The following is a 57,671-nucleotide window of genomic DNA, read 5'->3' on the forward strand; positions in this document are numbered from 1 at the left end:
CCGAAGACCAGGCTTGCGATGGCCTGTGTGCCCATGGCTCTTGTAATTGGCGACCCAGCGTCGAAGCAGGCTGAAATCGATCGAGAACTGGCTGGCCACCTTGCGAAAGCCGATGTTGCCTTCAAGGTACGCTTTGACGACGGTGAGTTTGAATTGCTCTGAATACTTGGCCATTTGAACACCCCCATTAGGTCGGATTGGTGTCCAACTTCTTGGGGGCAGTCCACTGGAGCGTGCGGAACGATAATCTCAACTCCGTGCTGAGGCTCTGCGTCAGGCAACTCAACTATCGTGCGACGCAGAGCATCGCGAACTGCATTTCCACGCTGGAGCGTGAGGAACGATAATCTCAACTCCGTGCCGAAGCTCTGCGTCAGGCAACTCAACTATCGTGCGACGCTCCGCGTCGTCATGCCGTTCCGGACGCTCCGCGTCCTCTTTGCGACGCAGAGCGTCGAGAACTGCATTCCCACGCTGGAGCGTGAGGAACGATAATCTCAACTATCGTGCTGAAGCTCTACGTCAGGCAACTCAACTATCGTGCGACGCTCTGCGTCGTCATGCCGTTCCGGACGCTCCGCGTCCTCTTTGCGACGCAGAGCATCGCGAACTGCAATTTCCACGCTGGAGCGTAGGGAACGATAATCTCACTCCTTGCCAGCCAGCACCCCGATAATCCCCTGAATATCACCCTGTAACTCCGCTAGCGGGTCAGCGCCGTCAATCCCCAGCACCAACAGCTTGCTGCCAGCCGCCTCGATGGCGGCCTTGACCGGCGCGGGTGGCTGGCGGTGATCGAGCACCAAGGCCACGTCGTTATCCTTCAGGGTCGCGCTCAGTTTGCTCAAGGCTTCTGGCGTCCATTGCTCGTCCGTCAGTGCCTGAGTGTCGATCAGCTCCAGATTCAGCCCGCTGATCAAATAGCCGAAGCGATCCGACAAACTCACCACACTCAAATTATCGGCACCGGCCAGCGCGGCTTCGCTGATGGCGCTGAGCTTGAGTAGCTGCTGTTTGAACGCCGCCAGATTGGCCTCGATTTTCGGTTTGGCGGCCGGTGCCAGGCGCACCAGGTCCGCTGCCAGCACATCCGCCATACGCCCCATGTTATTGCTCGCCAGCCACGGCTGACTGTTCAATCCGTCAGTGCCCTGACCCGGCTGTACGGCGATGCCCGGCAGACTGCCGTCCACCGGACGTGCGGCATCGATCTCGACGATACGAATATTGCTGCGCCGTGCATTGGGGTAGAGCGGGTCATCGGCCCAGATCGAGCGCAAGCCGATCACCGCGTCGGCGTTGTTCGCCAGCCCGCGCAAGGCATCGGCACCACGCCCGGTGAAATACGCGGTCTGACGCGAGCCCGGCAGGTTGGCCGCGGCAGCGCGGTCCAGCACCACACCGCTGTCCTTGAGCAGTATTTCGCCCAGGCCATAAGTGATCGGCAGGCTGGCCAGCACTCGCACCGGTTGCGGTTTATCGGTTTTGCTGTCGGCCGCCTGCAGGCTGTTGCTGAACAGGCCGGTGATGAGCAGCGCCAGACTCAAGGTACGTAACGTGGGCATTTATCCAATATTCCCTTTCAGGCTCGGCAGCGTGCCGCGAGCGATGGCGGCCAGGGCGAAAGCAATGCCCGCCACCAGAATGATTGCCGCGCCGGACGGCACAGGCAGGTCGTAGACGATGGGCAGCAGGATGCCGCACAGGGTGCTGATGGTCGCGATGGCCACCGAGATCCAGAAGAAGCCTTTCAGCGACTGGCTCAATAACCTCGCTGCCGCCGCCGGAATCACCAGCAGCGCACCGACCAGAATCGCGCCGATGACTTTCACCGCCGCGACGGTAATCAGCGTCACCAGAATCACGAACAGGTAATCCAGCGTCTTTACCGCCACGCCGCGCACCGCAGCCAGCTGCGGATTGAAGCTGGCCAGCATGATGCGGTTGTACAGCGGCAGGCTCAGGCCCATGACCAGCGAACCGACAATCAGCAGCACCAGCAGGTCGTTACCGTTGACGGTCAGTACCGAGCCGAACAGCACGTTTTCCAGAATGTGCACGTTGATCTTGCCGGCCAGCACCAGCAGCAGGCTCGCGCCCAGTGCCAGGGATACCGACAGGAACACGCCGATCAGCGTGTCCGGTGCTAGCCCGGTGCGGTTGCGCAGGTAGTTGAGGACGATGCCGAACAGCAGGCAATAGCCGAACAGGGCACCATAGGGGCCGGTGTAGGGTTCACCGAGCAGAATGCCGATCGCCACCCCGGTGAGTGCCGCATGACCCACGGCTTCGGAGAAAAACGCGAAGCGCTTGACCACCACCAGCGTGCCCAGACCGCCCAGCACCGGGCCGATCAACAGCCCGGCGAGCAGGGCGTTGACCACGAAACCGTAGGCCAGCGCCTCGGGCAGGTAACCGGACGAGGCGAGGCCCTGAATGAACAGGCGAAAGGTTTCGTAATCCATTACGCGATCCTCCCGGCACTGCTATCCATCGTGCGCGGGTGCGCGGAAAACAGGGTCAGCAGCCGTTCCGGGGTCAGCGCGGTGGCGGCCGGTTCGTCGAACAGGATGCGTCGGTTGAGCCCCGTAACCTGATCGGCCAGACGCCTGACGGCATCCAGGTCATGCTCGATCCACAGGACCGTGAATCCGCTTCGGCGCCAGTCACCCAACAACCGCTCAAACACCTGAATACCCGCCTCATCCAGCGCCGACATCGGCTCATCCAGCACCAGCAATTGCGGCGCAGGAATCAGCCCCTGCGCCAGCAGCACGCGCTGCCGCTCGCCACCGGACAGCGCGCCCATGCGCCGTTTGCGCTTGTCCTGCATGCCGACCCGTTCCAGTGCCTCGCCAATCGCTGCTGCGTAGTGCTTCGACAAGCCCAGAAACGCCGGGCGTCGCTGACACATGGCCGCCATGAAATCGTCCACGGTCATCGGCAGGCCACGGTCGAACTCCAGCGCCTGTGGAACATAGCCGATCAGCCCCGGAGCGGCAGGCCACAGCAGGCTCAACTGACCTTGATGCGGTGTCTGCCCGAGCAGGGTCTTGATCAGCGAACTTTTGCCACCGCCGTTCGGGCCGACCAGTGCGTGTACGCTGCCGGCGCGCACATTGAAGTGAACCTGATCGAGAATCGTGGTGCGCCCGAGGGTCAGGCTGACCTGATTGAATTCGATGCCCGGCCCCTGGCTGACGATGTCGAGGTGCTGTGCAGCCGTCATGCGCCCGACTCCTGAATGGCACGTACCACCGTGTCGAGGTTGCCGGCCATTTCCTTTTCGTACTTGTCGGCGGTGTACTCGCCATAGGAAATGTGCGACAGCGGGTACAGCCGAACTCCGGATTCACGCTGAATGGTCTCGACGTAGGTGGACGGGAAGTCCATCTCCGAGAAGATCACTTTCACATCCAGCTCACGCAGTTGGTCGATGGTTTTTTTCAACTGACTCGGGCTGGGCTCGATGCCATGCGCCGGTTCAACCACGGCGGTGACTTCCAGGCCGAATTCGCGCAGCAGGTAGTCGTAGGCGGCATGCACCGTGGCCACGCGCAGGTCGGCATTGGGTGCCTTGGTCAGTTTGGCGAGCGCGTCGGCGCGCATCTGGCGCAGGCGTTTGCCATAGGCACGGGCATTGGCGGTGTAGGTTTTGGCATTGTCCGGGTCCAGCTTGCCCAGCTCGCGGGCGATATTGTTGACCTGCGCAATGGACGCACTGATCGACAGGAAGGTGTGCGGGTTGACCACTTTGCCGGCACCTCGCGCCGCCACCCCGGTGGCCGCCAGCAACGGCACATCGGCGTTGGCCTCGATGGTCTTGATGTTCGGCGTTTCACTGGCGGCGATCATGCGGTCGGCAAAGTCGTCATGGCCGACGCCGTTGAGTACGATCACGTCCAGCGAACCGATGCGCTTGATGTCCTCGGCGCGCGGCTCATAGGCATGCGGGTTGAAGCCCGCCGGGATCAGCGGCACGACGTCGGCCTTGTCGCCGACGATATTGCTCACGTAGCTGTAGTAAGGGTGCAGGGTAATGCCGATGCGCAGGCGTTTGGCCGGTTCGGCGGCGAAGCCGGACGGCGCCAGCAGGGCGACCATCAGCCCCGTCAGCAGGACGCGCAGCAAGGGACGGCGTTTGAGTGAAATAGGCATGGGCAAGCGGTCTTCTTTCAAAGGAATGCGGAGTTTCAGTGCGGGTGCTGACGGGTCACGCCAGCATCGAATTGCGCGACGACCTGTTTCCAGCCTGAATCGATCAGGGCCTGGTCACCGAGGTCGCTGACCGCCGCCGGCGAGGCGTTGCGGTTGATCCAGATGTCCGGCTGCTCGCCGGAATCGACACGCATCAGAAACGAACCGGCCACGCTCGGCGTCCGGCTCAGCCCCAGATAGGACCGCTCGATCATCTGCCAGGCATGATCGCCACGGCTCACCGAACTGGCATCTTTGGCGAACGGCGCAAAGCCTTCATCGCCCAGTTGCTCTGGGGTGATCGGTGTCTGCTGCTCGGTGGCCAGCAGGCGGATTTCATCGAGGGTCACGCGCAGGTCGGCGTAAATGCCTTGTTCCGCAGCGCTCAGGTCGCGTCGTGCGTCCAGTTGATGGCTGGAGACGCTGTGCGTTTCCTGAGTATCACGGTGCAGGCTGATCACGCCGGCAGCGCTGCCGAGGATCAGCAGGCACAGCAACAGGACGTACAGGGTTTCATGCCCGGCGCCTGCCGGACGGACGATATGTCGGGTCGGTGCGCTCATGGGGCCTGGATATCCGCCTGATCGATTTCCACCACGTGACCGGGTCCGGCGTCGAACAGCACGTAGAACTCCGAAGCCGGGCGCTTGAAGGTCACGGTCGAGTCTTCGCCGAGCTTGCCGGGCACCAGAATGGTTTCGTCGTAGCCGATCACGTCCAGGGTCACACCCGGTGCACCACTGCCGTCGGAAAAACCGCCGGTGCAGCGGATCTGCTCGGTGTCGATCTGTTTGCATTCGCACATCGGGTTATGCGCCAGGGCGTTGCTGCTCAGGCCAAGCAGGCACAGGGCACTGGCCGTCAGCCAGCGCAGGGAAGGGCGGGCACTCATGGTTGGGCTCCTTGTTTTTTCAGCCACGCCACGGTGCTGGGCGAAGCCTGTTGCAGGGGGATGGAGGTCTGATGCACGGCGCCGTCCCAGCCTTCCATGGTGATCCACAGCTCGGCGTCGGGATCGGTGTTTTGCGCAATCTGCATGAAGGCGCTCATGCGGTAGCCGCCACCGAAGAAAATCACCCCGGCGGTGCGCAGGCTGCGCGGTTTGCCGATGCGCAGATAAGTGGCCTTGACCCGGTCGATGCAGGCGTTGCACAGCGCCGCATTGAAACTTTTCATGTAGCCCGATGGGCCGGAAAGGCGCGGCGCTTCGTTGCGGTCTTCTGCCAGGCGCAGGCTCCACGGGCCGACCTGAATCTCGCCGATCTCGCGCTGGCCAAGGCCCTGATCACCGCGATCCAGCGCGTTATCGGAAAAGTACTTGGGCATGAAACCCAGCGGGATCAGCACCAGCAGCACGTTGATATGGAAGCGCCATTTGTGCCAGAAACGACTCAATGACGATGCAGGTTGTGCAACAGTGGCGGCCTTGCTCACAGGCTGTTCTCCGGGGTGCGGGTCGCCAGCGGCGAGGGCGAGGTGTTTCGTGGGGTTGCAGCGGCCGTTGCCGGGCGGGCTCGGGTTTCACGCTTGAGGGCGTTGAGCGTCGCCAGTGCAGTACGCTTGCTCCAGATCAACAGGCCGCTGAGCACCATCATGCTTAGCAGCAGACCGAAGAACGCCCAGATCAGCTTGATCCAGATGCCGCCGAAATCGCCGGTGTGTAGCGGACGCATGGACTCGGTGACGAACTCCAGTTTGTTGCGGTCCGACAGCAGGTGCGAGGCGGCAATCTCGCCGCTGTACGGGTTGATTTCGGCAGTCTGGAACATCAATGGATACCAGCTGCGCCCACCCACCTGCAGGTTGCTGTAGGCATTGAACGGCGGCGTGATGAAGCTGGCTTCCAGGCCCGGAATCCGCTCCCTGGCGATTTCCACGGCGCGCTCCAGGCTGATGGTCGGCGCGGGTCTGCCGTCGGCAGTCAGTGGTACGGCGCTGTGCGGGATGATCGACGCGACCTGGGATTTGCTGGAAATACTGATCTGGTTGTCGCCCAGAATCGCCTGGATCAGAAACCACGTGCCGGTAATGGAAATCACCGCAATGAACCAGATCGACCAGACGCCGCTGAGGCGATGCAGGTCGCCCCAGAAAATCCGCGGGCCCTGGCTGAAACGCACGGGCTTGAAAAAGCCGCGCCAGAATTTCTTGTAGACCACCAGCCCGGTCACCAGTGAGGCCAGCAACGGCAGGCCGAGAATCGACACCAGATACCAGCCCCACGAATAACCGTTGGTAAACGGCACCAGCCACCAGCCGTGCAGCGCGCGGGTGAAGCGGCGGAAGTCGAACGACGGGGTAATGCCCTGAATCACCCCGGTGTAAGGGTTGACGTAAGCCGGCACCGAACGCCCGTCGGGGTAAGTGATGAACACGCTCAAGGCGAAGTAGTCGCCGTCCGGCTGCATGATGGTGCCGACGATCAGGTCCGGTTGGTTGCGTTCGATGGTGGCGCGAATCTGTTCGAAGTTCAGGCGCTGGGCATCGTCGGAAGGACGGTTGTCACGCATCTCCGGGTTGGCCAGCCACATGATTTCCTTGCTGACCACGGCCAGCGTGCCGGTCACACAGACGATCAGCACGAAGAACCAGATCGGCAGGGCCAGCCAGCTGTGGACGAGAAACCAGATTTTTGAACGGGACTTCTTCGACATGGATAAACAATCTCGATTCACGATGTGGAGCGGCCGCAGGGCGGTCCCCTCTGTCTGTACGCGCGGGCGATATAAAAGCGTCACATTAAGTCAAAGACGAATGAGAACTGAATTCCTATAGGAATTTTTTGCGTTTAAATGCAAAAAATTGTTTCAGGACGGCCGAACACCTCCGCATGCCGCATGAATAGGGCGGTACGGTTAATTTTTCAGCGACGCAGTACGTTCAATCTGGACATTGGTGTTGCGCCAGGCCGCAGGGGCTCGGGCGCTTTTGCCATCAAGGGAGAGACATCATGAGTCATGCGTTGAGTTTGGATATCCGGCCGTTGCTGGCAGGGGCAGGCAGCTTGCCGATGCTGGTGCAGGCACCCGAGCCCGGTCTGGACTTGATGGAAGCGCTGGGCGAACTCAAGCCGCTGGTCGCCGGGCACCTGTACAGCGCCGGCGGGATTCTGTTTCGCGGTTTCGAAGTGGGCGGTGCAGAAGCGTTTCGCGAGTTCGCCGCCGGTTTCGGCGATCCGCTGCTCAACTACGAATTCGGTTCTACGCCGCGCAGCAACGTCACCAAAGGTGTGTACACCTCGACCGAGTACCCGGCACACCAGAGCATCCCGCTGCACAACGAGCAAGCGTACACGCTGGAATGGCCGATGAAGATCTGGTTTTACAGCATGATCGCGGCGCAGACGGGTGGCGAAACACCGATCGCCGACAGCCGCGAAATCTACCGACGCATCCCGGCGCGCATTCGCGAACGCTTTGTCGAAAAGAAACTGATGTACGTGCGTAACTACGGCAACGGGCTCGATGTGGAATGGAGTCAGGTGTTCAACACCGAAGATGAGTCCGTGGTCGAAGCCTACTGCCGGGCGCACAACATCGAATGCGAATGGAAAGACGACGGCGAACTGCGCACCCGGCAGATTTGCCAGGCAGTATCGCGCCACCCGGTGACCCACGACAGCGTCTGGTTCAACCAGGCGCACCTGTTCCACATCTCCAACCTGCAACCGGAAGTGCGCGAAACCCTGCTCGACGTAGTGGACGAAGAAGACCTGCCACGCAACGTCTACTACGGCGACGGCTCGCCCCTCGAAGAAACCCTGCTGGACGAAATCCGCGGCGTACTCGACGAATGCACCGTCAGCTTCCCATGGCTGGAAAACGACGTCCTGATGCTCGACAACATGCTCACCGCCCACTCCCGCGCACCCTTCACCGGCAAGCGCAAAGTCGTGGTCGCCATGGCGCAGGGACATTCGGATAAGTAACCGCCTATAGATCATCGTGCCCGACTTTTGATTATCGTGCCGACGCTCCGCGTCGGTACGCCGTTCTGGACGCTCCGCGTCCTCTTGCGACGCAGAGCGTCGTGAACTGCATTCCCACTGGAGCGTGAGGAACGATAGGCTCAATATTGATTATCGTGCCGACGCTCCGCGTCGGTACGCCGTTCTGGACGCTCCGCGTCCTCTTTTGACGCAGAGCGTCTTGAACTGCATTCCCACGCTGGAGCGTGAGGAACGAGAAGCGCCCGGCTACCACCGCAACGAACCTTTCTAAATATTTCCTCGCCAATTCGTTCTTGTTGATACGACCCCGCCCGACGGTCAGCCCCACTCAGCAAGGATCGACCCATGAACCCCGAACACGCCCAGAAACTCGCTCGCCGTTTTGTCGAGTTACCCCTTGAAAAACGCCGCCTGTTCCTCGACGGCATGCGCAAGGAGAACATGGATTTCTCGCTGTTCCCGATCCCTTCCTGTGCCGGGCTGGCCGAGCGTGACGGTCTGTCCTATGCCCAGCAACGCATGTGGTTTCTCTGGCAACTGGACCCGCACAGCGCGGCCTACAACCTGCCGATGTCGGTGTGCCTGAACGGTCCGCTGGAGCTGCCTTTGCTGGAGCGGGCTTTCAGTGCGCTGGTCGAACGACATGAAAGCCTGCGCACCACCTTCGGCCAGGAGGGCGACCGGGCGTTTCAGCGTGTCGCGCCGCCAGCGCCAGCGAGCATCCGCCTGACCGACCTGAGCGCCTTGCCGCCCGAGCAGCGCTGGGCCAGTGCGCGTCAGGCCATGGCCGAACAGGCCGCGCAAACCTTCGATCTGCAGCGTGGGCCGCTGTTCACCGTGCAGGTGCTGCGTCTGGCCGAACAGGAGCACCTGCTGCTGCTCAACCTGCACCACATGATCACCGATGGCTGGTCGATGAACGTGCTGATCGACGAATGGCTGCGCGGCTACGACGCACTGCTGGCCGGTAAACCGCTGCCTTTTCAGCCGCTGCTCGTGCAGTACCGCGATTATGCGGTCTGGCAACGCAGCTGGCTGGAAGCCGGTGAGCAGGAGCGTCAGCTGGACTACTGGCGCAGACACCTGGGCGAAGAGCATCCGCTGCTGGAGCTACCCACCGACCGTCCGTATCCGGCCTTACCCAGCCACGATGGCGCGCGCCTGGAACTGGCACTGGAGCCCGAGCTGCTGCGCGACCTGAAAAGCCTCGCGCAACGTCAGGGCGTGACCCTGTTCGTGGTGCTGCTGGCGACCTTCAAAAGCCTGCTGCATCGCTACAGCGGGCAGACCGATATTCGTGTCGGCGGCCTGATCGCCAACCGCACCCGCAGCGAAACCGAAGGGCTGATCGGCTGCTTCATCAATACTCAGGTACTGCGCAGTGAAGTGACGGCGCAGACCCGCTTCGTCGACCTGTTGAGCATCGTGCGCGACGCCTCGACCGGTGCCCAGGCACATCAGGAGCTACCGTTCGACGCCATCATCGACGCCCTGCAGCCGGAGCGCAGTCAGAGCCATAACCCTTTATTTCAGGTGATGTTCAATCACCAGCCGGTGGTTGCCGACCTGCTCGACAAACAGTTGAGCGGCGGCCTGCGCGTGGCCAATCTGCCTGCCGGGCAACAGGCATTGGCGCAGCGCTCGCACGCTGCCGCCAGCGACCTGATGCTGGCCACCAGCGGTGAAGGCGAGCAACTGCATGCCGCCTTCACCTACGCCACCGACATCTTTGACGAGTGGACCATCGCTCGCCTGGCCGGGCACTGGCGCAACCTGTTGGCCTCTGTCTGTGCCGACCCGCTGCAGACCATCGCCGAGCTGTCGATGCTCTCGGCCGACGAGCGCACGCAACTGCTGGATGTCGACAACGCCACCAAAGCCGACACCACAACTCCCGCGCATCGCCAGTTCGAAGCGCAAGTACAACGCACACCGGACGCACTGGCGCTGATCCTCGCCCGTGAAGGTCAATCGCCGAGCCTGAGCTACACCGAACTGAACCAGCGCAGTAACCGTCTGGCCTGGCAACTGCGCGAGCGGGGTGTCGGTGCGGACGTGCTGGTCGGCGTGGCGCTGGGCCGCTCGCTGGACATGCCCGTGGCGCTGCTCGCCGTGCTCAAGGCGGGCGGCGCCTATGTGCCACTGGACCTGAATGCGCCGAGCGAACGCTTGCGTCATGTAGTCGAGGACAGTGGCGTGAAACTGCTGCTGACCCATAGCGATCAGCTGACCGGGCTGCCTGAACTGGCTGATATTCAATGCCTGTGCATCGATCGGATGAACAGCGAAACCGCCAGCGTGCAAAACCTCGACGGCCCGATCGATCCGGCCAGTCTGGCCTACGTGATCTACACCTCGGGGTCGACCGGGCGGCCTAAAGGCGTGGCGATCAGTCATGCGGCGCTGGCTGAATTCGTCACCCTGGGTGCTGACTACAGTGACCTGCACGAAGGCGACCGGGTCCTGCAATTCGCCACCCACAGCTTCGACGGCTTCGTCGAGCAGTTCTACCCACCGTTGTGTCGCGGTGCGGCCGTTGTGCTGCGTGACGAACGCCTGTGGGACAGCGCCACCTTCCATCAGGCCATCGTCGAGCACGGCGTGACCCTCGCCGACTTGCCCGCGGCCTATTGGCTGACGCTGGTTCAGGACTTCGCCGCCAGCCCGCCCGCGCATTACGGCGCGCTACGGCAGGTGCATGTCGGCGGCGAAGCCATGGCCGTCGAAGGTCTGCGCCTGTGGCACGAGGCCGGGCTGGGGCATGCAAGCCTGCTCAATACCTATGGCCCGACCGAAGCCACCGTGGTGTCGAGCATCCATGATTGCAGCACGCTGACCCCGCAGCAGGTGTCATGGCGCGGCGTGCCGATTGGCCAGGCGCTGACAGGACGACGCCTGTACGTTCTCGACGATCAAATGAACCTGCTGCCGCAAGGTGCGGTGGGCGAGTTGTACATCGGTGGTCCTGGCCTGGCGCGGGGTTATCACGCCCAGCCGGGTCTGAGTGCCGAACGTTTCGTCGCCGATCCGTTTGGCAGCGGTGAGCGCCTGTATCGCAGCGGCGACCGCGCCCGACTGCGTGCCGATGGCGCTGTCGAGTACATCGGGCGGGTCGATCATCAAGTGAAAATTCGCGGTTTCCGCCTTGAACTGGGCGAGATCGAATCGCGCCTGCAGCAATGCAAGGGCGTGCGCGAGGCCGTGGTGCTGGCCGTCGAACTGGCGGGCAGCACGCAGCTGGTCGCCTACGCGGTGCCGGACGTTGCCGCCTCCACAGAGGCTGAACAGTTGGCGCTGCGCCAGAGCATCCGCAGCCAGTTGCAAGCCAGCCTGCCGGATTACATGGTACCGACGCACATGCTGCTGTTGCCGGAGCTGGCCCTGACGCCCAGCGGCAAGCTGGACCGCAAGGCATTGCCAGCCCCCGACGCAAGCCAGTTGCAGGCGCGTTATCGGGCGCCGCGCAGCGAGGTGGAAATCTGCCTGGCGGCCATCTGGCAGGACGTCCTGCACGCACCCCAGGTGGGCCTGGACGATCACTTCTTCGAACTGGGCGGGCATTCGCTGCTCGCCGCGCAAGTCATCGCCCGGATCAAGACGCAACTGGGCATCAGCCTGCCGCTGCGCACCCTGTTTGAAAAACCGCTGCTCAGTGAGCTCGCCGTCGAAGTGGCAGCGCTGACCGACAACAGCACGGACAACGACTGGAGCGACATGGACCAGTTCATGGATTCACTGGAGGAATTCGGCGCATGACCGGGACCACTGCTGCACGCATCGCGAAACGTTTTGTCGGCCTGTCGCTGGAGCAACGCCAGCAGTTCCTCGCCCGGTTGCGCCAGGAAGGCAAGGATTTCAACCTGTTGCCGGTGCCGGTCAGTCGGCATGATGTCAGCGCCATTCCGCTGTCCTTCGCTCAGCAACGCCTGCTGTTCCTCTGGCAGCTCGATCCGTCGAGCGACGCGTACAAGATGACCACCGGCCTGCGTCTGCGCGGCACGTTGAACGAGTCGGCGTTGCGCCGCGCATTCGATCATCTGATCGAACGCCACGAGGTGCTGCGCACGGTGTTTCACACCGATGGCGATCAGGCGCAGCAGGTGCTGATGCACGACCAGACAGTAGCATTGGAAAGCATTGATTTGGCCGGTCTGGCCGATGTCGAACTGCGCGATGCCGAGCTGGCGCTGCAAGTGGCCACAGTCACCGGCCAGCCGTTTGATCTGCGCACCGGGCCGCTGCTGCGCGCGCACCTGTTCCGCCTGGCGGGCGATGAGCATGTGCTGATCGTGAGCATGCACCACATCGTCTCCGACGGCTGGTCGATGGACGTGATGATTCAGGAGTTCGTGCACTGCTATCAGGCGTACTGCGAAGGTCGCGAGCCCGCACTGCCGGAACTGCCGCTGCAATACGCCGACTATGCGATCTGGCAGCGCAGCTGGCTGGAGGCAGGCGAGGGCGCACGTCAGCTGGACTACTGGCGTAACCAGTTGGGCGAAGAGCAGCCGTTGCTGGACGCTGCGCCGGATTTCCCGCGTCCGGCCACGCAGAGCTATCAGGGCGAGCACCTGCGCTTCGATTTCGGCGTTGATCTGTCGCGGCGGCTCAACGCCTTTGCACGTACACAGGGCATGACCCTGTTCATGCTTGTGCTGGCCGGCTTTTCGCTGTTTCTGTCGCGCAAGGCCGGGCAGCGTGATATCCGCATCGGCGTGCCGAATGCCAACCGCGGTCGCGCGGAAACCGAAGGGTTGATCGGCTTCTTCATCAACACTCAGGTCTTGCGCTGCCAGGTGGACGAACGCCTGAGCTACCTTGACTTGTTGGCGCAGATTCGCGACACCTCGTTCGGTGCGCAGGCGCATCAGGACGTGCCCTTCGAACAACTGGTCGATCAACTGGCACCCGAGCGCAGCCTGGGCCACAACCCGCTGTTCCAAGCCAAGTTCAACCAGAACGTGGTCCTCAAGCAGAAAACCGCGCTCAGGCTGGCCGGGCTGGAGGTCAGCGAATATGCCTTCGACAAACAGGGTGCGCATTTCGACCTGGCGCTGGACATCACTGACGACGGCACACTGATCCACGGCGACATGGCCTACGCCAGCGACCTGTATCGACGCACCACCGTCGAAGGTTTCATCCCGGAACTGCTCGCACTGTTCGAAACCCTGCTCGACGCGCCGCAGGCACCGCTGTTCAGCCTGGGAGCACTGACGGTCGAGCCGAGGCGCGAAGCTCGTGAACCCGCGCCGCACATGCTGCAACTGTGGGATCGGCAGGTCGAACGGCAACCTCATGCCCAGGCAGCCCGCTGCCTGGAGCGCACGCTGACCACGCTGCAACTGGAGCAGGCCGCCAATCAGCTGGCTCATCACCTGATCCGCATGGGCATCAGCGAGGGCCAGCCGGTCGCGGTATTGATGGAGCGTTCGCTGGACTGGCTGACCGCCGTGCTGGCGATTTTCAAGGCCGGCGGCGTGTACATGCCGCTGGATGTCAAAGCCCCGGATGCGCGATTGCAACAGATGCTGATCAATGCGCAGGCGAGGGTGCTGCTGTGTGCCGAGGGTGATGTGCGGCAGACGTCATTGGGTGTCGCCGGTTGTCAGGGCCTGACCTGGACGCCTGCGCTGTGGCAGGACCTGCCTGTCAGTCGCCCTGATACCCGGCCTTCAGCCGATTCGGCGGCCTACGTGATTCATACCTCCGGCTCGACCGGGCAGCCCAAGGGCGTACTGGTCAGCCAGGGTGCGCTGGCCAGTTACCTGCGCGGCTTGCTGGAACAACTGCATTTGGCGCCAGAGGCAAGCATGGCGCTGGTCTCGACCATCGCCGCCGACCTCGGCCATACCGTGCTGTTCGGCGCGCTGTGTTCGGGGCGCACGCTGCACGTGCTGACCGAGGCGTTGGGTTTCGACCCGGATGCCTTCGCGGCCTACATGGCCGAGCATCAGGTGGGCGTGCTGAAAATCGTCCCCGGTCATCTGGCCGCGCTGTTGCAGGCCGGCCAGCCAGCCGACGTACTGCCGCAACATGCACTGATCGTCGGCGGCGAAGCCTGCTCGCCAGGATTGGTCGAACAGGTGCTTCAGCTCAAGCCGGGTTGCCGGGTGATCAACCACTACGGGCCGAGCGAAACCACGGTCGGTGTGCTGACTTATGAGGTGCCAGCTTCATCATGCCTTGATCAAAAATTGAAAGCGGACTCGAATCCCTGTGGGAGCGAGCTTGCTCGCGAAAGCGATAGTCCGGCTTTCCCATCTCGCAAGAATGTACAAACCTCTTCGCGAGCAAGCGAAGCGTCGCCCAGCTCGCTCCCACAGCTCCCATGTTTCCCACAGAGCACTGCACACTCTGGCAATCCTCTGCGCAGCGTGCCGGTCGGCACGCCGTTGCCGGGGGCCAGCGCCTACGTGCTGGACGATGTGCTGAACCCGGTCGGCACTCAGGTCGCTGGCGAGCTGTACATCGGCGGTGACAGCGTGGCGCTGGGCTATATCGGCCAGCCTGCGCTGACCGCCGAGCGCTTTGTGCCGGACCCGTTCGCGCAGGACGGCACGCGCGCCTACCGCAGCGGTGATCGCATGCGCCGCAATCATCAGGGCCTGCTGGAATTCATCGGCCGGGCCGACGATCAGGTCAAAGTGCGCGGTTATCGTGTCGAGCCGGCAGAGGTCGCGCGGGTGTTGCTGGGCCTGGCTTCGGTGGCGCAGGTCAGCGTACTGGCGTTGCCCATCGATGACGATCAGACCCGCCTGCAACTGGTGGCCTATTGCGTGGCGGCAGGCGGGGCGGACCTGAGTATCGACAGCCTGCGCGAGCAACTGACTGCGCGCTTGCCGGACTACATGGTGCCCGCGCAGATCATGCTGCTGGACAGTCTGCCGCTGACCGCCAACGGCAAGCTCGACAAGCGCGCCTTGCCCAGGCCCGGCGTGGTCAAACAGCGCTATACCGCGCCGGTCGGCGAGGTCGAGGAAAAGCTCGCCGCCGTGTGGGCGGACGTGCTGAAACTGGAACAGGTCGGCAGCACCGACAACTTCTTCGAACTGGGCGGCGATTCGATCCTCAGCCTGCAGATCATCGCCCGCGCCAAGCGCCAGGGCATCAAGCTCAGCCCCAAGCAATTATTCGAAAAACAGACCATCGGCCAACTGGCTTCGGTGGCAAAACTGATTCAGAAAAAGCCCGTCGCTGTGGCAGAGCAGATCAGCGGTTCGTTGCCGTTGCTGCCGATTCAGGCACGTTTCTTCGAACTGGACATCCCCGAGCGTCAGCACTGGAATCAGGCGCTGATGCTCAAGCCGTTGCAAACGCTGGAGGCCGCTCATCTTCAGTCGGCATTGACTGCGTTGGTCGAACAGCACGACGCACTGCGTCTGGGTTTCACCCGGCAGAACGGCCAATGGCAGGCCACCTTCGGCGCGCTGAACACTCGCGAGCTGCTCTGGGCCCATGAGCTGGACAGCATCGAGCGCTTGCCTGAGCTGGCCGATGAGGCGCAACGCAGCCTGGACCTGAAAAACGGACTGCTATTGCGTGCCGTGCTGATCCACCTGCCGCAAGGCGAACAGCGCCTGCTGCTGGTGATTCATCATCTGCTGGTGGACGGCGTGTCATGGCGGGTGTTGCTGGAAGACCTGCAACAGGCGTACCTCGCCCTGGCGCAAGGCCAGCCGGTAGCACTCGCGGCAAAAACCACGTCGCTCCAGCGTTGGGCCGAGCAATTGCAACAGTACGCGACCGGCCAGACGCTGAAGGCCGAGCGCGATTACTGGCTGCAGGCCTTGCAGGGCGCGGACCAGCCGCTGCCTCGCGACAAGCCCGAAGGCACGATGCGCAATCGCGACGCGGCCCATGCGTCGTCATGGCTGAGCAGGGACCTGACCCACAAGCTGCTGAAAGTCGCGCCCGCCGCGTACCGCACGCAAGTCAACGACCTGCTGCTGACGGTGCTGGCCCAGGTTCTCTGCGAATGGAGTCAGCAGCCCTCGGTGCTGATTCAGCTGGAAGGGCATGGCCGCGAAGACCTGTTCGACGACACTGATCTGAGCCGCACCGTCGGCTGGTTCAGCAGCCTGTTTCCAGTGCGCCTCACACCGCAGATCGCGCCGGGTGCAAGCCTGGCTGGCATCAAGGAGCAATTGCGTGCGGTGCCCGACAAGGGCATTGGTTACGGCGTGTTGCGCTATATGGGCGAGGCGTCTTTCGCGCAGCAATTGGCCGCCTTGCCGCAGGCGCGGGTCACGTTCAATTACCTGGGCCAGTTCGACGGCAGCTTCAACGAACACCAAGGCGCGCTGTTCGTACCGAGTGCCGACAGTGCAGGCACTGCGCTGTGCGAAGACGGGCCGCTGGGCAACTGGCTGAGCCTCAACGGTCAGGTGTTCGACGGCCAGTTGCAACTGGACTGGAGCTTCAGCCGCGAGGTGTATCACGCCTCGACCATCGACACCCTGGCGCGTCGCTACGAGCAGGCGCTGACCACCCTGATCGAACATTGCACGGCCGGGCATCAAGGCGTCACGCCGTCGGACTTCCCGCTGGCGCGCCTCACCCAGGCGCAGCTTGACGGTCTGCCGATTGCGGCGGGCCAGATCGACGATATCTACCCGCTGTCGCCGATGCAGCAGGGCATGCTGTTTCATTCGCTGTTCGATGAAGGCGCGGGCAACTACATCAACCAGTTGCGGGTGAACATCCATGGGCTGGATGTGCCGCGTTTCCGCAACGCCTGGCAGGCTGCGGTGGACCGTCACGAGGTGCTGCGTAGCTGTTTTGTCAGCCAGCGCGAGCAGTCGCTGCAAGTGGTGCAGCGTCAGGTCGAGGTGCCCTTTGTCGAACTGGATGCGCGTGGCCAGCCAGAAAGCTGGCTCGACGACTGGGCGCAGGCCGACCGTCAGCAAGGCTTCGATCTGGCGCAAGGGCCATTGTTGCGCCTGGCCGTGTTGCGCACCGCCGATGATGCGTGGCATCTGGTGTATACCAGCCACCACATCCTCATGGATGGCTGGAGCAGTTCGCGCCTGCTCGGTGAAGTGCTGCAACGCTACAGCGGCCAGATGCCAGCGAAACAGGCAGGCCGCTATCGTGATTACATTCAGTGGCTACAGCGTCAGGATGCCGCGCTCAGCGAGCGTTTCTGGACTGCGCAGCTGGCGGAACTGGACGAGCCGACCCGCTTGCTGCAAGCGTTCAAGTCTTCGGCCGAGGGGCAGGGCTACGGCGACTACATCCAGCTGATCGACAACGACGGCACCCGACGCCTGAACGCGTTTGCCCGCGAGCAGCGCGTCACCCTCAATACGCTGCTGCAATCGGCCTGGCTGTTGCTGCTGCAACGCTATACCGGCCAGTCCAGCGTGACCTTTGGCGCGACCGTGGCCGGGCGTCCGGCCGAGTTGCCGGGTGTCGAAGAACAACTGGGGCTGTTCATCAACACCTTGCCGGTCATCGCCAGCCCGCGAGCCGAGCAGACGGTGGCCGACTGGGTGCAGCAAGTGCAGGCGAAGAACCTTGCGCTGCGCGAGCATGAGCACACGCCGCTGTATGACATCCAGCGCTGGGCGCGCAACAGTGGCGAGGCGTTGTTCGACAACATTCTGGTGTTCGAAAACTACCCGGTGTCCGAAGCCCTGCAGCGTGCGCCGGACGGTCTGGCCTTCAGCGACCTGCGCAATCAGGAGCAGGCGCATTACCCGCTGACCCTGGTGGTCGAGGCCAATGAGGTGCTGTCGGTGCGTTTCAGTTACGACCGCCAGCACTTCAGCGCTGAAGGCATTCTGCAACTGGCGGCGCATTTCGATCACCTGCTGCAGAGCCTTTGCGCATCGGCAACCACGCGACTCAGCGAACTGGCATTGCCGACCGCCTGGACACAAAGCGTGCAGCGCTACCCGAGCGAGCACTGCGCGCATCAACGCATCGAAGCCCAGGTCGAGCGTAACCCGCAGGCCATCGCCCTGAGTTTTGGCGATCAGCAACTGAGTTACCGGCAGCTCAACCAGCGCGCCAACCAGATGGCGCACAAACTGCGCGAGCAGGGCGTCGGCCCGGATGTGCGCGTCGGGCTGGCTGCCGAGCGCGGTGTGGAAATGATTGTCGGTCTGCTGGCCATCCTCAAGGCCGGCGGCGCTTACGTGCCGCTGGACCCGGATTATCCGCAGGATCGCCTGAGCTTTCTGATGCACGACAGCGGTATCGAACTGTTGCTGACTCAGGCGCCGTTGCTAGAAAAACTGCCTATCCCAGCCCAAGTGCAGACGCTCGATCTGGCTGATGCACTGGACGGTTACAGCACGGAAAATCCCATCAATAAAACCGCGCCGGACAACCTGGCCTACGTGATCTACACCTCGGGCTCGACTGGCAAACCGAAAGGCACCTTGCTCGCCCATCACAACCTGATGCGCCTGTTCGCCGCGACGGATGAGTGGTTCGAATTCGGCGAAAAGGATGTGTGGACGCTGTTCCATTCCTTCGCTTTCGACTTTTCGGTATGGGAGATTTTCGGCGCGCTGCTGCATGGCGGCCGACTGGTCATCGTGCCCCGCGAAGTGAGCCGCTCGCCGGAAGAATTCCATGCGTTGCTGATCGAACAACAGGTCACGGTGCTCAACCAGACGCCGTCGGCGTTCAAGCAACTGATGCGTGTGGCCTGTGATTCATCGGTGCCGCTATCGCTGCAGAAAGTCATTTTCGGCGGCGAAGCGCTGGACGTCGCCAGCCTGAAGCCTTGGTTCGAACGCTTCGGCGATCAGACGCCACAACTGGTCAACATGTACGGCATTACCGAAACCACCGTGCATGTCACCTACAGACCAATAGCCGAGGCCGACACGCAGAACCCGGCCAGCCCGATTGGCGAGGCGATTCCGGACCTGTCGTGGTACGTGCTGGACACCGATTTCAACCCGGTCGCCCAAGGTTGCAGCGGCGAGCTGCACATCGGCCATGCCGGTCTGGCGCGGGGTTACCACAACCGCGCCGCGTTGACTGCCGAGCGCTTCGTGCCGGATCCGTTTTCCAGCGAGGGTGGCCGCCTGTACCGCACCGGCGACCTCGCGCGTTATCGCGCTGCTGGAACTATCGAATACGCCGGGCGCATCGACCACCAAGTGAAGATTCGTGGCTTCCGCATCGAACTGGGTGAAATCGAAGCGCGGCTGCAGGCGCACCCGGCTGTGCGCGAAGTCAGCGTGCTGGCGCTCGACGGGCAATTAGCAGCGTACCTGGTGCCTACTGAGCCTGATCAGGATCAGACAACCCTGCGTGAAGCGCTGAAAAGCCAACTCCGGGCGCACCTGCCGGATTACATGGTGCCTACCCATTTCATCGTCCTCGACAGCATGCCGCTGACCGCCAACGGCAAGCTGGACCGCAAAGCGCTGCCTGCGCCGGACGCCAGCCAGTTGCAGGCTACCTACAGCGCTCCGCAAGGCGAGCTGGAGCAGCAACTGGCAGCGATCTGGGCCGATCTGTTGCAGGTCGAGCAGGTCGGGCGCAACGACAACTTTTTCGAGCTCGGCGGCCATTCGCTGCTGGCGGTGCAGATGCTCGTGCGGGTGCGCGAACAGTTGCAGCACGAGGTCAGCCTCAAGGATGTCTTCGAGCAACCGCTGCTGGCGGACTTCTGCGCCACGCTGCAGGAAAAAAATGGCGAAAGTGACCACGCGCAGGACGAATTGACTAAATCACTGGAGGCACTCAAACGTTTATCAGCGGAGGAAATTGATAATTTGATTGCTTAGCAGGAGAGACCCCAGTGCAACAGTTGCTTGACTCCGTTAAATCGCTGTCCGCCCGTGAACGCAAGGCGCTGGCGGTGCTGCTCAAGCGTCAAGGGGTGAATCTCTACGGGGTCACGCCGATTGCCGTGAGGGAGACGCAGGCACCGTCCGCGCTCTCTTACGCGCAGCAGCGGCAATGGATCATCTGGCAACTGGAGCCGCACAGCGCGGCCTACAACATTCCGCTGGCGCTGCGCCTGCACGGTGCGCTGAATGTCGAGGCATTGCGACGCAGCGTGGAGCAACTGATCGAGCGTCACGAAACCCTGCGCACGACGTTCGAACAGCAGGGCGATGAAGCACTGCAGGTGGTGCATCCGGCGTCGCCGTTTGCGCTCGGTGTCGAGCAACTGGCGGCTGGCGAAACGGTCGAGCGTTATGTGGATCAGGAAGTACAACGGCCTTTCGATCTGCAACACGGACCGCTGTTGCGCGTCAGGCTGCTCAGGCTGAGCGCGCAGGAGCATGTACTGGTATTGACCCAGCACCACATCGTCTCCGATGGCTGGTCGATGCCGATCATGGTCGACGAACTGATGCAGTGCTATCAGGCCGCCACGCTGGGCCGCGAGATCAAACTGGCGCCGTTGCCGATCCAGTACGCCGACTACGCCCTCTGGCAGCGCAACTGGCTGGAAATGGGCGAGCAGGAACGCCAGCTGGCGTACTGGAAGCAGCAACTGGGCGAGCAACAGCCGATTCTGGAATTGCCCACTGATCGGCCGCGTCCGGCACTGCGCAATTACGAAGGTGCGCGACTCAATGTCAAACTGGATGTCGCGCTGTTGAATAACCTCAAGACCCTGGCGCGCCAACAGGGCATCACCCTGTTCATGCTGTTGCTGGCCTCGTTTCAGACCCTGCTGCATCGCTACAGCGGTCAGGCCGATATACGCGTAGGCGTGCCGGTCGCCAACCGTACCCGCAGCGAAACCCAGGGGCTGATCGGCTTCTTCGTCAACACCCAGGTGCTCAAGGCCGAATTCACCACGCAGACCACCGTGGCCGGGCTGTTGCAGCAGGTCAGACACACCGCTGTGCAGGCGCAGGCCCATCAGGACCTGCCGTTCGAACAACTGGTCGAAGCCTTGCAACCGCAGCGCGACCTGAGCCGCAGCCCGCTGTTTCAGGTGGCCTGCAACCACCAGAGCGAAGGCCACAACCAGAGCCGTGAGCTGGCAGGGCTGCGTCTGGAATATCAGGTGTCCGACAAGCACACCGCGCAGTTCGACCTGACCCTCGACACCTGCGAACGCCCGGACGGCCTGACAGCCGCACTGACCTACGCCACCGACCTGTTCGACGCATCGACCATCGAGCGCATGGCCAGCCACTGGCGCAACCTGCTCAACGGCATGTGCCACGACGTCAATCAGCGTATCGCTGACCTGCCATTGCTGTGCGCCGAGGAACGCCAGTACACCCTGCGTGACTGGAACCGCGATCTTGCGGTCTACCCAAGCGAGCACTGCGCGCATCAACGCATCGAGGCCCAGGTCGAGGGTAACCCGCAGGCCATCGCCCTGAGTTTTGGCGATGAGCAACTGAGTTACCGGCGGCTCAACCAGCGAGCCAACCAGATGGCGCACAAACTGCGCGAGCAGGGCGTCGGCCCGGATGTGCGCGTCGGGCTGGCTGCCGAGCGCGGTCTGGAGATGATTGTCGGACTGCTGGCCATCCTCAAGGCCGGTGGCGCTTACGTGCCGCTCGACCCGGATTATCCGCAGGATCGTTTGAGCTTCCTGATGCAGGACAGCGGTATCGAGCTGTTGCTGACCCAGGCGCATCTGCTTGGCAAACTGCCGATCCCCGAACAGGTGCAGACGCTCGATCTGGCTGACGCACTGGACGGCTACAGCACGGAAAACCCGCACAATCAGACTACGCCGGACAACCTGGCCTATGTGATCTACACCTCGGGCTCGACCGGCAAACCCAAAGGCACCTTGCTCGCCCATCACAACCTGATGCGCCTGTTCGCGGCCACGGATGAGTGGTTCGAATTCAGCGAAAAGGACGTGTGGACACTGTTCCATTCCTTCGCGTTCGACTTCTCGGTGTGGGAGATTTTCGGCGCGCTGCTGCATGGCGGCCGACTGGTCATCGTGCCCCGCGAAGTGACCCGTTCGCCGGAAGAGTTTCATGCGCTGCTGGTCGAGCAGCAGGTTACGGTGCTCAACCAGACGCCGTCGGCGTTCAAGCAACTGATGCGCGTGGCCTGCGATTCATCGTTACCGCTGTCGCTGCAGACAGTCATCTTTGGCGGCGAGGCGCTGGACGTGGCGAGCCTGAAGCCTTGGTTCGCGCGTTTCGGCGATCAATCACCGCAACTGATCAACATGTACGGCATCACCGAAACCACCGTGCACGTGAGCTATCGACCGATCACGCTGGCTGACACGCAGAACCCCGCCAGCCCGATTGGCGAGGCGATTCCCGACCTGTCGTGGTACGTGCTGGACGCCGATTTCAACCCGGTCGCCCAAGGTTGCAGCGGCGAGCTGCACATCGGCCATGCCGGTCTGGCGCGGGGTTACCACAACCGCGCCGCGCTGACTGCCGAACGCTTCGTGCCGGACCCGTTCTCCAACGAGGGCGGCCGTCTGTACCGCACCGGCGACCTGGCGCGTTATCGCGCTGCCGGAACCATCGAATACGCCGGGCGCATCGACCACCAAGTGAAGATTCGTGGCTTCCGTATCGAACTGGGCGAAATCGAAGCGCGGCTGCAAGCGCACCCGGCGGTGCGTGAAGTGCACGTGCTGGCGCTGGACGGGCAGTTGGCGGCGTACCTGGTGCCTGCTGAGCCTGATCAGGACCAGCCAACCCTGCGTGAAATGCTTAAAAACCAACTCAGGGCGCACCTGCCGGATTACATGGTGCCCACCCATTTCATCGTCCTCGACAGCATGCCGCTGACTGCCAACGGCAAGCTGGACCGCAAGGCGCTGCCTGCGCCGGACGCCAGTCAGTTACAGGCCACCTACAGCGCCCCGCAGGGCGAGCTGGAGCAGCAACTGGCGGCGATCTGGGCCGATGTTTTGCAGATCGAGCGGGTCGGGCGCAGCGACAACTTTTTCGAGCTGGGCGGGCATTCGCTGCTGGCCACTCAGGTGATTTCGCGCATTCGTCAGCAGCTGGATGTCGAGCTGTCGTTACGCGACCTGTTCGAAGCGCATGATCTGGCGGCCTTCGCGCTGGCAGCGGGCGCAGGGCAGGGCAACGGTGCGCCGCGCTTCATCAAGGCCGACCGCACGCAGCCGCTGGGGCTTTCCTATGCGCAACAGCGGCAGTGGTTCCTCTGGCAGCTTGACCCGGAGAACACGGCATACGTTATTCCCGCAGCCCTGCGCCTGCGCGGTTCGCTGGACATCGCGGCACTGGAGCACAGTTTCAGCGCGCTGATCGCACGTCATGAAACCCTGCGCACGACCTTCCGCCAGCAGGGCGAGCATGCCGTACAGGTCATTCATGCGCCACGCGCCTTGACCCTGCCGGTCGAGTCGGTGCCCAGCGACCAGACCCTTGAAGCCTGCGTGCAGCAGGAAATGCAGCGCCCGTTCGATCTGGAGCAAGGGCCGCTGTTGCGAGTCCGTTTGCTGAACCTGCACACCGACGAGCATGTGCTGATTCTGACCCAGCATCACATTGTCTCCGATGGTTGGTCGATGCCGATCATGGTCGATGAACTGGTGCGCCTTTACGAGGGCTACAGTCAGGGCCGTGAGGTGAGCTTGACCGCGCTGGACCTGCAATACGCGGACTACGCGCTGTGGCAGCGGACCTGGATGGAGGCCGGCGAGCAGGCCCGGCAGCTGGATTACTGGAAGCAGCAACTGGGCGATCAGCAGCCGATTCTGGAACTGCCCGCCGATTACCCGCGGCCAGTGGTGCAAAGCCATGCCGGTGCGCGGCTGGCGGTAGAACTGGAACCCGCGCTGATCGATGGCTTGAAGCAGGTCGCGCGGCAACAGGGCGTGACCCTGTTCATGCTGTTGCTGGCGTCATTCCAGAGCCTGCTGCACCGTCATAGCGGTCAGTCGGACATTCGTGTCGGCGTGCCGATTGCCAACCGCAACCGCGCTGAAACCGAAGGCCTGATCGGCTTCTTCGTCAACACGCAGGTGCTGCGTGCCGAGTTTGACGTGCACACGACGTTCAACGAGTTGCTGCAGCAGGTCAAACACACCGCCCTGCAAGCCCAGGCGCATCAGGAGCTGCCCTTCGAGCAACTGGTCGAAGCCCTGCAGCCCCAACGCAGCCTCAGCCACAGCCCGCTGTTTCAGGTGATGTTCAATCACCAGAGCCAGGCCAGCGCCGATGTCCGCGCGCTGCCCGGTCTGCAGGTCGAGGCACTGCTGCCGGACAGTTACCCGGCGCAGTTCGACCTGACCCTGAACACGGCTGAACATGACGGTGGCCTGAGCGCTGGCCTGACCTACGCGACAGCGTTGTTCGACCCGCGCACCATCGAGCGCATGGCCGGGCACTGGCTGGCCTTGTTGCAGGCCATCTGCGCCAATGCCGCACAGCGGATCGCCGAAGTGCCGATGCTCGACAGGGCTGAACGGCAGCAGATTCTCCACGGCTGGAACACCACAGTCGCAGACTTCCCCAGCGAGGACTGCCTGCACAGCCTGATCGAAGCTCAGGTGCGCGCCACGCCGGAGGCGCCGGCGCTGATTTTCGCCGCCGAGCAACTGAGCTACGCACACCTCAACGCCCGCGCCAATCAGCTTGCGCATCGCCTGCGTGAGTCGGGCGTCGGCCCGGACGTATTGGTGGGTATCTGCGTCGAGCGCAGTCTGCAACTGGTCATCGGTCTGCTGGCGATCATTAAAGCGGGTGGCGCTTATGTACCGCTGGACCCGGATTATCCCGAAGATCGGCTGGCTTACATGATGCAGGACAGCGGGATTGGCTTGCTGCTGACCCAGACGGCATTATTGGAACGTTTGCCGGTTCCGCCCCAGGTGCAGAGCCTGTGCCTGGATCAGGACGGCGACTGGCTGGAGAGTTACAGCATTGCAAATCCAGTCAGCTTCAGCCATCCACTGAATCTGGCTTACGTGATTTACACCTCGGGTTCGACCGGCAAACCCAAGGGCGCGGGTAACAGCCATCGTGCTTTGGTCAACCGCTTGCACTGGATGCAGAAGGCCTACGGGCTGAACGAATCCGACACCGTTTTGCAGAAAACGCCGTTCAGTTTCGACGTGTCGATCTGGGAATTCTTCTGGCCGCTGATGACCGGCGCACGCCTGGCCGTGGCGCTGCCGGGTGATCATCGCGACCCCGAGCGGCTGGTGCAGACCATCCGTGAGCATCAGGTCACGACGCTGCATTTCGTGCCGTCGATGCTGCAGGCGTTCATGACTCATCCGCAGGTGGAAAGCTGTAACACGCTGCGCCGGGTCGTATGCAGCGGCGAAGCACTGCCTGCCGAACTGGCCGCTCAGGTGCTCAAGCGTCTGCCGCTGGCCGGTTTGTACAACCTGTATGGTCCGACCGAAGCGGCCATCGACGTGACCCACTGGACTTGTAGCACCGACGATATTCTCAGCGTGCCGATCGGGCGGCCAATCGACAACCTGAAAACCCACATCCTCGACGACGGCCTGCTGCCTGCTGCACAGGGCGTGGCGGCGGAGTTGTATCTGGGTGGCGTCGGTCTGGCACGCGGTTATCACAACCGTGCCGCACTGACGGCTGAGCGTTTCGTGCCCGACCCGTTCGACGAGCAGGGCGGCGGCAGGCTGTACCGCACCGGTGATCTGGCGCGTTATCGCGACGCGGGCGTTATCGACTACGCCGGGCGTATCGACCATCAGGTGAAGATTCGCGGCTTGCGCATCGAACTGGGCGAAATCGAAGCCAGCCTGCTGGAGCACGACAGCATTCATGAGGCGGTGGTGATCGACGTTGACGGCCCGTCCGGCAAGCAGCTGGCGGCGTATCTGGTGGTCGAGCACCACGACGATCAGTTGCGTAATGCGCTCAAGGCCTTCCTCAAGGAAACGCTGCCGGATTACATGGTGCCCACGCACTTCATCCTCCTCGACAGAATGCCGCTGAGCGCCAACGGCAAGCTCGATCGCAAGGCCCTGCCGAAACCGGACGCCAGCCAGTTGCAGCGCCAGTACGTCGCACCGTCCACAGAGCAGGAACAGCAGATGGCGGCGATCTGGGCCGAGGTGCTGAAGGTCGAGCGTGTCGGCCTGAGCGACGATTTCTTCGAGCTCGGTGGTCACTCGCTGCTGGCGACGCAGCTGATTTCCAGAATCCACACCGGCCTGGGAATCGACATTCCGCTGCGCCTGATCTTCGAGAAACCGCAATTGAACGAATTTATTCAGGCCTTCGCCGGCAGTGGCCTGTCGCTGACCGAGGACGGCTTGTCCGATATTGAAAAAATGATGAATGAAATGGCGGGTATCTGACATGGACAAGTCTGCAGCAGAGCGTATCGCCCAGCGTTTCGTCGGCTTGCCCGTCGAACAGCGCCGGCAGATCCTCGCCAAGATGCACGAGACCGGACAGAGCTTCAAACTGCTGCCCATCGCCGTGACCCGGCATGCCGCAGCGCGTATTCCGCTGTCTTACGCGCAGCAGCGCATGCTGTTCCTCTGGCAGATGGAACCGGGCAACGCGGCCTACAACGTGCCCATGGCCGTGCGTCTGAATGGCGCATTGGACCGGCAGGCCCTGAGCGCGGCGCTGGACCGGCTGGTGCAACGCCATGAAACCCTGCGCACCCGCTTCGTTTCAGCGGACGGCGTGTTCTACCAGGAGATTCTCGAACAGGCCACGGTCGCCCTCGAGTTCGCGTCGGCGGCGCCTGCAGATATCGAGCAGCAGGTGCGCGCCGAGTTGCAACAGCCCTTCGATCTGCTGAGCGGTACGCTGCTGCGGGTCAAGCTGTTCCAGTTGAGTGAAAGCGAACACGTACTGACCGTGTGCATGCATCACGTGGTATCCGATGGCTGGTCCGGCGACGTGCTGATTCGCGAGTTCGTGCAGCTTTATCAGGCGCAGGTATCCGGACAGCCGGCTCCGTTACCCGAGCTGGCGGTTCAGTACGCCGACTACGCGATCTGGCAACGCGCCTGGCTGGAGGCCGGGGAGGGCGAGCGGCAACTGGACTACTGGAAACAGCAACTGGGTAGCGAACATCCGCTGCTGAGCCTGCCACTGGATCATGCGCGTCCGCTGCAACCCAGCCATCGCGGTGCAATGGTGCGCGTCGACCTGCCGCAGCAACTCTCCGCGCAACTGAAAAGCCTGGCGCGCAACAACGGCCAGACCCTATTCATGGTGACGCTGGCGGCGCTGTCGGTGGTGCTGTCGCGCTTCAGCGGGCAGTCCGATATCCGCATCGGCGCACCCAATGCCGGGCGCACACGCAGCGAGCTGGAAGGGCTGATCGGCTTTTTCATCAACACTCAGGTGCTGCGTGTGCAGGTGGACGAGCGGCAGAGCTTTGCCGAGCTGCTGGATCAGGTCAAGCAGGTGGTGACGGGCGCGCAGTCGCATCAGGAACTGCCGTTCGAGCACCTGGTAGATGCCCTGGCGCCGGAGCGCAATCCGGGTCACAACCCGCTGTTCCAGTTCAAGATCAATCAGCACGTGCTGGCGGCCGATGGCAACGGGCAGCGCGTGTCGGGCCTGACGGTCGATGAGTTTCCGATGGACAGCAGCGATGCGCGTTTCGATCTGGCCTTCGACTTCACCGACACGCCCGACGGGATACGCGGTTATTTCACCTACGCCACCGACCTGTTCGAAGCGCAGAGCATCGAGCGCATTGCCGACGCGCTGCGCAGCGTGCTGCAAGCACTGGTTTCGGACACCGACCGGCGTCTGGCCGATCATCCTCACGCGATATCGTCACCGGTCGCCGAGCAAACCCAGGACTTTGCCTGCCCCGATTTCCTCAGCCTCTGGCAACAGGGCCTGCGTGCCGGGCGTGGCAAGACTGCGTTGCGTGTGGGCCAGCAGGTGTTGAGCTTTGACGAGCTTGAGACACGCAGTAACCAATTCGCCCGCTACCTGCACGCCCAGGACATCAAACCGGGCATGACCGTCGCGCTGTGCCTGGACCGCTCTGTGGAATGGGTGGTCAGCCTGCTGGCGGTGCTGAAGCTGGGCGCGGTGTACCTGCCGCTGGACAGCGCGCAACCGGCCGAGCGCTTGCAGCAACTGGCCCGCGACAGCGGCGCCGTGCTGCTGGTGTATGCGCCCGATGACGACAAGGCCGCGCGGTTGGGCGTGTGCCCGGTGCTGGCGTTCGATGCTGCGCTGTGGGCCGCTGTCGACAGCCAGGCGCTGGACGTTCGGGTGCTGCCCGGGCAAGTGGCGTACATCATCTACACCTCCGGCTCCACTGGGCAGCCCAAGGGCGTGGTGATCAGCCACGGCGCGCTGGCCAACTACGTGCAGGGCGTGCTTGAGCGCCTGGCGTTGAGCGACGGGGCGAGCATGGCGATAGTGTCGACGGTCGCTGCCGACCTGGGGCACACGCTGCTGTTCGGTGCGCTGGCCTCTGGCCGGGCGCTGCACCTGCTGTCTCACGAACAGGCGTTCGACCCTGACGGTTTTGCGCGTTACATGGTCGAGCATCAGGTTGACGTACTGAAAATCGTGCCCAGCCATTTGCAGGGCCTGCTGCAGGCCGCCAACCCGGCGGACGTGCTGCCTGGGCAAGTGCTGATTCTGGGCGGCGAGGCCAGCGCCTGGGCGTTGATCGAGCAGGTGCGTGCGCTCAAGCCGGGCTGCCGGATCATCAACCACTACGGCCCGACCGAAACCACGGTCGGCATCCTGACCCACGAAGTGGCCGGGCCTCTCAGCGCCTGCCGCAGTGTGCCGGTCGGTCAGCCGCTGGCCAACGGTAAGGCGCGGGTACTGGACGCTTACCTCAATCCGGTGGCCGAACGGGTGGCCGGTGAACTGTATCTGGGCGGGCGCGGGCTGGCGCAGGGTTATCTGGGCCGTGCGGCAATGACCGCCGAACGCTTTGTGCCGGACCCGGACGCCAATGGTCAGCGCCTGTACCGTGCAGGCGACCGTGCGCGGTGGGTGGACGGCGTGCTGGAATACCTGGGCCGTGCTGACGATCAGGTGAAAATCCGCGGCTACCGGGTCGAACCGGGCGAGGTCGGCCAGCTTCTGCAAACCCTGGACAACGTGGCCGACGCCGTGGTGCTGGCGCAGCCGCTGGAAAGCGATGAAACACGTCTGCAACTGGTGGCCTATTGCGTGGCAGCGGCCGGCACGAGCCTCAATGTCGACAAGCTGCGCGAGCAATTGGCGGCTCGCCTTCCGGAGTATCTGGTGCCCGCGCAGATCATGCTCCTGGAGCGTCTGCCAGTGACCGCCAACGGCAAGCTCGACAAGCGCGCCTTGCCCATGCCCGGCGTGGTCAAGCAGCGTTACACCGCACCGGTCGGCGAGATCGAGGAAAAGCTCGCCGCCGTGTGGGCGGATGTCCTCAAGCTGGAGCAGGTCGGCAGCACCGACAACTTCTTCGAACTGGGCGGCGATTCGATCCTCAGTCTGCAGATCATCGCCCGCGCCAAGCGCCAGGGCATCAAACTCAGCCCCAAGCAATTGTTCGAAAAACAGACCATCGGCCAACTGGCTTCGGTGGCAAAACTGATTCAGAAAAAGCCCGCCGCCGTGGCAGAGCAGATCAGCGGTTCGTTGCCGTTGCTGCCGATTCAGGCACGCTTCTTCGAACTGGACATCCCCGAGCGTCAGCACTGGAATCAGGCGCTGATGCTCAAGCCTTTGCAAACGCTGGAGGCCTCTTATCTTCAGGCTGCATTGACTGCGTTGGTCGAACAGCACGATGCGTTGCGTCTGGGTTTCACCCGGCAGAGCGGCCAATGGCAGGCCACCTTCGGCGCGCCGAACACTCGCGAGCTGCTCTGGGCCCATGAGCTGGACAGCATCGAGCGCTTGCCTGAACTGGCCGATGAGGCGCAACGCAGCCTGGACCTGAAAAACGGCCCGCTGTTGCGTGCCGTACTGATCAACCTGCCGCAGGGCGAGCAGCGCCTGTTGCTGGTGATTCACCATCTTGTGGTGGACGGCGTGTCATGGCGGGTGTTGCTGGAAGACCTGCAACAGGCGTACATCGCACTGGCAGCAGGTCAGCCAGCGCTGCTGCCGGCGAAAACCAGCTCGCTGCAAGCCTGGGCCGAGCATCTGCAGGCCTACGCGCAAAGCCCGGCGCTGGAACAGGAACTGGGTTACTGGCAGGCGCAGCTGCAGGACGTCAGCGACGCCTTGCCTTGCGATCATCCGCACGGCGGTCAGCAACAGCAGCATGCGCTGTCGGTGGTCACCCAACTGAACAGCGAACTGACCCGGCAACTGCTGCAGGACGCCCCGGCGGCCTACCGCACGCAGATCAATGACCTGCTGCTGACCGCGCTGGCGCGGGTGGTCAGCCGCTGGACCGCGCAACCGCATGCGTTGATTCGTCTTGAAGGCCACGGCCGCGAAGACCTGTTCGACGCATTGGACCTGAGCCGCACGGTGGGTTGGTTCAGTAATGTGTACCCGGTCAGGCTTACCCCGCAGGCCTCGCTGGCCGACTCGATCATGACCATCAAGGAGCAACTGCGCGCAGTGCCCGACAAGGGCGTCGGTTACGGCGCGTTGCGCTACCTGGGCCGCGAATCGGCGCGGCAGATCCTGCAAGCCCTGCCGCTGGGCAGCATCGTGTTCAATTACCTGGGGCAGTTCGACGGCAGCTTCGACGCACCAGAGGCACTGTTCACACCCTCGGCCGACAGCAGCGGTGCCTCACAGAGTGCCGATGCGCCGCTGGCTGCGCCGATCAGCATCAACGGTCAGGTCTATGCCGGTGAGCTGCGCCTGAGCTGGACCTTCAGCGGCGCGGTGTTCGAGCGCGAGACCTTGCAGCGCCTGGCCGATGAGTACGCCGCCGAATTGCAACAATTGATTGCCCATTGCACCACCGAAGGCGTGGCCGGGGCGACTCCGTCGGACTTCCCGCTGGCGCGCCTGAGCCAGTCACAGTTGAGCAGTTTGCCGATAGCTGTCGGGCAGATCGAAGACCTCTACCCGCTGGCACCGATGCAGCAGGGCATGCTGTTCCACACCTTGTTCGAGCAGGAGGCGGGCAATTACATCAACCAGATGCGCATCGAAGTCAGCGGTCTGGACGTGCCGCGTTTCCGCGCCGCCTGGCAGGCCACGCTGGATGCCCATGAGGTGCTGCGCAGTGCTTTCATCAGCCATCTGCAGCCAGCGCTGCAAGTGGTCTTGCGTGATGTGCGCATGCCTTTTGTCGAGCTGGATGCGCGGGGGCAGTCGTCCGGCTGGATCGACCAATGGGCCGACGCCGACCGCCAGCAGGGTTTCGATCTGGCCCACGGGCCGTTGCTGCGCCTGGCCGTATTACGCACCGGCGAGCAGAGCCATCAACTGATCTACACCAGCCATCACATCCTCATGGACGGCTGGAGCAGCTCGCGTTTGTTAGGTGAAGTGCTGCAGCGTTATAGCGGCCAGACACTGCCTAGGCAGGTCAGCCGCTATCGCGACTACATCGAATGGTTGCAGCGCCAGGATGCCGGGCTCAGCGAGCGTTTCTGGACCGGTCAGCTGGCCAGACTCGATGAGCCCTCGCGTCTGGTGCAGGCCTTCAAGGCGCCTGATAGCGGGCAGGGACATGGTGATTACCTGCACTTGATCGACGCCGAGAACACCCGTCAACTGAGTGAGTTTGCCCGCGAGCAGCGCGTGACCCTCAACACACTGGTGCAATCGGCCTGGCTGCTGGTGCTGCAACGCTATACGGGGCAGTCCAGCGTCACCTTCGGCGCAATCGTGGCCGGGCGTCCGGCGGACCTGCCGGGTGTCGAGGAGCAGCTCGGGCTGTTCATCAATACTCTGCCGGTGATCGCCAGCCCACGTGCAGAGCAGCGCGTGGCGGAGTGGGTGCAACAGGTGCAGGCGCAGAACATCGCCTTGCGAGAGCACGAACATACACCGCTGTACGAGATTCAGCGTTGGGCACGCAGCGCTGGCGAGGCGCTGTTCGACACCATTCTGGTGTTCGAAAACTACCCGGTGTCCGAAGCCTTGCAACAGGCTGCGCCGCCGGGACTGGTATTCGGCGGCCTGCACACGCAGGAGCAGACGCATTACCCACTGACGCTGGTGGTCAATCTCGGTGAAACCCTGTCGTTGCGCTTCAGTTACGCCCGTGAGGCGTTCAGCGAGCAACACATGGCGCAGTTGTCGGCACATTTTCAGCAGGTCCTGCAGGCGCTGACGCATGACGCGCAGGCGGCGCTTGGCGAACTGGCGCTGTTGAGCGACCGCGAGCAGCAGCATGTGCTGCGCGAGTGGAACGCCACAGCCGCAGACTTCCCCAGCGAGGACTGCCTGCACAGCCTGATCGAAGCTCAGGTGCGCGCCACGCCGGAGGCTCCGGCACTGATCTTCGCCGCCGAGCAGATGAGCTACGCGCAACTCAACGCCCGCGCCAATCAGCTTGCACATCGCCTGCGTGAGTCGGGCGTCGGCCCGGACGTATTGGTGGGTATCTGCGTCGAGCGCAGCCTGGAACTGGTGATCGGTCTGCTGGCGATCATCAAGGCCGGTGGCGCTTACGTGCCGCTGGACCCGGATTACCCCGAGGATCGTCTGGTTTACATGATGCAGGACAGCGGTATCGGTTTGCTGTTGACCCAGGCGGCGCTATTGGAGCGTTTGCCGGTTCCGCCCCAGGTGCAGAGCCTGTGCCTGGATCAGCACGGCGACTGGCTGGAGGGTTACAGCACTGCCAATCCAGTCAACTTCAGCCATCCACTGAATCTGGCTTATGTGATTTACACCTCGGGTTCGACCGGCAAACCCAAGGGTGCAGGCAACAGCCATCGTGCGCTGGTCAACCGTTTGCACTGGATGCAGAAGGCCTACGCGCTGGATGGCAGCGATACGGTTCTGCAAAAGACGCCGTTCAGTTTCGACGTGTCGGTCTGGGAGTTCTTCTGGCCGCTGATGACCGGCGCACGTCTGGCCGTGGCGCTGCCGGGTGAGCACCGCGACCCCGAGCGGCTGGTGCAGACCATCCGTGAGCATCAGGTCACAACGCTGCACTTCGTGCCGTCGATGCTGCAGGCGTTCATGACTCATCCGCAGGTGGAAAGCTGTAACACGCTGCGCCGAGTGGTATGCAGCGGTGAAGCACTGCCTGCCGAACTGGCCGCCCAGGTGCTCAAGCGTCTGCCGCTGGCCGGTCTGTACAACCTGTATGGCCCCACCGAAGCGGCCATCGACGTGACCCATTGGACGTGCAGCACGGATGACATCCTCAGCGTGCCGATCGGGCGGCCGATCGACAACCTGAAAACCCACATCCTCAACGACGGCCTGCTGCCTGCCGCACAGGGCGTGGCGGCGGAGTTGTATCTGGGTGGCGTCGGTCTGGCACGTGGTTATCACAACCGTGCCGCGCTGACGGCCGAGCGTTTCGTGCCGGACCCGTTCGACGAGCAGGGCGGCGCCAGGCTGTACCGCACCGGCGATCTGGCGCGTTATCGCGACGCAGGTGTCATCGACTACGCAGGGCGTATCGACCACCAGGTGAAGATTCGCGGCTTGCGCATCGAACTGGGCGAAATCGAAGCGCGTCTGCATGAGCATGCCGCTGTGCGTGAAGCCACGGTGATCGACATCGACGGGCCGTCCGGCAAGCAACTGGCGGCTTATCTGGTGCCAACCGATGCCGCTGAGGCGCCGGACGTTCTGCGCGAGCGTCTGCAGGCCCACCTCAAGGCTCACGTGCCGGATTACATGGTGCCGGGCTACTTTGTCTTTATCGATTCGATGCCGCTGACCGCCAATGGCAAGCTGGATCGCAGAGCACTGCCGAAACCGGACGTGGCCCGCTCACAGCAGGGTTACGTGGCGCCGCGTACGGCATTCGAGCAACGTCTTGCTGCGTTGTGGGAGCAGGTGTTGCACGTCGAACGGGTCGGGCTCAACGATAACTTCTTTGCCTTGGGCGGGCACTCGCTGCTGGCGGTTTCACTGGCGGGCAGGATTCGCGAGACGTTCGATATCTCCATCAAGCTGCATGACTTGCTGTTGCTGCAGACCCTGGGTGAGCTCGCCGATTTCATGCGTGCCGATAAGGCTCGGGTCAAATCGGCGGTCATCGCCATGAACGCCAATGGCTCGACGCATGCGCCACTGTTCTGCCTGCCGCCGGGCGGCGGTGGCACCTATTCGTATTACCCGCTGGCGGGCAGGTTGAGCGACAGCCGACGGGTTTACGGGTTGGTCAACAAGGCCTACGTGGTGCCGGGCTGGTTCGATACGTCGTGGCAGGACATGGTCGACTACTACGTCGAACAGATCCGCATGACCCAGCCGCACGGGCCTTACAACCTGCTGGGCTGGTCGATGGGCGGCGCGCTGGCCGTCGAGGTCGCGCATGTGCTGGAGCGCGCTGGCGAGGTGGTGAGCTTTCTCGGGCTGGTCGACACCCAGCTACCGGCATCGGTGGGCATGCAATGGGTCGAAGAGGACCCGCAAGTCACCACGCAGCAGCAGGGCGAAAACTACTACCGCAGCCTGATCAAGAGCCTGCAGGCCTTTGTGCCGGGCTTGCAGGAGCAAACCATTGTCGACCTGATCGAAAACACCCGGCAGTCGGTGAGCGGGGAGAGTGAAGTCATTGATCAGGTGATCGAGCAGATCGCACTGCAACATGCGATGAACGTCGACAGCCTGCGCAGCATGTTCCAGGACATCGCGGTGCAGGACGAAATCGAAACCGGTTACAAGTTACTGGAAGCCAACGCAAAACTCAGCCAGGCGTTTACCTTGAAAACCCTCAATGTGCAGGTCGATTGCTGGTGGGCAGGGCAGAGCCGTAAACCGGGGCAGATTGCCAAGGCCGAAGCGGTGCTGCTGGAACAGTGCTCGGTCAACGGACTGCGCAGCTCGACAACGATCGATCAACGGCACGACAACCTGGTGATCGCGGAAGCGTTTCTGCAGGGGCTTGCCGAGCGTTTGGTGTGACGCAGAGCGTCACGAACGGCATTCCCACGCTGGAGCGTGAGGAACGATGGGTGTCTGGACTGGGATGTGATGGATGATAAGCGTCCTGAAGAACACTATCGTGCCCATGCTCCGCGTGGGCATGCCTTTCTGGACGCTCTGCGTCCTCTCTTGAGTGCGTGGTGCGGCGTAGCTGGTGTGACGCAGAGCGTCACGAACGGCATTCCCACGCTGAAGCGTGAGGAACGATAAGCGTCCTGAAGAACACCATCGTGCCCATGCTCCGCGTGGGCATGCCTTTCTGGACGCTCTGCGTCCTCTCTTGAGTGCGTGGCGCGGCGTAGCTGGTGTGACAGAGCGTCACGAACGGCATTCCCACGCTGGAGCGTGAGGAACGACAGGTATCTGGGCTGGAGCGTGCCTTTCTGGACGCTGTTGATCACGAGGGGCGAGCGTCGCTTAAAAATCACCGCGCAGGGTCAGGACGTAGTTGCGTGGGTCGCCGTAGTAGTTGCCGCGGTCGATGTCGCCGGTGGCCTTGTAGTATTTGCGATCCAGCAGGTTGTTGCCGTTGAGCGCCACCGTCCAGTGTTCGTCGATTTTCCACGCGACCCGCGCATCCCAGATGGCCCGGCCAGCGTTATCGATGGGCTGGGTCGATTCGTGTTCCGAGTAGCCGCTCTGCGCCGAAACCCCGCCGCCGATGGTCAAGCGACGCCAGGTGCCGGGCAGGGTGTAGCTGCTGGTCAGGCGCAACATATGCCGGGGTGTTTCCGCTGAAATCGATTGCCCGTCACTGCCGCGGGTGATGTTGAACGTGTAGCCGGCCAAGGTCTGCAATCCCGGTAACGGCTCGCCGCTGATTTCCATGTCGATGCCCTTGCTGCGCCGGATATCACCGTTCAGGTAGCAGGTCCCATAGGCATCATTGCTAACGCACTGACCAGCATTGGCATCATCCTCGACGGCCACATCCTTCTGCTTCACATAGAACAGCGCCAGTGACACATTCAGACGTTTGTCGAACAGCTCGCCCTTGATTCCGGTTTCATGGCTGGCGCCGATGGCCGGATCAAGCAGTGTGCCTGATGCGGTTCGATAGGCGCTTTGCGGCAGGAAAATATCCGTGTAACTGGCGTACCACGACCAGTCCCGGTTGAGGTCGTAGATGACCCCCGCAAACGGGGTGACCTGATTGTCCTCCTGGGCGCGACGGGTCACGCCTGCGGACCTGGTCTGATAGTCATAGCTGCTGACCCGGCCACCCATCACCAGGCTCAACGACTCTGTCAGGCTCAGGCGCAGGTTGCTGTAGACGCCATAGCGCTTGTCGCTGTAGTCCGTGCTGCTCCAGGCCGGACGCGCAGGTTCGGCAATCGCGTCGTGGTCGGGGCTGAAGATAGCCAGCGGTTGATTGGCGTTGACCGTGGCATAGCGCGACTCGCGTTTCTGTTCGGACCCGTTGCCGCCGACGGTCAACTGGTGACTCAGGCCAAAGGCGTCGAACCGGCCATCCAGGTGCGCGTCGATGCCATTGCTATGAATATCGTCCGAGCGGAACAGGGTTCTGACCAGCCGGGAACCGCTCTGCGTCGCTGGATCAATAGCGCCCTGTGCATAGGCGACCTTCTGATCGAAAGCGCCATCGGAGTGGGTGGCAGACAGTGTGCCGCTCCAGTTGTCGTCAAAGCGGGTTTCCAGCTCGCTGAACACTTCGTCGGTACGGGTCTGGTGGCGGTTCCAGTGCTGGGCCAGCGACGTCGAACGCGGCAGGTCGATGGCCTTGCCGTTGCTGTAGCGAGGCAGACCGAAGATCGAAAAGCCCTGGGTGTCGGCGTTCTGATGGCGCACGCCCAGGGTCAGGGTGGTGTCTTCGCTCAGGTCGGTTTCCAGGATGCCGTAGAGCAACGGTGCGGTTTTCTGCAGACCATCGGTGAAATAGCCGCGGTCTTCATAGGACGTTACAAAACGCCCGCGGATGCTGCCTGAATCGTTGAGTTTGCTGCTGCCATCCAGATCGACCCGGTAGTTGTCCCAACTGCCTGCGCGGCTGGTGATCGACAACTGCGGCAGGGCGGTCGGGCGCTTGCGGACCAGATTGACCGCGCCACCGGGGTTGCCCGCGCCGATCAGCAAGCCGGCCGCGCCGCGCAGCACTTCGACGCGGTCGTAGATTTCCATGTCCGGGGTCATCCAGCCGGTCACGCTGTAACCCTGGCCGGCCACGCCATCGATGATGTAGCTCTCGTCCTCCAGCGCGAAGCCCCGCGAACTGAAGACATGAGAGCCGAAATTGCGTTGGGAAAAGGTGATGCCGGGCGTCTGTGCCATCACCTCGTCGAGGCCGGTGAGGTTTTTGTCGTCCATCACCTGGCGGGTCATGACGGTAACCGACTGCGGCGTTTCGCGCAGCGACTGAGCCGTCTTGTTGATACTCACGCCAGTGGCCGCATACGAGCCGCTGCCCTCGGAGGTGATGCCGAACGAGTCGCCCTTGATCGCCACCGGCCCGAGATTCATGGTGTGTGCGGAGGCAGCAGCGCCAAGGGTCAGGGTGTTGTCTTCAAGACTGTGCGCTACGTTGGCTTTTTTCAGCAGATCGGCAACTGCCTGTTCGGGCGTCAGCCTGCCATGCACCGGGCTGCTGAGCTTGCCGTTCAGGTCGTCGGGGTTATAGAGGATTTGCAGATCGCACTGGCGGCCCAATTCCTTCAGGGCACTGCTCAGCGTCTGGGCCGGTATATCGAACTCGAATTCCTCCGCCAGCGCCTGCCCCTGAACACTCAACGCCAGCACCAGCCCCACACCGCCCAGACGCAGGCCGAGCGTTTTCACGCGGCCTGTGCGCAGACGGCTGGAGGATGTTTGCATGGGAGGGATGGCTCGTTGAGATCAATGGCGAAGGATAATGCATTTGCGGTGGAGTTGGTGGTATGCAGATGTTTGCTGAGTGTCCCGGCCCCCAGCGTTCCGCTCGCTCAAACGCTCATGGGCCAGTATGTTGTCCAAAAATGCATCGTCTGAACTACAGTCTTCGCGAACAAGTTCGCTCCCACGGCCTTCGGCCAGAATCAAAAGCGGGCTTGTGTATAACGCTGAATGCAGAGCGTAGGCGCTAGAATCACGCCTATCGTTTACTTAGATCAGAAATCCCCCCGCAAGGTCAGGACGTAGCTGCGCGGTTCGCCGTAGACGTTGGAGCGGTCGGTGGCGATCGAGGTGGTGTAGTACTTGCGGTCGAACAGGTTTTCGGCGTTGAGTGACACCTTCCAGTTTTCGTCCAGTTTCCACGACGCCCTGGCATCCCAGATGGCCCGGCCGGCCACGCCCAGCTCCTTGTTGGACGGCACTTCGTAACCCGAATCCGCCGACACTCCAGCACCCAGGGTCAGGCGGTTCCAGGCACCCGGCAGGTTGTAGCTGGTGTTGAGGCGCAGCATGTGTTTCGGCGTTTCGTAAGCCACATCCGAGTCGCCGTTGTTGCGCAGCATGTTGAAGGTGTAGCCGCCGAACACTTGCAGCCCCGGCAACACTTCGCCGCTGGCCTCGACATCGACGCCCTTGCTGCGGCTGATGCCGTCCTGCAGGTAGCAGGAGCCGTCGGAGCTGGTAGGGCACAGTTCAGTGGTGTTCACATCAACGGCAGCTACATCTTTCTGCTTGATGTAGAACAGCGCCATCGACAGGTTCATGCGCTTGTCGAACAGCTCACCCTTGAAGCCGGTTTCGTAGTTGGAACCGATGGCCGGGTCCAGTGGCGAGCCGGCGGAGGTTACGTAGTTGGCCTGTGGCGTGAAGATGTCGGCATAACTGGCGTACCACGACCAACTGTCGTTGATGTCATAGATGACGCCCGCGAACGGCGTGAATTCCTGAGTCTGCTTGGATTCGTAACTGTTTGCCGCACCGGTTTTGACGTCGTACTTGTAGTCATACCAGCTGAGGCGCGTGCCAAGCACCACGCTCAACGGTTCGCTCAGGTGAATGCGCGTGTTGGCGTACAGGCCCGCGCGTTCTTCGGTGGTGTCGATGTCGGTTTGCCAGGCTGGACGGGCTGGTTTGGCGAAAGCGCTCTGATCGACATCGAAGACGTTGACGGCGGTGCGCCTGGTCACGGTCGCCTGATGCGTGTTGGCGTTCTGCTTCGACCAGTCGGCACCCAGGGTCACCTGATGTTCGAGGCCGAACGCGTTGAAGTTGCCTTCCAGCTGGCTGTTCAGACCGACGCTGTCGACCTCGTCCTTGCGAAACAGCGTGCCCTGAAAGTTGGAGCCCGCCAGCGTCACGGGATTCACTGCGCCCCGTGCGAAGGCAATGTTCTGATCGAAGCCACCCTGGGAATAGGTCAATGACGTGCGGCTGGTCCAGTCTTCATTGAAGCGATGCGCGACTTCGGTGAACACCTCGGTCATGTCGCTTTCATGGCGGTTCCACTTCTGCGCCAGGTTGGTCGAGCGTGACAGGCCCAGCGACTGGCCGTTGCTGTAGCGCGGCAGGCCATAGATCGAGTAGCCGTTGATGACCTGCTCCTGACGACGCAGGCTCATGGTCAGGGTGGTGTCGTCGCTCAGGTCGGCTTCGACGATGCCGTACAGCAGCGGCGTGCGGCTGTCGCGACCGTCCAGGTAAGAGCCGCTGTCATCGTAGGCCGCGACCATGCGCCCGCGCAGGGTGCCGGAATCGTTGAGCTTGCCGCTGCCGTCCAGGTCGACCCGGTACTGGTCCCAAGAACCGGCGCGGGTGGTGATCGAGAATTTGTTCTCGGCGGTCGGGCGTTTGCGCACCAGGTTGACCGCGCCGCCGGGCTGACCGGCACCGACCAGCAGCCCTGACGCGCCGCGCAGCACTTCCACGCGGTCGTAGATCGCCATGTCCGGCTGCATCCAGCCGGTGATCTGATAGCCCTGGCCGCCAATGCCGTCGACCAGGAAGCTTTCCGCCAGCAACGAGAAGCCACGCGAGGTGTACACGTGGCCGCCGAAGTTGCGGTACTGGAAGGTGATACCCGGGGTGTCTTCCAGCACGTCGCTGAGGCTGGTGAGGTTGTTGTCATCCATGACTTGCCGGGTCACCACGCTCACCGATTGCGGTGTTTCGCGTAGCGATTGCGGTGCACCCTTGCCGATACTCACCGCGCCGGTGGTGTAGGAACCGGTGCCGTCGGTGGTGGTGCCCAGGTAATGCGAGTCGATTGCGGTCGGGGCCAGATTGAGCGTGCCCGTCGTGTTCGAATCGTCTGCGACAGTTTCCTGCGCCTGGCCGGCCACCGGCATGCACAGTGCAAGACCCATGGCCGCCATGGATGGCCGGGAGCGGAACATCTGACTGAGCATCAACGCTTTGCTGAGCGGGGTGAGTCGTGACGGGTTGTGCATGAATTGGCTCTTTCCAGTGAGTATCGGCAAGGAGATCGGGGGCGTCGTTCAGGTCTGCGCAGTCGGGTCCAGCCGTCGACCGGGCAGGCATGAGCCACTTTTTTATGGGGCGGTGCGCGAGAGATGGCTGGGCACGCAATTCGCTGTTAATGAGAACGAAAGCGAATAACGTTTATTTAATGGTTTTTTCAAAATCCACGAAAAAAGATGGCGCTTGGCTAGTAATTGAGCGTGGCGCGGAATGCACAGGCAAAAAAAAGCCCCGCTCGCGGGCTGGCCGGGCGGGGCGTTCCAGGCTTGGATGAATCACGCCGGAATGGTTTTGTCGCGGGTTTCGCTGTGAACCTGTTCGACCTGAATCTGCCCGGTCTGCATCCGCACCAACTGATCGGCAACGTAGAAATAGCGGTCGTCATGGGAGATCACGATGATGGTCTTGCCCTGTTGCTTCAGTTCCGGCAGCAGCTCGGTGTAGAACACGCGACGGAACGCCGGGTCCTGATCGGCGGCCCACTCGTCGAAGACCAGCACCTGACGCTCGTCCAGCCACGCATTGATCAGTGCCAGACGCTTGCGCTGACCGGTCGACAGATCGGTGGTGGTGAAGACACCGTTCTCGATGCTGACCTTGTGCGCGATGTCCAGGCGCTCCAGGTACTTGCCCGCGTCCTGCGGCAGCGCGGCCTGGCCCTGCAACGGCTCGTCGAACAGGTAGTAGTCGGCGAAAATCGTGGTGAACAGCTGGCGGTAGTCATCCAGGTTTTCCGCGGTAACGGCCTGGCCATTCAGGCGGATCTCACCCTGTTGCGGGGTGTACAGGCCCAGCAGCAGCTTGATCAGCGTGGTCTTGCCACAGCCGTTCTCGCCGACGATGAACACGATGTCGCCCTGTTTGATGCTCAGGTCGACCGGGCCGAGGTGAAAGGCGTCGCTGCCTTCGACCGGCGGGTAGTCATAGCGCAGGTTGTGCAGTTCCAGCGTGTGCATGCTGGCCAGCGACGTCGGGCGGTCACTGACCAACAGGTGCGGTTCGGGGCTGGAGAATTTCCACGACAGCTCGGCGATGCGGCGCATGGCGATCTGCGCGCGGCTGATGCCGGGCAGGGCAGTCATCAGGCGCTCCAGCGGGCCTTTCATGTACAGCATCACCAGCACGAAGCCGCCCAGCACGGTTTTCTCGGTGGTCGGCCACATGGCCTGGAAGGCGATGGCCATGCCGATCACGGCAAAGAACAGCATCGAGCCGAAGGTTTCTGCGCTGACGAAGATGTTGGCAGCGCGAATGTTCGAGCGGCAGATGTGTTCAGTGGCCCCGTGAATCTTTTCGTCGAGCATGTTCTGACGACGTTTGCGCTGAATGCGCAGCTCCTTGGCGCCTGCGGACAGCGCCTGGTAGTGCTTCTGCAATTCGTCTTCGCTGTTGCGCGCCGCCAGAATGCTGCGCATGCCGAACGCATGCGCCAGGTATTGCGCGCCGGTGCCGAGCACCACGGTGAGCACTGTCAGCGCCAGAATCTGCCAGGACAGCACGGCCAGATAGGCCAGGCAGCCTAGTGTGACAGTAAACGAAATCACCATCGGTGCGACCGACAGGGCAAAGGTGCTGATGGTGTTGACGTCGTTGAGCAGCACCGGGATCAGGCGGTGCGCGCGATAGCGTTCCAGCTGCTCGATGGGCGCGACCAGCACCTTGGCCGCCAGCTCGCGGCGCAGGTTGGCGACGACTCGCTGGCCGACGTAATTGGTCGACAGGTTGGACAGGGTCGAACACGCCAGGGTCAGCACACACAGGCCGGCGAACAGCAGCGCGGTCTGCGTGTCCGGCCCGCCTGGCCTGTTCATCGCGTTGTTGATGGTGGCCAGCAGGCCGGTGACGCTCAGGCCGCTGACAATCCCCAGCAAGGTCGACAGCGCCACCAGCCACCAGAACGGCTTGAGGATTCTCAGGGTTTCCCGGGCGAGGCTTTCAGTTGTGCGGGTCATGGTGTGTCTCGTCAGTGTCCGTGAGTGCGGCTTGGGCTGGTTCAGGCCGGGGGCGCATGAAGTCCGTCAGAGGTCGCGGGCGACCCGGAAACCCAGCCAGTCACCCCGTACATCCGGCTGGCGGCTGTTGCGGTTGCCGGAGCGCGAGAAGATCGGCGCTTCGGTCCAGTCATTGCCGCGAATCATCTTCCAGGTGCAATCACCGGCCAGCCACGCGCTGCCATCGGTGGGCGCGCCGTTGTAGTTGCTGGTCTCGCAATCGGCGGTCCACTCGTAGACGTTGCCGTGGGCGTCGTAGATGCCGAAATCGTTGGGGCTGTAGCTGCCGGCAGGCGCTGTGTAGCTGAAACCGTCTTCCGGGCCGTAGGTGTTGGCGTGTTTGGCAATGCTGTAGGGCTTGCCTTCGTCCATCGGAAACGGGAACGAGCCCTTGCTGCCGCCGCGTGCCGCGTATTCACGCTGGGCTTCGCTGACCATGTGGTAGGACTTGCCGGTTTTTTTCGACAGCCATTCGACATACGCCTTGGCTTCGTTCCAGTCCATGCACACCGCAGGCTGACGCGGGCTCAGCGGGTAGCGCGGCTTGCCGGCCTTGCACTCGCGGCCCGGCCGGGTATCGCCATCCGGCATTTTGTAACCGGAGCTTTTGATATAGGCGGCCCATTCGCCAGCCAGTACCTGAAAGCGGCTGATGGCGAACGGTTTGGCGAAGGTCACGTCATGCAGCGGGCCTTCGTCCGGCTGACGACCCAGTTCCTCTTCGGGCGCACCCATGGTGAAGGTGCCCGCAGGCAGCACGACCATTTCCGGGCAGTCCTTGCAGTCCTTGAACACCTTACCTGGCGCGGATACCGGCGTGGCGGCCAGGGCGCTGTCGCAGAGCAGAAGGCCGAGCAGGGCGGACAGGGGCAGCAGTGTTTTTTTCATGTCGGGTCTCGATGGAAAACGGAAAACAGGTGATCGGTTCGGGCGTGTCAGGCGCGCCGGGCGAGCAGTGTCATGAAACGATCGATTTCGGCTTCGCTGTTCAGCAGTCCCGGCGCGGTGCGCACCACGGGGCCGACGTCGCGACTTACCGCGTCAACGACCATGCGCTGCTTCATCAGCCAGGCCGCCACGTCGTCGCACGACTGGCCCTTGAGCCGGAAGAAGCTGAAGCCCGCCGACAGCGCAGGGTCCACCGGCGTCACCAGCTCGACATTGGGCTGGGCCTTGAGGCGCTGCTTGAGGTAACTGTTGAGCTGGTGAATGCGTGCCTGCACATCGGCCTTACCCAGTTGCAGGTGCAGTTTGAAGGCCTCGTTCAACGCCCAGCGGTGTTCGAACGAGTGATACCCACCGGGCGTCATGATCGTGCTGAAACCGGTGGCTTCCGAGAACGTCGGGATCAGCGGCGTGAGGTCCTTGACCTGTTCCGAGCGTGCGCAAACGATGCCGGTGCCGCGCGGGCCAAACAGCCACTTGTGGGTGCCGGCGACATAGAAGTCGCACTTCATCTCCGGGAAATCGAGGTTCTCGACGCCAAAGCCATGCACGCCGTCGACCACGTAGAGAATGCGCTCCTGGTCGTCACGGTTACGGTTGTGTTCCTCGACCAGATCGCCGATGGCCGCGATGGGCAGTTTCACGCCGCTGCCGGACTGCACCCAGGTCATGCCCAGCACCCGCGTCTTCGGCTGAATGCTGCGCGCGATGGAGCCGATGATTTCATCGGCCGAGACGGTCGCCGGGTCCTTGAACAGGCGAATCTTGCGCACCTGCGTGCCGTCGCGCTGCTGACGGAATTTGAGGATATCGCGGACGCAGGAATGCTCGTGTTCGGTGGTCAGAATCTCCTGATCCGGGCGCACATGGAGACCGCCGTAGATGATTGCCAGGCCTTCAGTGGTGCTGCCGGTCAGGGCGATCTGGCCGGGTTGGGCGTTCAGGTACTTGCCCGCCCAGACGCGAACCTCGTGTTCGCGGCGCTCGGTCTCTCCCAGGTCCCAGTCCATGGCCAGACCGGGATTACGGTCGATATGCGCGCGATACTGTTCGATGGCCTGGCGAACCGGAGCAGGGTGCGAGGTGACCAGAAAATTGGAGAGGTGGACGTAATCCGGGTCCTGATTGAACAATTGTTTCAGGCGCGTCCATTTGTCCGTGGAGGCCGGCTGAGTCGCTGGCGTCACGGCTGCCGTTGCAAGGCCGGAGCCCAGGGGCAGGGCTGCCGCGAGCAGCCCGGCCTGTTTGAGGAAGGTTCTGCGATCAGTCATGAGCGTCTGCGCCTGAGGATCGGGTAGCGGCGTTTGAGAGATTCATGTGCTTCACATCCGGACGAGCAGCAGCCTGAACCTGCTCCCAGACGCGCAGGAAATTGCCGCCCCACAGCTTGGTGATATCCGCCTCGGCGTAGCCGCGCTCGATCAGTTCGGCCGTCACGTTGCGGATTTCGCTGACATCATTGAAGCCTTTCACACCGCCGCCATCATTGAAGTCGGAGCTGATGCCGACGTGGTCGATGCCGATTTTGCGGACGGTGTAATCGATGGCGTCGACGAAGTCCTGGACCGTGGCTTTGGGCTCCTCCTCGAGAATCGCGTACAGCTTGCTTGCATAGGCGCCGAAGCGTTGTTCCGGCCAGACGGTGATGATCGGGTCGCCTGGCATCAGCGCCATGGCCAGGTTCGGCAACGGCGGCAGGTCGAAGTCCTTGCGCAGCGCGTTGAGCTTGTCCTGGGTCTTCTGGCTCAGCGGCTTCAAATAGGCCGGAAACGCCACGATCTGTACCACGCCGCCGCTGCGCTTGATGAGCTGCAGTTCCTCGTCGCTGAGGTTGCGCGGGATGTCCACCAGCGCACGCGGCGTCGAGTGCGAGGCGACCATCGGCGTGCGGCTCAGCTCGCTGACCTGTTGCAGCGCCTTGCTCGACATCTGTGACACGTCGATGATCACGCCCAGATCGTTGAGGTGTTGCACGGCCTGCCTGCCGATCTCCGACAGGCCGCCCAGTGCGTCGGGCGTGTCATTGAGAAAGGGCAGGGGACGTGAAGAGTCGGCCCAGCTGTTATTGCCGACATAACTGAAACCGAACATGCGCATGCCGCGTGCGGTCCAGTGGTCCAGCAGGCTCAGGTCATTGCCCAGCGGGTAAGCGTTGAGCATGCTGATGAATATGGCAAACTTGCCTTCGCCGTGCAGGCGGCGCATGTCGTCCGGGGTGTAGGCGATGCCGACCTGATTGGGGAAGTCGCGAACCATGCCGGTGATGATTTTGTAACGCACTTCCTGCTGATGGCGTGCTTCGTCGACGAAACCGGGTGTCGGACGATGCGGGGCGTTGTCGCCGTTCCAGATCTCCGGCCAGCCGAATACCGTCAGTGCAGCCCCGGACAGGCGTCCGCGCGCGGCTTTCACCAGGTCGAATTGCCCCGAGCCGTCCTTGTCGGCTTCGTTGCCCTCGCTGCCGAATTTCATCGGCACGGTGATGTGGCTGTCGAAGGAAATGATCCGCTCCTGCAGGTCGTCGGCCTGTTGCATAACCTTGACCGGGTAGCCTGCTGGCGACCAGTAATTCCAGGCCAGAAAGCCCGCACCTGCACTGATGGCCAGGGCCAGCGGCAGGCCGATGAAGAGAGCTTTTTTCCAACGCGGTCTTGTCATTTCCGTCTCGTGTGGTTAACCGTTGCGCAGCCTGCGACGGCTGTTGCTATCTGGTGGAGAACGAGCGGATCGCCGATAAATTTAGCGCGGGGTCATGGATGTGTGTGCAGCGCTAAATTTGTCTGCCGGGTTTACGTTCTAGCTTGGATAACGGCTGTCTCGGGGCTGGAACAGGTAGGGTAATGACGATTTCTCGACGAGGGTTCATAGCGGGGCTGGCGCTGACCGGTGCGGCAGTTCCGGCAGCGTATTACGCGCATCGGGAACTCACCCGGGTCGACCTGCCCGAAACGCCGGGCGAAGCGACGGCGGGGCCTGCCGATACCGCCACTCAGCGCCTGGCCGACAAGCTGCGCGGGGTGTGGACCCTGCGTTTCGAGGGGCGCGATGCCGGGCTGAGCGGTGCGCCGCTCGAAGGCCTGGAAATGTTTCTCGACATTGCCCCGCGCGGTCGCGGCCTGCGCGGCTATATCGACACGGCCGAACGATTGCGCAGCGATGGACTGCCGCGTTTTCGGGTGATTGGCGATCTGCAACCGGCCAACGCCGCAAGACTCTACCTGCGGGTCATGGACGGCCATGCCGGCAATGACCCGCACAGCGACAACCCGGATTACGAATTCAGCCTGACCCTCGATGAAGTCTGGGGCGCATTCGGTAACGCAGGCAGCGGCACCCTGAGCGGGCGTATCGAACGTCTGGACCGAGCGCTGGCCCTGCCGGAACTGGAAAGCCGTCTGATCGCGATCAAGCAGGTGTTTCCAGAGGCGCGGGAAAGGGTCGGTCTGAGCCCGCCGTTTCTGGCCTGGCTGGTGTCCAGGGAGCATCGTCTGTTCCATCAGCTCTGGCATGCCTCGCGAGACAAATGGCACAAACTGCCCGAAGACAAGCGTGACGCCCTGCGCGGCATTGGCTGGCAGCCGGGCCCGCGTGAGCATGAGCGCGATGCGCGTGGCCCGCACAAGGACCGCAACGGCTCGGGCGAAGACTTCTTTTATATGCACCGGCACATGCTGATCCAGGCACGCAGGATTCAGGACTTGCCGTCATGGCCGCGCTTTCCACTGCCGCAGCCTGAGCTGGAGCGCGACCGGCTGGGCTTTGCCCGCTATTTCGACAATCACGACGGTTGTTCGCTGCCGCCCAACTGGCTGGCGCACGGTGACGAGGAATACACCCAGCTGGTCAGCGATATCAAAAGCCACGAGACGTTTCATACGCATTTTCAGGTCTGGGAATCCCAGTATCGCGATCCGCGCTTCTTGTCGAAGCTGACCTTGGGCCAGTTTGGCTCGCAGGTCGAGCTGGAACTGCACGACTGGTTGCACATGCGCTGGGCCTCGGTGGCCCGCGACCCGGCCAACGGCCAGCCGGTGCCGATGGCACGTCGTTCGGATGATTTTGCCGAGCGCTGGTTCGCGCCGGAAAACGACTTTCTCGCCGACCCGTTTTCATCGCACGTGAACCCGGTGTTCTGGATGTTCCATGGCTGGATCGACGACCGCATCGAGGACTGGTTCCGCGCCCACGAGCGCTTCCATCCGGGCGAAGTGAAGCGCCTGGAAGTCAACGGCGTGCCGTGGTTTGCGCCAGGCCGCTGGGTGAACGTCAGCGACCCGTGGCTGGGGCCGGACACCCACGGTTGCAGTACCATGCCCGGCCAGGCCGCAGGCACGACCATGGAAATGGACCCGGAAGTCATGAAGCTGGCGCTGCGCATCACCTTTGCGGCAGATGACAAACTGAGCAACCTGCTACGCCGCGTGCCACGCAGGCCCTGGTATGCAAGGAATCTGTTGCCGGAGAGGTGGTTTTGACCAACGGCAGTGGAGGTTATCGTTCCCAGCGCTCCGGCTTGGGAGTGCCGTCCATGACGTTCTGTGGCACAAGAGGACGCGGAGCGTCCAGAACGGCATGCGACGCAGAGCGTCGCACGATAATGAGTTGTTCGTGCAGATTGACGCAGAGCTTCAGCACGATAGTCGGGATTATCGTTCCTCACGCTCCAGTGGGGGAATGCAGTTCATGACGCTCTGCGTCGCAAGAGGACGCAGAGCGTCCGGAACGGCATGCGACGCAGAGCGTCGCACGATAATGAGTTGTTCGTGCAGATTGACGCAGAGCTTCAGCGCGATAGTCGGGATTATCGTTCCTCACGCTCCAGCGCGGGAATGCAGTTCATGACGCTCTGCGTCGCAAGAGGACGCAGAGCGTCCGGAACGGCATGCGACGCGGAGCGTCGCACGATAATGAGTTGTTCGCGCAGACCGACGCAGAGCTTCAGCACGGTAGTTGGGATTATCGTTCCTCACGCTCCAGCGTGGGAATGCAGTTCTCGACGCTCTGCGTCGCAAGAGGACGCAGAGCGTCCGGAACGGCATGCGACGCGGAGCGTCGCACGATAATGAGTTGTTCGTGCAGATTGACGCAGAGCTTCAGCACGATAGTCGGGATTATCGTTCCTCACGCTCCAGTGGGGGAATGCAGTTCTCGACGCTCTGCGTCGCAAGAGGACGCGGAGCGTCCAGAACGGCATGCGACGCAGAGCGTCGCACGATAATGAGTTGTTCGCGCAGACCGACGCAGAGCTTCGGCACGGTAGTCGGGATTATCGTTCCTCACGCTCCTGCGTGGGAATGCAGTTCTCGACGCTCTGCGTCGCAAGAGGGCGCGGAGCGTCCGGAACGGCATGACGACGCAGAGCGTTGCACGATAATGAGTTGTTCGTGCAGATTGACGTAGAGCTTCAGCACGGAGTTGAGATTATCGTTCCGCACGCTCCTGCGTGGGAATGCAGTTCTCGACGCTCTGCGTCGCACGATAGTGGTGGTGGGATTATCGTTCCTTGCGTGGCGCTCAGTGCACCTGCCAGCTCCCACCCAGTGCCTTGTACAGCGCAATGCTCGCCTGCAGGCGCGCCAGCCGCAGTTGCACACTGACATCCTGCGCCAGGTACAGCGTGCGCTGGGTTTCCAGTACGGTGAGCAGGTCCTCGGCGCCTTCCTGATAGCGGCTCTGGGCGATGCGGAAGGCAGTTTGTGCCTGTTTGAGTTCTTCTTCGTGCCAGTAGCGCTGTTGATCCAGGCCGCGAATGCTGTTCAGGGCTTTTTCCACGTCGGCGAAGCTGTTGATGATCGCGCCGCGATAGGTTTCCAGCAGTTCCTCCTGACGCGCTGTGGCCTTGTCGCGCTCGGCAGCCAGGCGGCCATTGTTGAAGATCGGCCCCACCAGCCCGGCAGCGAGGCTGCTGAACGGTGCACGCAGCCAGTCTTCGGCGCGGGTGTTTTCGGTGCCCAGCCTGGCGCTCAGGGTCAGTTTCGGCAGCATGGCGGCGCGGGCGACGGTGACATTGGCCTGTGCCGCTGCCAGGTCAGCCTCGGCCTTGGCCAGATCAGGGCGGCGGGTCAGCAACTCGCTCGGTACACCTGCGCCGATGTCCGGCCAGTTCAGGGTGTCGAAGGGCTGATCCGCGAGGTGCAGATTCTGCACCGGCTGACCGAGCAAGGCCGCCAGGGTGATCAACTGCTCGTTGGCCAGTTGCTGAACGCGGGGCAGTTCACGCTGCTGGGTTGCAACCAGATTCTTCTGCTGTGCCAGCTCCAGTGCCGTTGCCGAGCCCGATTCATAGCGGGTCTGCACCAGGCGCAGCACGTCTTGCGCGTTGGCCAGATTCAGCTCGGCAATCCGCCCTTGCTCGCGCGCCGCCAGGGTTTGCGCATAGCGGTCGGCGACGTTGGCCAGCAGGGTCAGCTCCACGGTCGCCTGATCGAACCGGCTGGCGCGCAGGCCTTGCAGTGCGCTGTCGCGTCCCGCTGCGATGCCGCCCCAGAAATCCACTTCATAGCTGGCGGTCAGGTCGCTGGTGAAATTGTTGGTGTTGTTGTCGTCGGAAGGGTTGGCCTTGCGGTCGCTGTTGCGCAGGAACCGGTTACGTTCGCCGCGCAGGTCAAAGGCCAGTTCCGGCAGCAAGGGCGCGCCGCCGATGATGGCGCTGGCCTGTGCCTGACGAACCCGCGCCATCGCCGCAGCGACTTCGTGGCTGTCGCGGCTGGCCTGTTCGATCAGGCGATCCAGCTGCGGGCTGCCGAACTGCTGCCACCAACGCACGTCGCTGCGCTGCGCGGCGGCGTTTTCGGCAAACGCCCAGCTTGCCGGTGGCTGGATGCCGCTGTCCGGCGGCGGGGCGGGTGTCTGGCAGGCGCTCAGCAACAGACAGGCAGTCAAAACGGAGAGACTCGGCTTCATTGATCGATCATTCACTGGTGAGGGCCGCGACCGGGTCGAGGCGGGCAGCCTTGCGGGCCGGCATGAAACCGAAGATCACGCCGGTGATCAGGGCGCAGGCAAACGCCCCGGCCACAGCCGGCAGGGTGAACGCCACGGCCACCTTACTCAGCAGCAGCGCTGCGCCCATGCCCAGCGCCAGCACGATACCGGCCAGCCCGCCGACCACGGAAAGCATCACCGCCTCGGTGAGAAACTGCCGCAGGATGTCGCTCTGCCGCGCGCCGGTGGCCATGCGGATGCCGATTTCACGGGTGCGTTCGCGCACCGTCATCAGCATGATGTTCATCACTCCGATACCGCCGACCAGCAAGGAAATGGCGGCAATCGAGCCGAGCATCAGCGACAGGGTGTTCTGGGTGCGGGCTTCGGCCTGGATCATCGCGGCGTTGTTGGTCAGCTCGTAATCCTGTTTGCCGTGATGCAGCTGTTGCAGCAGGTTGCGTATCGACTGTTCAGCCTGTTTGACGTTGTTGGCGTCGCGGGTGGCGATGGTGATGTACTCGGGGTCCTGTGTGCCGAACAGGCGGATGCTGGCCGACGAGTAGGGGATGGCGATGCGATTGTCGCTGTCCAGATCGCCCGATGTGGCGCCTTTTTCCTGCAGCACGCCGACCACCTGAAAAGGCACGTTTTCGATCAGGATGTACTGGCCGACAGGGTCGCTCTGCTCGCCGAACAGTTTTTGGCGAACCTTGTAACCAATCACTGCCACGGCGGCTGCGTTCTGCTCATCAGCCTCGCTGAAATAACTGCCTTCCACCACCGGCCAGTTGAAGATCGCCGGAAAGTGCGTGTCATTACCGCCGACGTAACTGGAATGATCGAGGTTGCCGTAGCGCACCCCGGCCTGGCCGCCGTTGACCGGCATGATCATTTTCACCTCGGGCAACTCGCCCAGCGCAGCGACTTCCTCCAGGGTGATGACGCCCTTGGGCGCACGCGGGTTGGGCGCCTTGCCGTTGAGGTAAATGATGTTGGAACCGAACGAGGACATCTGCGCCATCACCTGACGTTTGCTGCCTTCGCCGACAGCCAGCATCACCACCACCGACGCCACGCCGATGACGATGCCCAGCAAGGTCAGCGCGGTTCGGAAGCGGTTGATCCACATCACTCGCCACGCCGCCCGAATCGCGTCGAACAGTTCGCCTTGCCAGGCGCTTTGGCTGCCGCTGCCTTCGCTCAGACGCTTGCGCAGGTCGACCGCCTGCAGCGCGGCTGGATTGACTGAGCGCTGCACGTCAGAAGCATCTTGAGCCGTATCACTGATCACCAGCCCATCGCTGATCTCGATGACCCGTTTGGCGCGCGCCGCCACTTCGCGATCATGGGTGATGAGGATCACCACATGGCCCTGGCTCGCCAGTTCGTCGAGCAGAGTCATGACCTCCGCGCCACTGTGGCTGTCCAGCGCACCGGTGGGCTCGTCGGCGAGGATGATGTGCCCGCCATTCATCAAGGCGCGGGCGATGGACACCCGTTGCTGCTGGCCGCCGGACAACTGGTGCGGCCGATTGCCGGTGCGCGACGCCAGGCCCAGCCGGTCGAGCAGGGCGGCGGCTCGGGCATGACGCTCTGCGGCGGGCGTCCCGGCGTAGATCGCCGGCATCTCGACGTTTTCCTGGGCCGAGCCGGACGGAATCAGGTGATAGCCCTGAAACACGAACCCGAATGCCTCGCGGCGCAGCCAGGCGAGTTCGTCGCTGCCCAGCGCGGCGACGTTTTCTCCGGCGAACAGGTATTCGCCCGAGGTTGGACGGTCCAGACAACCGAGGATGTTCATCAGCGTCGACTTGCCGGACCCGGAAGCGCCGACAATCGCCACGAACTCACCGGTATGAATCGACAGATCGATGCCGCGCAGCACGTTGACCAGCGGGCTGTCGCCTCCGCCGTAGGATTTGCGAATGCCTCGCAGGTCGATCAGCGGCGTGCGCATTCAGCCCCCGCTGCCGACAGAGGCGGGCACCAGCAGGCGCTCACCTTCATTCAGGCCGTCGAGTACCTGCACGCGCAGGCGGTCGCTGATGCCGGTGCGTACCTGACGGTTCTGCACCTCGCCATTGGCAGACAACACCTGGGCGGTCTGCCGATCGGTCTGCGCTCCGTTTCGCAACGCCGCGAGTGGCGCGGTAAGTGTGTTCTCGGCTTTATCGGCGACGAAAAATATCTGCGCGGTCATTTCTGCCATCAGCGCCTGATCGCTGTTATCCACGTCCAGCAGCACGGTGTACAACACCACCCGGCCACCGCCGTTCTTGCGCGCACTGCTCGGGCTGCCGCCGCCCTGATTGGCTTGATCCAGCGGCCTGGGCGGTACTGGCAGGATCTGTCGCACGGTGCTGCTCCAGCGCCGGTTGCCGCCGCTCAGGGTGGTGAAATAGGCAGTCATGCCGGGTTTGACATGGCCGATATCGGCTTCCGAGACCTCGGCCCAGACCGTCATCGGCGACAAGCGGGCGATGCGCAGAATCAGCGGCGTCTGTTGTTGTGCGTTCAGCGTCTGGCCTTCACGTGCGTCGAGGGCCACCACTGTGCCGCTCATGGGCGCGAAAATACGGGTGTAGCCCAGCGCTGCTTCGTCGCTGCGCAGGGCGGCCTGGGCTTCGAGAATCTGCGCCTTGAACATGTCGACCCGTGCCTGGGTGGCGCGAAATTCCGATTCCGCAGCCTGCACGTCCTCGGCCCGCGTGGCACCGCCTGCGGCGAGGCGCTTCTGGCGCTGCTGCTTCTGTTCGGCCAGTTCGTGCAGCGCACGCTGTTCCTGCAATTGCGCCTTGAGGTTGTCGATGGCGTAGCGTGCGGCGTCGAGCTTGGCTTTTTGCGTCGAAGGATCGATTTCGACCAGCAAGTCGCCTTCCTTGACCTGATCGCCGACCTGGGCGTGGATTTTCATGATCTGCCCGCTGGCCTGCGAGCCCACGTCCACGTAGCTGCGCGGCTGCAGGGTACCCAACGCCGTGACGCTGTTTTCGATCGTGCCGCGGGTCACCGTCACAGTTGCGGCGCTGCTTTTGCTGTCGGGCAGGATCTGCCAGGCGCATACGGCAATGACCGGGAACAGGCACAGCGCCACCAGGAGGGCGCGTCGAGGATGTCGAGAGCGTTTCATGCAGATTCCTGCGCTGGGAGATCAGTCGGTCGGTGAGCGACGGCCACGAGAGCTGCCCTTTAAACGAGGCATGCCGGCAGGAATTTAGCGTCGATCACGGGTTGTCCGCTTCGGCTAAACATCAGCGTCCGTGCTTCGTTTAACGGGAGCGGCTAATTCGGGTCGTCTTGTCGAGTTGGAGTCAGCGTGATTATTTTCAGACCCCTGTGCGGTTTTCTGTTTGCAGGTCTTTCATTCGCTGTGATTTTGCCTGCGCAGGCCTTGGTTGAGCCTGGAAATCAGGCGGCCAGGGCCGAGATCCGGCGGACCGGTTTTGGCGTGCCGCACATCGTTGCCGCCAATGAGCGCGGTCTGGGCTACGGCATCGGTTATGCCTACGCGCAGGACAACCTGTGCCTGCTGGCCAATGAGGTGGTCACCGTCAATGGCCAGCGCTCGCGCTATTTCGGCCCGGACAAGGCGACCCTTGAGCAGCGCAACAACATGGCCAGCGACCTGCTGTTCCAGTGGCTCAATACGCCGCAGGCACTGGCGGATTTCTGGAATGCGCAGCCGCGGGAGATTCGCCAGTTGATGCAGGGTTATGTCGCCGGTTACAACCGTTCGCTGGCCGAGCAGACCACCCAAGGCCTGCCGCAACCCTGTGCGGCCGAGTGGGTTCGACCGATCAGCACCGATGATCTGCTGCGTTTGACCCGCCGCCTGCTGGTCGAGGGGGGCGTTGGGCAGTTTGCCGAAGCGCTGGCCGGTGCCACGCCGCCTGCACAGCAAAAACCACTGCAGGTCGATGCTCAGCAGGCTCAGGCGCTGCAACTGGCCGCTGCGCGTAACCAGCGTTTTGCTCTGGAACGCGGCAGCAATGCCGTGGCAATAGGACGCGAGCTGTCCGCCAACGGACGCGGCATGCTGTTGGCCAATCCGCATTTCCCATGGGGCGGCGGCATGCGTTTCTATCAAATGCACCTGACCATTCCCGGCAAACTCGACGTGATGGGCGCAGCGCTGCCGGGCCTGCCGCTGATCAACATCGGCTTCAATCAGCATCTGGCCTGGAGCCATACCGTCGACACGTCGAAACACTTCACGCTGCATCGCCTGCAGCTCGACCCGAAGGATTCCACCCGTTACCTGCTGGATGGCCAATCGGTTGCCATGGGCAAGCAGCAGGTGAGTGTCGACGTGAAGCAAGCGGATGGCAGCCTGAAGTCGGTGCCACGCATCGTCTATTCGTCCATATTCGGTCCGGTGGTGCAATGGCCGGGCAAGCTGGACTGGGATAGTAAGTTTGCCTTCAGTCTGCGTGATGCCAACCTGCAAAATGATCGGGTGTTGCAGCAGTGGTATGCGATGGACAAGGCCGACAGCCTCAAGGCGTTTCAGGATTCGGTACGTAAGATCCAGGGCATCCCGTGGGTCAACACCCTGGCGGTGGATGCCCAGGGGCAGGCGCTGTACATGAACCTCTCGGTGGTGCCGAACGTTGATGCCGCCAGGCTTGCCCGATGCAGTGATCCGCGCATCGGCACAGAGCTGATCGTGCTCGACGGCTCGCGCAGTGAATGCAACTGGGAGGTCTCCGCAGAGGCAGCACAAGCCGGCATCTATCCGTCCTCGCGCCAGCCGCAGTTGCTGCGGAGCGATTTCGTGCAGCATTCCAACGATTCGGCGTGGATGGTCAATCCCGCTGCGCCGCTGCAGGGCTTTTCGCCGCTGATCAGCCAGGACGGCCAGCCGCTGGGACAGCGAGCACGTTTTGCCCTGGATCGGCTGGGCAGCCTGAAGACGGCGGGCAAGATCAGCGTCGAGAACCTGCAAGCGATGGTCATGGACAACGAGGTGTATCAGGCCGGGCAAGTGCTGCCGGATCTGCTCAGGTTCTGTGCCTCGGAGCTGGGTGATGATGCGGCGCGTCTGACGCCGCTGTGTACCGCACTGAAAGCCTGGGACGGGCGTGCTGACCTGAACAGCGGCATCGGCTTCGTGTACTTCCAGAGAATCGTGACGTCCATGCAGGCTGTGGCCTCGCGCTGGCGTGTTGCGTTCGACCCGCGGGACCCGGTTCACACGCCGAGCGGGCTGGCGATTGAGAACCCTCAGGTCGCCACTGCATTGCGCGCTGCCATGTTGGCCGCAGTGGATGAAGTGGCCAAAGCAGGCCTCTCGGCAGGCAGTAAATGGGGCGACATTCAGGTCTCCAGCATCAGCGGCAAGCAGATCCCGATTCACGGCGGGCCGGCCGGGCTGGGCGTCTACAACGCCATGCAGACAATCGCTGGCAAGGACGGCAAGCGCGAGGTGGTCAGTGGCACCAGCTACCTGCAGGTGGTGACGTTCGACGAGCAGGGCCCCAAGGCGCAGGGTCTACTGGCGTTCTCGGAGTCGAGCAATCCACAGTCAGCCCATTCAAGCGACCAGACTGAGGCGTTTTCAAAAAAGCGGTGGCAGGCGTTGCCGTTCACTGAACAGCAGATCAAGGCTGATCCTGCGTATGAGGTGCAGGTGATAAGCGAGGGGGCCAATCGCTGAAAGAGGCAAGAAAAGCGTTTGGGCCATGCGGCCCAAATGCGCTTGCCGGGAATCAGCCGCCGGGTGTATCGATGTCGGCGTCAGCACCCGTGGTTGGCTGATGATTGCGTAAGTCCTCGGTTTTTTCTTCCGGCTCATGGTCAGGCACATAGGCGCTGTCGCTGGTTGACTGGCTCTGCGACTGAGTCTGTGACTGGCTGGGGGAAGGCGTCTGGCCCTGGCTCTGGCCATTGCCCTTTTCAGTCTCGGGTTTCACGTCACCGACTTGCGGCTCGATTGCCGGATCGTTGCGGTCCGGGCCCGGGCTGGCAGGTGCGTCCTGATTTGGCGTCGGTTCTTTCTGACGTTGCGGTTCGATAGACATGAGTACCTCGATATCTGGTTCAGAAAATGTGCTGACAGAGTTTCGAGGCAGGTTTTTTCAGATCGTTCGATGGAAAGTGCCCAGCGGAGCTGGGAGCTGGGAGCTACAAGCTACAAGCTTCAAGAAAAAGCAGAACCGCTCTTGCTCTTGCTTGCAGCTTGCAGCTTGCAGCTTAAAACTTAAAGAACCTGCTTGATCGCATCACACACTACGTCGATGTTCTTCTGATTCAGCGCGGCCACGCAGATACGCCCGGTGTCCAGCGCGTAGATGCCGAACTCGCTGCGCAGGCGCTGGGCCTGTTCGGCGGTCAGGCCGGAGTAGGAAAACATGCCGCACTGGCGAGCGACGAAGCTGAAGTCCTGACCGGCCGGGTTATCAGCCAGACGCTCGACCATCGCCTTGCGCATGCCCTGGATGCGCAGACGCATTTCGCCCAGTTCCTCTTCCCACATTGCACGCAACGTCGGGTCGTTAAGCACCGCAGCGGAGATGATCGCACCGTGGGTCGGCGGGTTGGAGTAGTTGGTACGGATCACGCGTTTGACCTGGGACAGGACGCGAGTGGTTTCTTCCTTCGATTCGGTGATGATCGACAGCGCGCCGACGCGTTCGCCATACAGCGACAGCGATTTGGAGAACGAGCTGGAGGCGAAGAAGGTCAGGCCCGACTCGGCAAACAGGCGCACTGCCAGCGCATCTTCCTGAATACCCTGACCGAAGCCTTGGTAGGCCATATCCAGAAACGGTACGTGGCCCTTGGCCTTGACCACTTCCAGCACTTTTTTCCAGTCATCCAGGCTCAGGTCGACGCCGGTCGGGTTGTGGCAGCAGGCATGCAACACCACCACCGAGTTGTTCGGCAGGTTGTGCAGGTCTTCGAGCATGCCGGCACGGTTCACGTCGTGAGTGGCAGCGTCGTAGTAGCGATAGTTCTGCACCGCAAAGCCTGCGGTTTCGAACAGCGCACGGTGGTTTTCCCAGCTCGGGTCGCTGATGGCGACGACGGCATCGGGCAGCAGCTGCTTGAGGAAATCGGCACCGATCTTCAGTGCGCCGGTGCCGCCGACCGATTGGGTGGTCAGCACGCGGCCCGAGGCGATCAGCGGCGAATCAGCGCCCAGCAACAGTTTTTGCACGGCCTGGTCATAGGCGGCAATACCGTCGATCGGCAGGTAGCCACGCGGAGCATGCTGGGCGACACGGACCTTCTCGGCTTCGGCCACGGCGCGCAGCAGGGGGATGCGCCCGTCTTCATCACAGTAGACGCCTACGCCAAGGTTGACCTTGGTGCTGCGGGTGTCGGCGTTGAAGGCTTCGTTGATACCCAGGATCGGATCGCGGGGTGCCATTTCGACAGCGGAAAACAGGCTCATGGTGCGGCGGCTCTTGG

27 protein-coding genes are annotated in these 57,671 nt (G+C 62.6%); 7 read left to right on the top strand and 20 right to left on the bottom strand.

Features of this window, described 5'->3' with window-relative positions:
* The 9 genes from KBY08_RS17755 to KBY08_RS17795 all read right to left on the bottom strand — a co-directional run.
* The coding region (locus tag KBY08_RS17755; protein WP_225651233.1) for a transposase at positions 1–174 on the bottom strand (174 nt) is incomplete at its 3' end.
* A gap of 473 nt (positions 175–647) precedes the next feature.
* A complete protein-coding gene (locus tag KBY08_RS17760) occupies positions 648–1,565 on the bottom strand; it encodes a metal ABC transporter substrate-binding protein (RefSeq protein WP_024659859.1) in 918 nt (305 codons plus the stop codon).
* On the bottom strand, positions 1,566–2,465 hold the full coding sequence (locus tag KBY08_RS17765) for a metal ABC transporter permease (RefSeq protein WP_024641872.1): 900 nt from the start codon (positions 2,463–2,465) through the stop codon (positions 1,566–1,568).
* Positions 2,465–3,229, bottom strand: a complete 765-nt coding sequence (locus KBY08_RS17770; RefSeq protein ID WP_024641871.1) for a metal ABC transporter ATP-binding protein — start codon at positions 3,227–3,229, stop codon at positions 2,465–2,467. Before KBY08_RS17770 ends, KBY08_RS17765 begins: the two co-directional genes overlap by 1 nt.
* Complete coding sequence (locus tag KBY08_RS17775; protein WP_011267340.1) at positions 3,226–4,158, bottom strand: metal ABC transporter substrate-binding protein; 933 nt, start codon at positions 4,156–4,158, stop codon at positions 3,226–3,228. Before KBY08_RS17775 ends, KBY08_RS17770 begins: the two co-directional genes overlap by 4 nt.
* A 35-nt stretch (positions 4,159–4,193) precedes the next feature.
* A complete protein-coding gene (locus KBY08_RS17780; RefSeq protein ID WP_024650818.1) occupies positions 4,194–4,760 on the bottom strand; it encodes a DUF6162 family protein in 567 nt (188 codons plus the stop codon).
* Entirely contained in the window at positions 4,757–5,089 is a 333-nt protein-coding gene (locus tag KBY08_RS17785; protein WP_003406932.1) for a hypothetical protein, read from the bottom strand. The genes KBY08_RS17780 and KBY08_RS17785 overlap by 4 nt, the downstream gene beginning before the upstream one ends.
* Complete coding sequence (locus KBY08_RS17790; protein ID WP_003406929.1) at positions 5,086–5,631, bottom strand: hypothetical protein; 546 nt, start codon at positions 5,629–5,631, stop codon at positions 5,086–5,088. The genes KBY08_RS17785 and KBY08_RS17790 overlap by 4 nt, the downstream gene beginning before the upstream one ends.
* The gene (locus KBY08_RS17795; protein ID WP_024641868.1) at positions 5,628–6,851 is read right to left on the bottom strand and encodes a PepSY-associated TM helix domain-containing protein; all 1,224 of its coding nucleotides are present in this window, start codon (positions 6,849–6,851) and stop codon (positions 5,628–5,630) included. The genes KBY08_RS17790 and KBY08_RS17795 overlap by 4 nt, the downstream gene beginning before the upstream one ends.
* A 296-nt stretch (positions 6,852–7,147) precedes the next feature.
* Here KBY08_RS17795 and KBY08_RS17800 point away from each other — a divergent pair, with 296 nt between their 5' ends.
* From KBY08_RS17800 to KBY08_RS17820, 5 genes are all read left to right on the top strand, one after another.
* Positions 7,148–8,125, top strand: coding sequence for a TauD/TfdA family dioxygenase (locus KBY08_RS17800; protein WP_024650819.1), 978 nt, complete (start codon positions 7,148–7,150; stop codon positions 8,123–8,125).
* 366 nt (positions 8,126–8,491) lie between these two features.
* Positions 8,492–11,902, top strand: a complete 3,411-nt coding sequence (locus tag KBY08_RS17805; protein WP_111522687.1) for a non-ribosomal peptide synthetase — start codon at positions 8,492–8,494, stop codon at positions 11,900–11,902.
* Positions 11,899–19,899 (top strand): non-ribosomal peptide synthetase, encoded by an 8,001-nt coding sequence (locus tag KBY08_RS17810; RefSeq protein ID WP_111522686.1) that lies wholly within the window; start codon positions 11,899–11,901, stop codon positions 19,897–19,899. Before KBY08_RS17805 ends, KBY08_RS17810 begins: the two co-directional genes overlap by 4 nt.
* 14 nt (positions 19,900–19,913) lie before the next feature.
* Positions 19,914–26,378 (top strand): non-ribosomal peptide synthetase, encoded by a 6,465-nt coding sequence (locus KBY08_RS17815; RefSeq protein WP_111522685.1) that lies wholly within the window; start codon positions 19,914–19,916, stop codon positions 26,376–26,378.
* Position 26,379: 1 nt separating this feature from the next.
* Positions 26,380–35,010, top strand: coding sequence for an amino acid adenylation domain-containing protein (locus tag KBY08_RS17820; protein WP_177410965.1), 8,631 nt, complete (start codon positions 26,380–26,382; stop codon positions 35,008–35,010).
* 438 nt (positions 35,011–35,448) lie between these two features.
* Here the strand turns inward: KBY08_RS17820 and KBY08_RS17825 are convergent, their stop codons facing one another.
* From KBY08_RS17825 to pvdM, 6 genes are all read right to left on the bottom strand, one after another.
* Complete coding sequence (locus KBY08_RS17825) at positions 35,449–37,860, bottom strand: TonB-dependent siderophore receptor (RefSeq protein ID WP_024660310.1); 2,412 nt, start codon at positions 37,858–37,860, stop codon at positions 35,449–35,451.
* A gap of 272 nt (positions 37,861–38,132) precedes the next feature.
* Positions 38,133–40,364, bottom strand: coding sequence for a TonB-dependent siderophore receptor (locus KBY08_RS17830; protein ID WP_024659944.1), 2,232 nt, complete (start codon positions 40,362–40,364; stop codon positions 38,133–38,135).
* A 306-nt stretch (positions 40,365–40,670) separates the two neighbouring features.
* Positions 40,671–42,347, bottom strand: a complete 1,677-nt coding sequence (locus KBY08_RS17835) for a cyclic peptide export ABC transporter (RefSeq protein ID WP_024659945.1) — start codon at positions 42,345–42,347, stop codon at positions 40,671–40,673.
* Between the two features lie 66 nt (positions 42,348–42,413).
* Positions 42,414–43,274 carry a formylglycine-generating enzyme family protein gene (locus KBY08_RS17840; protein ID WP_024650675.1) on the bottom strand — a complete coding sequence of 287 codons (861 nt, stop codon included), beginning with the start codon at positions 43,272–43,274 and terminating at the stop codon, positions 42,414–42,416.
* Positions 43,275–43,321: 47 nt separating this feature from the next.
* Positions 43,322–44,602: an aminotransferase class V-fold PLP-dependent enzyme gene (locus KBY08_RS17845; RefSeq protein ID WP_024659946.1), complete on the bottom strand. Its 1,281-nt coding sequence runs from the start codon at positions 44,600–44,602 to the stop codon at positions 43,322–43,324.
* Positions 44,595–45,989, bottom strand: coding sequence for a pyoverdine-tailoring dipeptidase-like protein PvdM (gene pvdM, locus KBY08_RS17850; protein WP_024659947.1), 1,395 nt, complete (start codon positions 45,987–45,989; stop codon positions 44,595–44,597). Before pvdM ends, KBY08_RS17845 begins: the two co-directional genes overlap by 8 nt.
* A gap of 182 nt (positions 45,990–46,171) precedes the next feature.
* Here pvdM and KBY08_RS17855 point away from each other — a divergent pair, with 182 nt between their 5' ends.
* Entirely contained in the window at positions 46,172–47,806 is a 1,635-nt protein-coding gene (locus tag KBY08_RS17855) for a PvdJ/PvdD/PvdP-like protein (RefSeq protein ID WP_111522683.1), read from the top strand.
* 1,039 nt (positions 47,807–48,845) lie between these two features.
* Here the strand turns inward: KBY08_RS17855 and KBY08_RS17860 are convergent.
* The 3 genes from KBY08_RS17860 to KBY08_RS17870 are packed head-to-tail and all read right to left on the bottom strand — an operon-like array spanning position 48,846 to position 53,388.
* Positions 48,846–50,234, bottom strand: coding sequence for an efflux transporter outer membrane subunit (locus tag KBY08_RS17860; protein ID WP_024660359.1), 1,389 nt, complete (start codon positions 50,232–50,234; stop codon positions 48,846–48,848).
* Between the two features lie 7 nt (positions 50,235–50,241).
* On the bottom strand, positions 50,242–52,215 hold the full coding sequence (locus tag KBY08_RS17865; RefSeq protein ID WP_011267356.1) for a MacB family efflux pump subunit: 1,974 nt from the start codon (positions 52,213–52,215) through the stop codon (positions 50,242–50,244).
* The gene (locus KBY08_RS17870; RefSeq protein ID WP_011267357.1) at positions 52,216–53,388 is read right to left on the bottom strand and encodes an efflux RND transporter periplasmic adaptor subunit; all 1,173 of its coding nucleotides are present in this window, start codon (positions 53,386–53,388) and stop codon (positions 52,216–52,218) included. It lies immediately after the preceding gene.
* A gap of 186 nt (positions 53,389–53,574) precedes the next feature.
* Between KBY08_RS17870 and KBY08_RS17875 the strand changes: the two genes are divergently transcribed.
* A complete protein-coding gene (locus tag KBY08_RS17875) occupies positions 53,575–55,914 on the top strand; it encodes an acylase (protein ID WP_111522679.1) in 2,340 nt (779 codons plus the stop codon).
* 52 nt (positions 55,915–55,966) lie between these two features.
* Here KBY08_RS17875 and KBY08_RS17880 read toward each other — a convergent pair whose 3' ends face one another.
* Positions 55,967–56,278: a hypothetical protein gene (locus KBY08_RS17880; protein ID WP_111522678.1), complete on the bottom strand. Its 312-nt coding sequence runs from the start codon at positions 56,276–56,278 to the stop codon at positions 55,967–55,969.
* 179 nt (positions 56,279–56,457) lie between these two features.
* Entirely contained in the window at positions 56,458–57,654 is a 1,197-nt protein-coding gene (locus tag KBY08_RS17885) for an amino acid aminotransferase (protein ID WP_003407696.1), read from the bottom strand.
* Positions 57,655–57,671 lie beyond the last annotated feature (17 nt).

Source organism: Pseudomonas sp. P135 (assembly GCF_020312125.1).
Classification (GTDB): domain Bacteria; phylum Pseudomonadota; class Gammaproteobacteria; order Pseudomonadales; family Pseudomonadaceae; genus Aquipseudomonas; species Aquipseudomonas fragariae.

Excerpts from the sequence above, each read along its gene's own strand:
- KBY08_RS17760 (WP_024659859.1), bottom strand. The coding sequence starts at position 1,565 with ATGCCCACGTTACGTACCTTGAGTCTGGCGCTGCTCATCACCGGCCTG.
- KBY08_RS17765 (WP_024641872.1), bottom strand. The coding sequence starts at position 2,465 with ATGGATTACGAAACCTTTCGCCTGTTCATTCAGGGCCTCGCCTCGTCC.
- KBY08_RS17770 (WP_024641871.1), bottom strand. The coding sequence starts at position 3,229 with ATGACGGCTGCACAGCACCTCGACATCGTCAGCCAGGGGCCGGGCATC.
- KBY08_RS17775 (WP_011267340.1), bottom strand. The coding sequence starts at position 4,158 with ATGCCTATTTCACTCAAACGCCGTCCCTTGCTGCGCGTCCTGCTGACG.
- KBY08_RS17780 (WP_024650818.1), bottom strand. The coding sequence starts at position 4,760 with ATGAGCGCACCGACCCGACATATCGTCCGTCCGGCAGGCGCCGGGCAT.
- KBY08_RS17785 (WP_003406932.1), bottom strand. The coding sequence starts at position 5,089 with ATGAGTGCCCGCCCTTCCCTGCGCTGGCTGACGGCCAGTGCCCTGTGC.
- KBY08_RS17795 (WP_024641868.1), bottom strand. The coding sequence starts at position 6,851 with ATGTCGAAGAAGTCCCGTTCAAAAATCTGGTTTCTCGTCCACAGCTGG.
- KBY08_RS17800 (WP_024650819.1), top strand. The coding sequence starts at position 7,148 with ATGAGTCATGCGTTGAGTTTGGATATCCGGCCGTTGCTGGCAGGGGCA.
- KBY08_RS17805 (WP_111522687.1), top strand. The coding sequence starts at position 8,492 with ATGAACCCCGAACACGCCCAGAAACTCGCTCGCCGTTTTGTCGAGTTA.
- KBY08_RS17810 (WP_111522686.1), top strand. The coding sequence starts at position 11,899 with ATGACCGGGACCACTGCTGCACGCATCGCGAAACGTTTTGTCGGCCTG.
- KBY08_RS17820 (WP_177410965.1), top strand. The coding sequence starts at position 26,380 with ATGGACAAGTCTGCAGCAGAGCGTATCGCCCAGCGTTTCGTCGGCTTG.
- KBY08_RS17825 (WP_024660310.1), bottom strand. The coding sequence starts at position 37,860 with ATGCAAACATCCTCCAGCCGTCTGCGCACAGGCCGCGTGAAAACGCTC.
- KBY08_RS17830 (WP_024659944.1), bottom strand. The coding sequence starts at position 40,364 with ATGCACAACCCGTCACGACTCACCCCGCTCAGCAAAGCGTTGATGCTC.
- KBY08_RS17835 (WP_024659945.1), bottom strand. The coding sequence starts at position 42,347 with ATGACCCGCACAACTGAAAGCCTCGCCCGGGAAACCCTGAGAATCCTC.
- KBY08_RS17840 (WP_024650675.1), bottom strand. The coding sequence starts at position 43,274 with ATGAAAAAAACACTGCTGCCCCTGTCCGCCCTGCTCGGCCTTCTGCTC.
- KBY08_RS17845 (WP_024659946.1), bottom strand. The coding sequence starts at position 44,602 with ATGACTGATCGCAGAACCTTCCTCAAACAGGCCGGGCTGCTCGCGGCA.
- pvdM (WP_024659947.1), bottom strand. The coding sequence starts at position 45,989 with ATGACAAGACCGCGTTGGAAAAAAGCTCTCTTCATCGGCCTGCCGCTG.
- KBY08_RS17855 (WP_111522683.1), top strand. The coding sequence starts at position 46,172 with ATGACGATTTCTCGACGAGGGTTCATAGCGGGGCTGGCGCTGACCGGT.
- KBY08_RS17860 (WP_024660359.1), bottom strand. The coding sequence starts at position 50,234 with ATGAAGCCGAGTCTCTCCGTTTTGACTGCCTGTCTGTTGCTGAGCGCC.
- KBY08_RS17865 (WP_011267356.1), bottom strand. The coding sequence starts at position 52,215 with ATGCGCACGCCGCTGATCGACCTGCGAGGCATTCGCAAATCCTACGGC.
- KBY08_RS17870 (WP_011267357.1), bottom strand. The coding sequence starts at position 53,388 with ATGAAACGCTCTCGACATCCTCGACGCGCCCTCCTGGTGGCGCTGTGC.
- KBY08_RS17880 (WP_111522678.1), bottom strand. The coding sequence starts at position 56,278 with ATGTCTATCGAACCGCAACGTCAGAAAGAACCGACGCCAAATCAGGAC.
- KBY08_RS17885 (WP_003407696.1), bottom strand. The coding sequence starts at position 57,654 with ATGAGCCTGTTTTCCGCTGTCGAAATGGCACCCCGCGATCCGATCCTG.